Here is a 57,671-nt window from a genome sequence, read left to right on the forward strand (position 1 = left end):
CCCCCTCCGGCCTGGAGAACGTCGTACGACGCATCGACGCCGAGGGCCACCTGCTCACCCCGGGCCTGGTCAACACCCACCACCACTTCTACCAGTGGATCACCCGGGGCCTCGCCACCGACCACAACCTCTTCGACTGGCTGGTCGCCCTCTACCCCACCTGGGCCCGCATCGACGAGCCCATGGCCTACGCGGCGGCGCAGGGCTCGCTCGCGGTCATGGCCCGCGGTGGCGTCACCACCGCCATGGACCACCATTACGTCTACCCGCGCGACGCGGGCGACCTGTCCGGCGCCATCATCCGGGCCGCCCGGGAGACGGGGGTGCGCTTCACCCTCGCCCGCGGCTCGATGGACCGCGGCAAGTCCGACGGCGGACTGCCGCCGGACTTCGCGGTGGAGACCCTGGACGGCGCGCTCAGCGCCACCGAGGAGACCGTCGACACCTACCACGACGCCTCCTTCGACGCGATGACCCAGATCGCCGTCGCGCCCTGCTCCCCGTTCTCCGTCTCCACCGAACTGCTGCGTGACGCCGCCCAGTTGGCGCGCCGCAAGGGCGTGCGGCTGCACACCCACGGCAGCGAGACGGTCGAGGAGGAGAAGTTCTGCCACGAGCTGTTCGGCATGGGCCCGACCGACTACTTCGAGTCCACCGGCTGGCTGGGCGAGGACGTGTGGATGGCGCACTGCGTCCACATGAACGACTCCGACATCGCCGCGTTCGCCCGCACCAGGACCGGCGTGGCGCACTGCCCGTCCTCCAACGCCCGCCTCGCGGCCGGTATCGCCCGGGTCCCCGACATGCTCGCCGCCGGTGTCCCGGTCGGGCTCGGCGTGGACGGCACCGCCTCCAACGAGTCCGGCGAACTCCACACCGAACTGCGCAACGCCCTGCTCGTCAACCGCCTCGGACCGCACCGCGAGCGCGCCCTCAATGCCCGTCAGGCGCTGCGCCTGGGCACGTACGGCGGCGCCGAAGTCCTCGGGCGGGCCGAGCAGATCGGTTCCATCGAGCCGGGCAAGCTCGCCGACCTCGTGCTGTGGAAGATGGACACCGTCGCCCACGCCTCCATCGCCGACCCGGTCACCGCACTGGTCTTCGGCGCCGCCGCCCCCGTCGCGCTCGCCCTGGTCAACGGGGAGCCGGTGGTCGAGAACAGCCGCCTGACCCGCGTCGACGAGGACGCCATCGCCCGCTCCACCCGCACCGAGGCCCGCCGGCTCGCCGCCATCGCGGGCCTCACCGACTGACGCCGCGTCACCATCACGCCCGCGTCACACCGCGCACCCGGTCGGGGAGGACGGTCCCCGGCCGGGGCAGGCGGCGCCGCCCCCGCCCCGGATGGTCACGGCACCGGGGGCGGCGCCCGGCACGCCCGCGATCACACCTCCCCCCACCCCCGGGCAGGACGTGACCCGCCGCCAACCTCCGCGTAACACAGCCGAATCGCAGCCCCGCTTCGGTGGTTCACGCTGTCGCAACCCCTCGCCAGCACGACCCGCATCACCTCCCTGACACCCGCGCCGCGAGCGTGTAACCGACAGGAGGAGCACCGTGGTCGAGACCTCGGCTCCGCGCAACGCACCGGCCCGCCACCCGGTGGACCAGACCCTTCCGCCGCTCAAACTCGTCACCAGCGGCCTCCAGCACGTCGCCGCGATGTACGCGGGGGTGGTGGCGCCTCCCCTGGTGGTGGGCAAGGCGGTCGGCCTCACGGCGACCCAGATGACGTTCCTGGTGGGCGCCAGCCTGTTCACCGCGGGCATCGCCACACTTCTGCAGACCATCGGCTTCTGGAAGGTCGGCGCCCGGCTGCCCTTCGTCAACGGCGTCTCGTTCGCCGGTGTCGCGCCGCTGGTCGCCATCGCCGACACCACCGATCATCACGACAGCCTGCCCATCATGTTCGGCGCCGTCATGGTGGCAGGTGTGCTCGGCTTCTTCGTCGCCCCCTACTTCAGCAAACTGGTGCGCTTCTTCCCACCCGTGGTCACCGGCTCGGTCATCACGCTGATCGGGGTCTCGCTGCTGCCGGTCGCCATCGGCTGGATCGCCGACAACGGCCCGACCGCGTCGGTGTCCGACATCGTCCTCGCGCTGATCACCCTGGTCATCGTGCTGGTGCTGCGCCGACTGCTGACCGGGTTCCTCCAGCAGATCGCGGTCCTGATCGGCCTCGTCGTGGGAACCGTGATCGCCATCCCCTTCGGCGTCACCGACTTCCAGGCGATCCGGCACGCCTCCGTCGTGGGATTCCCCAGCCCCTTCCACTTCGGCGCGCCTCAGTTCCAGATCCCCGCGATCGTGTCGATGTGCATCGTGATGCTGGTGTGCCTGACCGAGTCGACCGCGGACATCCTGGCGCTGGGCAAGGTCGTCGACAAACCCGCCGACGAGGCCACCCTCGCCGCGGGCCTGCGCGCCGACACCCTCGGCAGCGCCATCAGCCCGCTGTTCAACGGCTTCGCCAACAGCGCCTTCGCGCAGAACATCGGCCTGGTCGCCATCACCAAGGTCCGCAGCCGCTTCGTGGTGGCCGCGGGCGGTGTGCTGCTGGTGCTGATGGGACTGTGTCCGGTCCTCGCCTCGCTCATCGCCCTCGTCCCCGGCCCGGTGCTGGGCGGCGCGGGCATCGTGCTGTTCGGCACGGTCGCGGCCAGCGGCGTCAAGACGCTCGCCGAGGCCGACCTGCACGACGGCGACAACCTGCTGATCATGGCCGTGGCGCTGGGCGTCGGTGTCATTCCCATCGTCGCCCCGCACTTCTACGACCACCTCGACCCGCATCTTCAGATCGTCCTGCAATCCGGGGTGAGCGCGGGCTGCCTGGTGGCGGTCCTGCTCAACCTCGCCTTCCACCACGTGGGCCGCAAGCGCGCCCCGGCCACCGAGGAACAACCCGCCGCCGAGGCCCTGGCGGACGCCGTCCCCTCGGCCTGAACCCACCGCCGCCGCGCCCGCGCCCACCGCTCGCCCGCGTACCCGCCGTACGAGGAAAGCCCGCCCCGGAGTTCACCGGGGCGGGCTTCCTTCGTGCGTCAACCGCCGTCGTCAGTCCAGCAGTTCGTACGCCGGCAGGGTCAGGAAGTCCACGTACTTCTCGTCCAGCGACACCTGGAGCAGCAGGTCGTGGGCCTGCTGCCAGCGGCCCGAGGCGAACGCCTCCTCGCCGACCTCGGCGCGGATCGCGGCCAGTTCACCGGCCGCGACCTCGCGGGCCAGGTCCGCGGTCGCCTTGCGGCCGTCCTCGAAGACCACGCCCGCGTCGATCCACTGCCAGATCTGGGAGCGCGAGATCTCCGCCGTCGCCGCGTCCTCCATCAGGTTGAAGATGGCCACCGCGCCCAGGCCGCGCAGCCACGCCTCGATGTAACGGATGCCCACCTGGACCGCGTTGCGCAGTCCCTCGAACGTGGGCTTCGCCTGAAGCGAGTCGACGGCCAGCAGCTGGTCGCCGGTGACGGCGACGTCCTCGCGCAGCCGGTCCTTCTGGTTCGGCCGCTCGCCCAGCACCGCGTCGAACGACGCCATCGCGATCGGGACCAGGTCGGGGTGGGCCACCCAGGAGCCGTCGAAGCCGTCGCCCGCCTCGCGGTCCTTGTCCGCCTTGACCTTCTGATACGCCACCTTGTTCACCTCGGCGTCCCGGCGCGAGGGGATGAACGCGGCCATGCCGCCGATGGCGTGGGCCCCGCGCTTGTGGCAGGTGCGCACGAGCAGTTCGGTGTACGCGCGCATGAACGGCGCCGTCATCGTCACCGCGTTGCGGTCCGGCAGCACGTACTTCGGGCCGCCGTCGCGGAAGTTCTTCACGATCGAGAACAGGTAGTCCCAGCGCCCGGCGTTCAGCCCCGAGGCGTGGTCGCGCAGTTCGTAGAGGATCTCCTCCATCTCGAACGCGGCGGTGATGGTCTCGATCAGCACGGTGGCGCGGATCGTGCCCTGCGGGACGCCCACGTAGTCCTGCGCGAAGACGAACACCTCGTTCCACAGCCGGGCTTCGAGGTGCGACTCGGTCTTGGGCAGGTAGAAGTACGGGCCCTTGCCCTTGGCGATCAGCCGCTTCGCGTTGTGGAAGAAGTACAGGCCGAAGTCGACCAGGGCGCCCGGCACCGGCTCGCCGTCCACCCGCAGGTGGCGCTCGTCCAGGTGCCAGCCGCGCGGGCGCATCACCACGGTCGCCAGCTCCGCGTCCGGGCGCAGCGCGTACGTCTTGCCCTCGGGCGTGCCGAAGTCGATGCGCCGCTCGTAGGCGTCGATCAGGTTGATCTGGCCGCCGACGACGTTGGCCCAGGTGGGCGCCGAGGCGTCCTCGAAGTCGGCCAGCCACACGCGCGCACCGGAGTTGAGCGCGTTGATGGTCATCTTGCGGTCGGTGGGGCCGGTGATCTCCACCCGGCGGTCGTCCAGCGCGGCCGGGGCCGGGGCGACCCGCCAGTCGCCCTCCCGCACCGCGGCGGTCTCCGGCAGGAAGTCCAGCGTGCCGGTGCGGGCGATCTCGGCGCGGCGCTCGGCCCGGCGGGCCAGCAGTTCGGCGCGGCGCGGCGCGAACCGCCGGTGCAGCTCGCCGAGGAACGCCAGCGCCTCGGGCGTCAGCACCTCCTCGGCACGCGGGACGGTCTCGGCGCCGGTGACGACGGCCGAGGGGGACGGCGCTGCTGCGGACATGGGCTGTCACTCCTTCCCGCGCGGCCGTGTGCGGCGGCGGCGCGGCGGCGGCACGGGGTGCCGTGGTTCGTCGATCGGGACAGCGGAGCGACGGGCGGGTGTGCGGCGCGCCCGAGGCTTCTGCTGCGTGGAGCATAGTTTCTGCATAGTGGAAGATCAACGGTCTGTGGCACTGCGTGCAGGGTGATCGGAACCACCTTTTCGCAAGGCGGAAAGATCGTCGGCGAGGAGCCGCAGGTCGGCGGGGGTGTCGATGTCGTCCGGCGCCGCGAGGTCCGCGCACTCCACGAGTGTGACGCTGCTCTCGTACGCCTTGAGGTAGGCCCGAGCGCCCTGGTCACCGGTGGCGGAGGCGACGATGCCCGGCCAGTGCTCGATCCCGAACAGCACCGGGTGACCCCGCTTTCCGTCGTACGCGGCCGCCGCGAGCGCGGAGTCCGGCGCGTCCCCGAGCCCTTCGCCGATCACCCTGCGCACCGCGTCGGGGCCGATCCCCGGCTGGTCCACCAGCGCCACGACCACCGCCCGAGCCCGGCTGCCGGCCAGCGAGGCCAGGCCCCGGCGCAGCGAGGAGCCCATGCCCTCCGCCCACTCCGGGTTGTCGACCAGCCGGTACGGGCCGAGCCCGGTCGCCCGCTCCCGTACGGCGTCCGCCGCGGCGCCCAGCACCACGTGCACCGGGTCGCAGCCGCCCTCGCGCAGCACCCGCGCCGCGTGCTCGACCAGCAGGCCGCCGCGGTACTCCAGCAGGGCCTTGGGGCGCCCGCCCAGCCGCCGCCCGGCCCCGGCCGCCAGCAGCAGCCCCGCCACGGGGGCCGCCCGGCCGGGCGGGCCGCCGTCGCCGGCGGGGCGGGGCCGGCGGACGTCGTGCGGGTGGTGGTGGGAACCGTGGGTTCGCCGCTGCTGCGTCATGACTCCTGGATACCTCGCCCCACCCCGCTCCGGCGACGACGAACGCCGATCGGTCCCCTGGGGCGACGACGGGCGGGCGCGACGAAAGATGAGAAGTGGCCGGAGAACCATGAATTTTTCCCCAGATTTCGCTCTCCGTATGGCGCGATGCGCGGAGCGTGGCCTTTACTGGTCCGACTCTCAGCCAGCCGAAGGGGAGTTGGTCAGTGTCGAACGACCGGATCGGGCAGTGCGCCCGACCCGCCGCCGACCGTGACGAGGTCTGCGGCGAAGATCCGCGAGTGGCCGGACTGCGCAGGGCGGTCGGCCGCCTGCGCCGTGAACTGGCCTGCTACCGGCCCCAGTTGTCGGATCGTCAGGTAGCGGAGGAGGAGCTGGCGGTGCTCGACGCCGCGGTGGCGGACGGGTCGATATCCGTACCGCGCCTGCGCACCTCCTTACTGGTCGTCACCAGCGCCCTCGGATCGGTCAGCGCGCTCGCCGAACCGGTCGCCGCCCTTCGGTGCGCCATAGATCTCTTCGGCCCGAGCCCGTCGTCGTCCCCGCGCCCCGCGCACCCGTCGGACCGGGCCCCGTCCACCCACGGCTGAGGCCAACCGCACCGGGCGTCGGCCGCCGCCGGGGCCCGGTGCGGGGCAGCCCGCGGAAGGCCCCTCCGGGGCGATCAGCCCGCGCCGCCCGAGTTGGCCAGTGCCTGCGACAGCTGCCGCGCCACGTCCTGGAGCGCCGGGATGATCTTGTCCTGGGCGGCCTCGGTCACCCGTCCGGCCGGGCCCGAGATGGAGATCGCCGCCGCCGTCGGGTAGTCCGGCACGCTCACCGCGAGGCACCGCACGCCGATCTCCTGCTCGTTGTCGTCGATCGCATAGCCCGCCTCGCGGATGCGGGCCAGCTCCGCGAGGAACGCGTCCGGGTCGGTGATCGTGCGGTCGGTCGCGGCCGGCATCCCGGTGCGGCCGAGCAACGCCCTGACCTCCTCGGGCGGCACGGCGGCCAGCAGCGCCTTGCCCACGCCGGTCGAGTGCGGCAGCACCCGGCGGCCGACCTCGGTGAACATCCGCACCGAGTGTCGCGAGGGCACCTGCGCCACGTAGACCACCTCGTCGCCGTCGAGCAGCGCCATGTTGGCGGTCTCGCCGGTCGCCTCGACGAGGTCGGTCAGGTACGGCCGCGCCCAGGTGCCCAGCAGGCGCGAGGCGCTCTCGCCGAGCCGGATCAGCCGCGGGCCCAGCGCGTAGCGGCGGTTGGGCTGCTGGCGCACGTAGCCGCAGGAGACCAGGGTGCGCATCAGGCGGTGGATGGTGGGCAGCGGCAGCCCGCTGCTGGTCGACAGCTCGCTCAGGCCCACCTCGCCGCCCGCGTCCGCCATCCGCTCCAGCAGGTCGAAGGCACGTTCCAACGACTGCACGCCGCCGGTGCCGCCGGCCGAGCCGGTGGTCTTGGCGGTGCTGGCGGGCCTGCTGGAGCTCATCGACGGCACGTCCGGTCCTCTCGGAGCCTTTCGGGGGCCACTGGGACCGCCGGGGGCGTCCGGCGGATGTACCGCAGCCTACCGGGCGGTGGACGCGTGTTCACCGGCTGCGGCCTGCGCATCCGCCCCGCGCGACGCGTCCGGCGGCGTGATCGCGGGTGGTGGGCCCGCGCGATGCCGGGCCGCCGCCCGGGCCGCAAGTGTCCGGAGCTACCTTCTGCTCTACGGAACTTTCTTTCCATTTTGTGGAATCATCCAAACGTCGTCCCGTGTCGCGCGGTCGCTTCCGATGGGTCTTGACTGCCCGCGAGGGCCGGACCGAAGATTCGTTCAACAGAACGTTGAAGTTTCGTCGGAGTGCCGCCCCGGGAACGTCGCGGAGGCCTCCGGAACCGGAAAGTCGTCGGAAGGGGTGCGTGTGCCCGGCACTGAGCGCGTCGACCTGGTCCTGCGGTCCACGAGGGCCGTCACACCCGAGGGCGAGCGCCCCGCGGCCGTGGCGGTGAGCGGTGAGCGCATCGCCGCCGTCCTGCCCTACGACGCGCGGCTGCCGCGGGACGCCCGGGTGGTGGACCTCGGCGACGACGCCCTGCTGCCCGGCCTCGTCGACACCCACGTCCACGTGAACGACCCCGGCCGCACCGAGTGGGAGGGGTTCGACACCGCCACCAGGGCGGCCGCGGCGGGCGGCGTCACCACGATCATCGACATGCCGCTCAACAGCATCCCGCCCACCACCACCGTCGACGCCCTCCAGGTCAAGCGGCGCACCGCCCAGGCCAAGGCGCACGTCGACGTCGGCTTCTGGGGCGGCGCGGTCCCCGGCAACGTCAAGGACCTGCGTCCGCTGCACGACGCGGGCGTCTTCGGCTTCAAGTGCTTCCTGCTGCACTCCGGCGTGGACGAGTTCCCCCAGCTCGACCCGGCCCAACTCGCCGACGCGCTGGGCGAGATCGCGGGCTTCGGCGGCCTGCTCATCGTGCACGCCGAGGACCCCCACCTCATCGACGACGCACCGCCCGCCGCGGGCCGCCGGTACGCCGACTTCCTCGCCTCGCGGCCGCGCGCCGCCGAGAACACCGCCATCGAAGGGCTGATCACGCTCGCCCGGCGGATGAACGCACGGGTGCACATCCTGCACCTGTCGTCCTCCGACGCCCTGCCGCTGATCGCCGCCGCCCGGCGCGAGGGCGTACGGATCACGGTCGAGTCCTGCCCGCACTACCTCACGCTGAAGGCGGAGGAGATCCCCGAGGGCGCCACCGAGTTCAAGTGCTGCCCGCCGATCCGCGAGGCCGGCAACCAGGACGCCCTGTGGGGCGGACTCGCCGACGGCACGATCGACTGCGTCGTCTCCGACCACTCGCCCTCGACCGCCGACCTGAAGAACTTCGACACCGGCGACTTCGGCACCGCCTGGGGCGGGATCTCCTCGCTCCAGCTCGGCCTGCCCGCCATGTGGACCGAGGCCCGCCGCCGCGGCCACACCCTCGCCGACGTCGTGCGCTGGATGTCCACCGCGCCCGCCGCGCTCGCCGGACTGCCCGCCAAGGGCGCCATCGAGGCCGGCCGCGACGCCGACTTCGCCGTCCTCGCGCCGGACGAGACCTTCACCGTGGACCCGGTCGCGCTGCACCACCGCAACCGCGTCACCGCCTACGCGGGCCGCACCCTCACCGGCGTGGTGCGCGCCACCTGGCTGCGCGGACGGCTCATCGCGGACCACGGGGTCACCACCAGCCCGGCCGGCCGCCTCCTGCAACGCCCCTGAACCCGCCCCGCACGCAAAGGAGATCGCATGCCGCAGGTCACTCGCTTCACCGGCGACGCCCAGCCGTACCAGGAGGGCAGCGAACCGTACGCGGACTACCGCCGCGCGGACGCCCTGCCCTTCGACGACCTCGTCGACCTCGCCGACCGCCGCCTCGGCGCGGGGGTCGTCGCGGCCAACGACGAGTTCTTCGCCGAGCGCGAGAACCTGCTGATCCCCGAACCCGCCGTCTTCGACCCCGAGCGCTTCGGCCACAAGGGCAAGATCATGGACGGCTGGGAGACCCGCCGCCGCCGCGGCACCGGCGCCGCCACCCCGCACCCCACCGCCGACGACCACGACTGGGCGCTGGTACGGCTCGGCGCGCCCGGTGTCATACGCGGCCTGGTCGTGGACACCGCGCACTTCCGCGGCAACTACCCGCGTGCCGTCAGCGTCGAGGCCACCACCGCGCCGCTGTCCGCGTCCCCCGCCGACCTGCTCGGCGACGACGTGGAGTGGACCGAGATCGTCCCGCGCACCGAGATCGGCGGCCACGCGGCCAACGCCTTCTCCGTCGAGGCCGAACGCCGCTTCACCCACCTGCGCCTCAACCAGCACCCCGACGGCGGCATCGCCCGGCTGCGGGTCTACGGCGAGGTCGCCCCGGACCCGGAGTGGCTGGCGACCCTCGGCACGTTCGACCTGGTGGCGCTGGAGAACGGCGGCGTGGTCGAGGACGCCTCCGACCGCTTCTACTCGCCGCCCACCAACACCATCCTGCCCGGCCGCTCCCGCAAGATGGACGACGGCTGGGAGACCCGGCGCCGCCGCGACGACGGCAACGACTGGGTGCGCTACCGCCTCACCGAGCAGTCGGTGATCCGCGCGGTGGAGATCGACACGGCGTACCTGAAGGGCAACTCGGCCGGGTGGGCCGCGCTCTACGCCCAGGACCAGGCGTCCGGCCCCGACGCGGAGTGGGTGCAGGTCCTGCCCCGCACCCGGCTCCAGCCCGACACCGTGCACCGTTTCCTGGTCGACGCGCCGCCCGCCACCCACGTGCGCATCGACATCTTCCCGGACGGCGGGATCTCCCGGCTGCGGCTGTACGGCTCGCTGACCGACACCGGCGCCAAGTCGCTGGCGGACCGCACGGCCGAACTGTCGGGCTGAGGCGCCCGATCGAACTCCGCGGGCGGCCGGGGCAATCCTCTCGCCCCGGCCCCCTGCGGGCCCATACCCTTCACGTTCCCGCCGCAGCCGCGTGCGGGAAGTTCCGAGGAGGGGGCCACGCATGCCCGATCTGGCCGTCGTCGACCGCCAACTGGTGGACGCAGCAGTGGAGTTGGCCCGCTCCCGCTTCCCCGATGGCGAGCAGTGGTCGGGCGCGGCGGCGCTGCGGCTGGACGACGGCACCGTGCTGACGAGTGTCGCTCCGCAGCCACCGAACGTCGCGGTGAGCCTGTGCCACGAGACCGGTGCCCTCTGCGAGGCGTTCAAGCGCGACCGCCGGGTCGTGGCATCGGTCTGCGTCGTCGACGCGGGAGCCGGACGCGGCCACTGGGTGCTGACCCCGTGCGGCGTGTGCCAGGAGCGGCTGTTCGTGTACGGCCCGGACGTCGCCGTCGGCGTCCCCGAGCCCCAGGACCCGCGCCGCTGGCGCTCGTTGAGGCTACGAGACGTACAACCGCACTGGTTCGCCCGGGTGTTCCCCGAGGACCCGTGGCCGTACGGGGAAGCGGGGGAGTAGCGGCGGTTCCGCGCCTCAAGAACCGAGGACGGGCGGCCGACGCGATCAGCGCTCCGCTTGACCGGGAGGACGGCATGGCACCGGTGCGTAGCGCGCCGGGGGCACTTCACGTTCCGAGGTGATCTGCCTCTATGCTCTCGCGGTCCACGGTCGGCGTCGGGTCGTACCGTTCGGTGGAGGGAGACCGCCATGCGGCACAGGAACTGGGTGGTGGGCGGTGCGGCTGCCGCGATCGTCGCCGCGGGCGGCATGGGCGTGTGGCTGGCGGCCGGAAGCGACAGCAGCGCGACCACGCCGCGAGCTCGCCAGTACACAGACTTCAACGCCTGCGTACTGACCGACGGTCAAGGGGTGGTGGGGAGGCAAGCGGCGTCTGTCTGGTCCGGGATGGAGGACGCGTCGCTCACCACCCATGCCAAGGTCTCGTCGTTGCCCGTCTACGGTCCCGCCACGGTGGCGAACGCGGTCCCCTACGTGAACAGCTTGGTGCAGCGCCGCTGCGACATGGTTCTCGCGGTGGGCGGTGTGCAGGCCGCGGCGGTGGAACAGGTGGCTCCGCGTCATTCCGGAGTCCGGTTCGTGGTGATCGGGCAAGGTGTGCCACGCGCCAACGTGACCGTACTCAAAGCGGATTCGACGACCCGGTCCGCGGTCGCGGCGACGGTCCGGCAGGCGTCACGCGACTGATGCGTTCGGACTCGCATGGCCGCGGAACGCCCAAATCGTGCGGACCGAACGCTTGACCGCAAAGCCTTGGCAAGAACATGGCGGATTTTGTGGTCATTCTGTGAATCCGTCGGGAAGACTTCGCGAGCTTGTCTATCGATCTTGCTGGAGTCCCCATGCGTTCACGCGCCTTCCGTCGGTCCGCCCGGTTGCGGCGTGTCCACCGTCGCGTGGTCCGTTTCGTCGCGTTGCTGTCGCTGATCGGACTCGCCACGGTGATGGGCGGCGAGCAGGCCTACGCCCTCGGGCGAGGACTCCCGGCACTGTCCGTGCCCTCGCTCCAGCAGGTCGTCGCTTGGCTGAAGAGCCCAACGTCACCGCGCTGGGGTCACCTTCCGCAGCAGCAGTCCGGTACCGCATCGGGCCACGGCCACCAGGCGACGGCCGCCTCGACCCGGGCGGGACGCGGCACGGGCCGGGCACACACTCCGGGCACGGGGGAGCTCAAGCCGTACACGCCCCTGGGCCGCAAGGTCGACCAGGGCCCGTCCGCGACCCTCGGTCACGCGGGTTTCAACGCCCGCACGAGCAAGCTTGTGGCCTCCAAGTCCACGGCGAACTCGGACTACTACACCAACGCGGACGGCACGACCACCCGCCGGATCGCTCAAGGGCCGATCAACTACCGCGACACGTCCGGCACATGGCACCCCATCGACACTTCCGTCCATCGCGGCACCGACGGCCGGTGGCACGAGGGTGCCAACTCGCTCGGCGTGGACTTCGCGGACTCTTCGTCCAGCGCCGATCTCGCCCGCGTCGAGACCGACGGATCGCGCTCCTTCGGCTACGGCCTCGAGGGAGCCTCGAAGGTCACCCCCACGGTGTCGGGCGCCAAGGTCACCTACGCGGGAGTCTCTCCCCACACCGACCTGGTCCTCCAGCCGACCGCCACGGGGCTGAAGGAGTCCGTCGTCCTGGGCTCGGCGGACGCCGGAACGACCTGGACGTTCCCGCTGGACCTGAAGGGCCTGACCCCGTCTCTCGTCAAGGACGGTTCCGTCCAGCTGAGCGATGCGTCCGGAAAGCGCGTGGGAGAGATCCCGCCCGCGTACGCCTATGACTCCAAGATCGACCCGAGGTCCGGCGAGCGTGGCACCACGCACGCCGTCACCTACCAGCTGACTCGCACCAATACGGGCACCGCCCTCGTGGTCACCCTCGACAAGAACTGGCTGCGCGCTCCCGGCCGGGTCTTCCCCGTCACCGTGGACCCCTCCTACGACAACAGCCAGGCCGCCACCACCTACGCGGAGTCCGGCAACGCGGGCGACCACTCGATGGAGGAGACGATCAAGGTCGGCTCCTACGACAGCGGAACCCACGACGCGGTCTCCTACCTGTCCTTCCCGGACCTGGGCATCGACGGCTCCAAGGTGTCGGTGAGCGCGGCGTCGCTGACGCTGTTCGACGTGTGGGCGGCGACCTGCACGGCCGAGCGTCTCGACGTGGCCGCCGTGACCAAGGCATGGGCGCCCTCGCAAGTCACCTCCTACCCGGGGCCCTCGTACGGCTCCTCCATCGGCAACGTCACGCCGAGCGTGCCCAACGGCTGCGCCAACTCCGGTGGCGACATGTCGAAGGGCGACAACGTGACCGTCCCGCTGTCCACCAGCACGATCAACGCCTGGGCGAGCGGTTCGTCGAAGGACTACGGCCTCGCCGTCTACGCCTCGACCAGCGACAACCTGCACTGGAAGCAGTTCGGTTCGCTGTACGACCCGGGTGAGGCGCCCACCCTGTCGCTGACCTACACCGGCGCCATGCTGCCGCAGATCGTGAGCACCAGCCCGGACAACGGCTCGGTCGTGCCGACGCTCACCCCCCGGCTCGCCGCCACGGGGCAGATCGACCCCAACCTGACGGCCACACAGAAGTACGACTTCCAGGTGTACACCGCCGCCGGAACGAAGGTGGTGGACTCCGGGCTCATCACCGCCAACTCCTACCAGGTGCCGGCCGGAAAGCTGTCCTGGGGCACCTCCTACTACTGGGAGGTTCAGGCCTACGACGGCACCAACTACTCACCCGGCCCCAACTGGCAGTCGTTGACCCCGCAGGTGCCGCAACCCGTGGTCACCTCGCAGCTGTCGCAGAACACCGACAACCACGGCTACAGCCCGGCCATCGGCAACTACACCACCTCCGCGACCGACGCCAACGTCTCCGTGCCCGGGCCCTCCCTGTCGGTGGTGCGCGACTACAACTCCCGTGACCCCCGTACCACCGGTGCCTTCGGCGCCGGGTGGTCCAGCGTCTTCGACGCCCGAGCGACCGAACGGGACGACTCCAGCGGTGCGCTCGCCAGCGTCGAGGTGACCTACCCGGACGGCTCGGTGGTCGGCTACGGCAAGAACTCCGACGGGACGTTCTCTCCGCCCGAGGGCCGCTTCGCCACCTTCAAGAGCGTCTCCGGCGGCGGCTATTCGCTGACGGACAAGAACGCCACCGTCTACGCCTTCACCCAGTCGCTGGGCTCGGGTGTCTACGGCATCAGCTCGATCACCGACGCCAACGGCCGGGCCGAGACCTTCACCTGGTCCTCCGGCCACATCGTGACGATGACCTCGGTGGCCGCAGGGCGCGCCCTGCACCTCGCCTGGTCCACACCCACCGGCGCCACCTTTGCCCACGTCATGTCGGTCGCCACCGACCCCGTCACGGGTACCGACCAGAGCACAGCCCTGACCTGGAACTACGGCTACACCGCCGATGAACTGACCCAGGTCTGCTCGCCGTCGGACGCCACCCACTGCGCCACGTACGGCTACACGGCCGGCTCCGACTACTACAACCAGGTGCTCGACCGTGCGCCGAGCTCGTACTGGCCCCTCAACGAGACCTCAGGGACGACCGCCAGGAGCGCCGTCCTCGCCCAGGAGGGCGCGGACGACGGCACCTACTCCAACGTGACGCTCGGCCAGCCCGGCCCACTCGCCGGCGGGACCGCGACGGCCGCGGGCTTCAACGGCTCCTCTTCCTCCGTCCAGCTGCCCGACCTCGAACTGGGCACCTCCTCCTCGCAGTCGATATCCCTGTGGTTCAAGACCTCCACGGCGTCGGCAGGAGTGCTCTTCGGCTCGTCGGACATGCCGATCCAGGCCAGCGCGACGAAGGGCGACTTCACGCCTTCGCTCTACGTCGGCAGTGACGGCAAGCTCAACGGCCTGTTCTGGTACGGCACCACCACCACGCCCATCACCACGTCGTCGTCCGTGGCCGACGGCAAGTGGCACCATGTCGTCCTCACCGGGTCGTGGACCTCGCAGGTGATGTTCCTCGACGGCAAGCAGGTGGGCACCTCCGGCGGATACGGCAGCTTCGGCTTCACGGGCAACATGCCGTGGCTGTTCACCCATGTGTACCTGGGCACCGGATACCTCGGCAGCACGTGGCCCGACGAACCGCACAAGGGCTCGTCGACGATCTACGCGACCTACTTCAACGGTTCGGTGGCTGACGCCTCCTTCTACGACCAGCCGCTGACCGCGTCCGACGTGAGCGCGCAGTACCAGGCAGGCACCCAGCAGGCTCACCTGCTGACCTCGGTCACCCGGCCGTCCGGCAAGGCCTACGCGACCATCGCCTACGACCCGATCACCGGTGCGGTCACGCATCTGACGGACGAGAACGGCGGCTCGTGGTCGATGGCCGCGCCCACCGTCTCCGGCTCGAGCCAGGTCTACCGGGGCGCTGTCCTCGGCTCGAACCCGGCCGCCTACTTCAGGCTGGGCGAATCCGCGGGGGCCTCGCAGGCGATCGACGAGGTCAACTCGGGGAACGCCACGTACTCCGGCGTCACCCTCGGCACCGGCGGTCCCTTCTCGGACGAGACGGCCGCCTCCTTCAACGGCACCTCGTCCTACGTGCTGATGCCGTCGAGCGACGCGGTCACCACCGGGCCCGCCTCGGCGGAGATGTGGTTCAAGATGCCGTCCGGCAACACGGCGGGCGGTGTGCTCCTCGACGAGGAGAAATGCGCCATCACCGCCAATCCCGTCGGCTGCGGCGGCTACGACCCGGCCCTGTACGTCGGCACCGACGGCAAGCTCTACGGCAAGTTCTGGGACAGCAACGGAACCGCCGACCAGATCGTCACCTCGGCCAAGGTCAACGACGGAAAATGGCATTCGGTCCTGCTGACCGCCTCCACCACCGCCCAGGCGCTCTACCTCGACGGCAACCAGGTCGGCACCACCTCCGCCGCTCTCGCCTCCACCGGCACGGGATACCTCTATGTCGGAGCGGGAGCAGCCGGCGGCAACTGGACCAACCACCCCACCAATACCCTCGGTTACTTCCCCGGCTCGATCGCCGAGGTCGCCTTCTACCGCGGTCAGCTGACCGGCCAGGAGGCCGCGCAGCACTGGGCCGCGGGCGGTGCCTCCGCAGGCCTGGCGCCTATGGAGACGGTCAAGGTGACCGACCCCGGCGGCAAGACGGACACCTACCAGTACGACATCCTCAACGGCTTCCGGATGCTGTCGCAGACCGACGGACTCGGCGACCGGACGTCCTACGGATACGACACCCGGGGATTCCTCTACACCGAGACGGACCCGGACGGAGACACCACCGTCACCGGGCACGACGTGCGGGGCAACGAGGTCTCCCGCACGACGTGCCAGGACCAGGCCGCCCAGGAGTGTTCGACGACCTACACCACCTACCTGCCCGACGACACCACCGCGCAACTGACACCCAACGCGCAGAACGACCTGGTGGCCACGGTCCGCGACGGACGCTCGGCATCCGCCACCGACACCACCTACCTGACCTCGTACTCCTACGACGCGGCCGGCAACAAGACCGGAGTGACGACGCCACCGGTCGCCGGATTCCCCAACGGCCGTATCACCAGGATCAGTTACACCGACGGCATGAGCGTCGCCGCGGCCGACGGCGGGTACGCCCCCAAGGGCCTGCCCTACAGGACGGTCTCCCCGAGCGGGGCGACCACCACCATCACGTACTTCAAGGACGGCGACGTCGCCTCCGTCACCAACCCCGACGGGCTGGTGACCCGCTACACCTACGACAACCTCGGACGCGTCCTGACTAAGACGGACACGTCCGACAGCTACCCCAGCGGACTGACGACCAGCTACACCTACGACGGCGACTCGCAGGTGCTCACCGAGACCGACCCGGCCATCACCAACCGCGTGACCGGTGCGGTGCACCAGGCGCGGACGACCACCGCCTACGACCCTGACGGCATGGTCTTGTCCCAGACGGTCGACGACCTGTCCGGTGGTGACGCCTCCCGCAAGGTGGCCAACACCTATGACGTCTATGACCAGTTGGCCTCCACCGAGGATGCCGCCGGCGACACCACCACGTACACCTACGACGCCTACGGCAACAAGGCGACCGAGCAGGACCCCGACGGCAACACCCTGGCCTACACCTACGACCCGAACGGCGACCTGCTCACCCAGACCCTCAAGGCCTACACCGGGGACCCCGTCAACCCGTCGGCGGCCAAGGACCTCGTGGAGACCTCACGTGCCTACGACCCGGCCGGACGGCTCCAGTCCGAGACCGACGCGATGGGCGACACGACGTCGTACACCTACACCGACAACGGGCTGAAGGCGACCGTCACCCGGACCGACTCCACCGGCAAGAACAGCTACGTGCAGGAGTCGGACAGCTACGACGCGGCGGGCAACCTGGTCAAGCAGGTGACCAACAACGGCGCGACGGCCACCACGTCCACCTACGACGCGGCGGACCGGGACACCTCGACCACCGTCGACCCCACGGGCGTGGACCGCACCACCACCCTCGCCTACACCCCCGACGACCACATCGCCACCAGCACCATCACCGACGCCACCGGGGCGACGACCACCACGAGCACCACCTACGACCCGATGGGCAACGAGACCAGCACCTCGGTGGACCAGGACGGATCGGGCCACCCGAACGTGTGGTGGCCACTGAACCAGACCTCGGGCAGCACGGTCACCGACGAGTCCGGGTCCGGGAACACCGGCGTGGTGAGCAGCGGCGTCACGTGGCAGGACAACGCGGCCGTCCTGTCCGGCAGCCAGTCCCAGGACATCGCGACCAACGGCCACGCGCTCGACACCGCGTCCTCCTACACCACCACCGCCTGGGTCAACCTGGCAGCGGCCGGGGCCGCGAACGACCAGACCGTCGCGTCTGCCTTCGGCAACAACGCCACCTCCTTCTCCCTCGGCTACCGCGCTGCCAGCAAGGCATGGGTGGTGAACCTCGCCGCCTCCGACACCGTCGGCGCCAGCGGCACTCAGATCACCGCGGGCACCAACACCGCGACCACCGGTACCTGGACCCAGGTCGCCTACACCTTCGACGCCTCCACCGGTACGGGGACGCTCTACGTCAACGGCTCGGCGGCAGCCAGCGGCATTAACACCACCCCCTGGGACGCTCCGCACCAACTGGCCGTCGGCCTGGGCTGGTACAACGGGCAGGGAACCAACCCGCTCAACGGGGAAGTCTCCGACGTCCAGGCGTACCAGCGCCCCCTGTCGGCCTCCGACATCCAGTCCCTGTACTCGGCCGGCCGCACCGGCGGCACGACCGCGTCGTCCACCAGCGCCACCACCAAGTGGACGCTCGACCAACGCGGCCTCCCGACGCAGATGACCGACCCGGACGGCAACGTCACCAACTACACCTACGACGAGGCCGGCAACCTGGTCGTCACCAGCTCCCCGGCCGTCGAGGCCGAGAGCGACGGTGGCCCGCAAAGCATGGTGCACCCGGTGACCACGGTCGGCTACGACGCCTTCGGGGACCAGACCGAGACCGAGGATCCCGACGGCAACGTCACCACCACCGCGTACGACGCCGACGGCCGCAAGGCGAGCCAGACCCTGCCGTCCTACACACCGCCCGGCTCGTCCACCGCGATCGCCGATGCCACCACGTCCTGGACCTACGACGGCGACGGCAACGTCACCAAGAGCACCGACCCGCTCCAGAACTCGACGTCCTACCTCTACGACCAGCTGGGCGACACCGCCCAGACCACCGACCCGTCGGGCGGCGTGACCCACACCGTCTACGACGCCAACGGCGAGGCGTTGGCGGTGACCGACCCGGTCGGGGCGCAGACCCAGGCCACCTACGACTACCTCGGCCGTCCGCTCACCTCGACGTCCCTGGAGCGCTACCCCAGCACCGCCGCGTACACCACGACCAACTCCTACACGGCCTCACCCGTCAACCCGGGTGGTGCCTTCCTCGCGTCGAGCACCAGCCCGGACGGGACCAGCACGTCGTACGGCTACGACAACGTCGGCGAGAAGACCGAGTCGACCGACGGCGCCGGGAACACCACGCGCTACACCTACGACCTCCAGGGCCGGCCGACCGGCACGACGCTGCCGGACGGCACGTCCCGCACGGTCGCCTACGACCAGCTGGGCGACCCCGTGGAGGTCACCTCCCTGGACACCGACGGCAGCACGGTGCTGTCCTCCCAGTCGGCGACCTACGACGCCGACGGCAACCTGATGTCGGCCACGGATCCGGACACCCACACCACCACCTACACCAGGAACGCTCTGGGCGAGGTCGTGAGCGAGGTGCAGCCGGTCGACGCGTCCCACTCGATCACCACGTCGTTCGGCTACGACGCGTCGGGCAACGGAACCCGGTACACCGACGGCCGCGGCAACGCCACGTACTACACGTACAACTCCTGGAACCTGCCCGAGTCCACCATCGAGCCGTCGGTGAGCACGTCGACCTACAGCTACACCTCGGCGGCCGACTCGACGTTCACCACGACCTACGACGCCGACGGACGGGCGGTCGGCCAGACGCAGCCCGGCGGCGTGACCGTCACCACCGGCTACGACAAGCTCGGCGACGTCACCTCGCAAACAGGCAGCGGTGCCGAAGCGGCCACTGCGGACCGTTCGTTCACCTACGACGCGGACAGCCGTATGCTCACCGCGGCCACGGCGGCGATCGGCAGCACCACACCCGCGACCAACGAGAACTTCGGCTACGACGACCGCGGCGACCTGCTCAGCATGGGGGGATCGGCGGGCACCAGCTCGTTCTCGTACAACGGCGACGGGCTGCCGACATCCGTCACGGATGCCGCCGGCACCACGAGTTACGGCTACGACGGGGACGACAGGCTGGCCACGCTCAGCGACCCGGCCACCGGAACCCAGCTGACGTACGGCTACAACTCCCTGTCCCAGCCGACCTCCGTGCAGTACGGCACCAACGGCGACACCCGCACGTACGGCTACGACCACCTCGGCAGGCTGACCGGCGACACCCTGAAGACGTCGGCCGGCGCGACCGTGGCCTCCATCGGCTACGGCTACGACGCCAACGGCAACGAGACCAGCAAGACGACCAGCGGTCTGGCAGGAGCGAGTAACAACACCTATACGTACGACTGGGCGAACCGGCTCACGTCGTGGAACGACGGCACCAACACCACCGACTACGCCTACGACGACTCCGGCAACCGGATCCGCGCCGGTTCGAACGTCTACACATACGACGCGCGAGACCAGCTCACCAGCGACGGGCTCAACACCTACACCTACAGCGCCCGCGGAACGATCACCAAGCAGGCCTCCACGTCGGCCTCGGACGACTTCACATCCGACGCTTTCGGCCAACAGGTCACCCAGGACGGTCACACCTACGTGACCGACGCCCTGGGGCGCGCCATCACCGACACCACCGGTGCCGGCAGCTCGACCACGTTCGCCTACCTCGGCACGGGCAACACCCTCGCCTCGGACGGCTCCAACACCTACACCTGGACACCCGACGGTTCTCTCGTCGGCATCGGCACGCCGAGCGGTGACCCCACCACCGGAACCCTCGCCTACACCGACCAGCACGACGACGTCGTCGGCGACTTCTCCGCCGGTGGCACGGCGATGACCGCGTCCACGGGGTACGACCCGCTGGGCGACGTCACGGGCACGACCGGCACACCCGAGGGCAAGCTCGGCTATCAGTCCGGCTGGACCGAGTCCGACAGCGGCAAGGTCAACATGGCGGCGCGCTGGTACAACCCGGCCGTGGGCCAGTTCATGGACAAGGACACCGCGTCCCTGAGCCCGATGCCGAACTCGACGGCTGCCAACCCCTTCGCGTACGCCAACGACAACCCGCTCACCGACACGGATCCGACCGGTCACTGGTCGATCAGCGGCGCCTGGCACGACGTCACCCACGCGGCGTCCTCCGCCTGGCACGCCGTGACGCACGCGGTCTCCTCGGCTTACCACTACGTCGCGGACGCGGTCTCCAGCGCGTGGGACACCGTCACGACCTACGCGGAGAAGGCCTGGGACTACACGACGCGGGCCATCTCCAACGAGATCGACTCCCTCGACCGGGAAATCGACCGGCTCGACCGGGAGATCGCCGAAGTCAACCAGGAAATCGCCGACGCGGAACGAACCATCAAGGCGCGAGCCGCCCAGGCGGCACGCAGCGCGGCCTCAGCCATGTCCCACGCTTACCACGGCACGGTGCACGCGGTGGCCACCGCCTACCACGCGGCGGCCAAGGCCGTGAACACCAGCGCGGTGTTCATCAAGAACCACGCCGCCGCCATCGCGTCGTTCGCCGCGTCCACCGTGGTCTTCGCCGGCTGCGAGGCGGCGATCACGGCAGGCAGCGGCGCAACCCTCGCCGTCCCCGGCGCAATGCTGTGCGGCGCGCTCGCCGGTGCCGTGGGTGGCGCCATCGACCAGGGCGCTAAGTGCATGGACGGCCAGAAGGGGGCCTGCTCGGTCGGCGCCTTCGCCACCTCGGTCGGAGTCGGCGCGGTCGGTGGAGCCATCGGTGGCGGTATCGGAGGCGCGCTCGGCGGCAAGCTGGCCGAGTCGGCCCTCGGCGACAGCCTGCCGAAGCTGGTGACCAACACACTGGAGGGAGCGGCGGTCGGCGGCACATCAGGCGCCGTGACGGGCGCCGCCGCCTACGGGATCACCTGTCCGGAGAGTGGCACGGGGTGCTCCTGGTCGGGAGCGGCCCACGCCACCGCGGGAGGCGCGGTCTCCGGAGCGATCGGCGGAGCGGCGGGCGGTGCGCTCTCCACCGCGGCGGGGGCGTTGCGGGACGCGTTCTCGGGGTGCGGTGGAACGCACAGCTTCACCGGTGCGACGCCAGTGCTGATGGCCGGCGGTTCCGTCAAGCCCATCGACCAGGTCAAGGTCGGCGACAAGATTCAGGACAGTGTCCCGGGTCAGAAGGGCACGCAGACACACACCGTCCAGAAGGTCATCGTCACCCACACCGACCACGACTTCGTGAAGCTCACGGTGAAGCGGGTCGGCCGCCTGAAGGCGGCCGTGGGCAAGGCGGCCGTCGGACTGGCGGCCACCGCCGCCGCGGTGGTCGGCTTCACCCAGCCGGCCATGGCCGCCGATCACCACCCCGCGCCTTCCGGTGTCCACGCGACGGCTTCCTCCGCCGCCCCGAAGCGCGCGTCTGGCGCCACCGTCCAAGGCGACACCCTCACCACGACCTTCCACCACCCCTTCTACGACGAGTCCCGCTCGTCCTTCGTCGACGCCCAGCACCTCCAGGCAGGCGACCTCCTCCAGACCCCGACCGGCCCGGCCGAGGTCACAGCGCTGCACCTATACCACGCCAACACCACGACGTACGACCTGACCATCGGTGGGTTGCATACGTACTATGTACTCGCCGGTACCACGCCGATCTTGGTGCACAACACCGATAGCGGTTGCGGATTTACGGATCTCTATCATGGAACGACCAAGTCGGCAGCAGCTAATATTAGGGCCAATGGGGTCGATACTAGTTTCTCCTCGCGCCCAATGGACTTCGGCAATGGTTTCTATACGACGAGGGACCCGCAGCAGGCAGCTGACTGGGCGGCCAGGTTTGGTAAGAATGGCACGGTCCTCCACTTCCGTATTCCGACGAGTCAGCTCGATTCACTGAACTCACTATCGTTCTCCGAAGGTGATTCCTCCCTTGCGGGATTCGTTCGGGGGTATCGCGGGGGGAGTACCGACACTCCATACGATATGGTGGAGGGTCCTATGCTTATGAACCCTGGCAAGTTCATGAAGGGAGCATCACCAGTCTGGGGAGGCAACCAGGTCACGTTCTTCGGTGACACCGGGCCGATGCTCGATGCGGGATTGCAATGAGGTGAAAGATATGACCGAATTTATTGCCAACGTATCCGATGAAGTGGGTGAACTTCTTCGCGAGACTGCGGATGAGATGACGGCCATGTTCGGCATCAGCAGGGCCGAGGCGGTTGCGCGAATTAATGCCCAATGGGAAGGGCAAGAGTTCCTAGAGCGAAGCGATATTGTTCTCCATGAGGATAGTTACTATTGGTCGCTCTTTATTTACTACGACGGCGATGTTCCCGACTGGAGTCCCGAAGCCGATCGGTCATCGTGGAGCGTGAAGTCGGCGCCATTGCGAGATTCCGAATTCTGGACCATCGCCGAAGCATGAAAGAAGCCCCACCGGATGCAATTACGGTGGGGCTTCGGGGTGCTTGACGGCAGTAGTTGACGGCAACGTCAGTGGACAGGTGCTGCACGAACGGGTGGTTCGTCGCCGTGGCCGGGTCGGGCGGCGGGCTGGGCGGGGCTGCGGAGGGCGTTGCCGAGAAGGTCGATGGCGTCGCGCTGGAGGCGGAGTCGGACGTGGGCGTACACCGTGGCGGTCACTCCGATGTGGGCATGGCCCAGCAGCTCCTTGATCACGACGAGTTCGACGCCCTGCTCCAGGAGCAGTGTGGCCGCCGAGTGCCGGAGATCATGGAAGCGGATGCGGCGCAGTGCGGCCCGGCGCAATAGCGCGTTGAAGTGCCGGGTGAGCGTGGCGCCCTCGATCGGCGAGCCGTCGGGCCGGGTGAAGACGTAGCCGCTCGCCCTCCAGCTGGTCCCCGCCGCCTCGCGTTCCTGTGCCTGCCGGTCTCGGTGCTGTTCGAGAGAGCGCAGGCACTCGGTGGGCAGGGCGATGCGTCGCTCCGAGCTCTGGGTCTTGGTCGGCAGAGCGGTCAGGCCGCCGCTGTTGGTGCGTTGGAGGGTGCGGCGGATGCTGGCGGTTCCGCCGGCCAGGTCGAGGTCTTCCCAGCGCAGGCCGAGGAGTTCGCCCTTGCGCAGGCCGGTCGCGCAGGGCGAGTTCGAACAGCGCGCTCAGCCGGTGCCCGTGCGTGGCGGTCAGGAGCGCGCGGGCTTCTTCGGCGGTGAGGGGTTCGAAGCGGCGGGGTCGGGGTGTGCCCATACGGACGTTGCGGGCGACGTGCGCGGTATCTCTTCCTCGCGGACGGCGTGTTCTAGGGCGGACTTGAGGACGGAGTGGACGTAGGCGAGCGTGAGCGGCGACAGCCGCTTTCGGCAGCAGTTCCCGGCCGCGCAGCACTGCGGCTGGTCGCGGGCGGCGTCGAGACCGCGTGCGCAGCACTGGCAGGTGGTGCGGAGTTGGTCGAGCCAGGTGCGGACGTCCTTGGCGAGCTTCTTCTTGCCGAGGCCCGGGATGAGGTAGAGGCGGACGCAGGCGGTGTAGCGGGTGTGGGCGTTCTCCCGGAGGCGGTGGACGGCGACGGTCTCCAGCCAGTAGGTGAGGAACGCGGCCACGCTGCCCTGCGCTGGGGGGGCTATGCCGCGGTTGCTGGCGGCGACCTTCTCGGTCAGTAGGGCCAGGGCCTCCTTCCGCGTGGTGCCGTAGACGTGGATGCGCTTGCGGGTGTCGCCTGCGGCGAGGACGTATCCGGCGGCTTCCCAGCGGCCGTCCTTGCGCTGGTAGACGGTGCCGTCGCCGTTGGCGCGGACCCTGCGCGAACCGGTGCTGTGCGTGGAGGTGGGGTTGGTGTCGGGGGTGGTCATCAGGCTGCCTGTTCGAGTTGGTGGTGGACAAGGGCGTACAGGGCGTGTGCGGGGATGCGGCGGGCGCGGCCGATGGTGAGGGAGGCGAGTTGGCGGGTGCGGATGAGGTCGTAGACGGTGGAGCGGCTGATCTTGAGGCGGGCCATGACCTCGGGGACGGTGAGCAGTTCGGTGTCGGCGGTCACGTGGTCACCTCACTGTGGGCAGGGGCGGTCAGCGGGGCGGTGGAGTGACCGGCCAGGTCACCAGAGCGTTGCGCCTTCCGGGAGCGGGTCGGTTGTTCGAGGCGGGAGTTCCGTGCAGCGGCGAGGAGGTCTGCGAGGTGGGCGAGTTCGGGCAGGAGGCCGGTTCCGGCGTACTGCCACTGCGAGATCACCAGGGTCGTGACCGTGTCGACGCGTCGCCCGCTCTCTGTGTGCCGATCGCTGGGGTGGCCGGCATTGGGGTCGGTGTGACCGGCGGGCAGGTCAGCGCGGTCAGTGCGGTCGCTGTGCTGGTCAGTGACTGGCTGGCCCACGCCAGCCTGCTCTTGGGCGTCGTCTTGGCGGGTGCGCCAGGCGGTGCGTTCGGCGCGGAGCTGGGTGAGGGTGGTGGAGTAGTGGCGGGTGCGGGTGGAGAAGTGGCCTCGGAAGCCGAGCGTGTGGGCCCACTGCCGCAGGCGGAGGTGGGCGTGCTCAGGGCGGACACCGAGGTGCCAGGCGGTGCGGATCATGCGGCGGGCGTGGTCGGTGAGGTCGTGCTGGGCGAGTTCGGCCAGGAAGCGCAGTCGGCGGTCGAGGGTGCCGGTGGTGGTCTCGGCTCCCTTGGTGGCGTACTTGGCGATGTAGGCGGCGACGTGCCGGTCGGTGACGGGAGCACTGTCGGTGAAGTCGGTGCTGCGGATCGCGCGGACGTCGATCTGCCGCCCGAACCGGAACACCGCGAACTCCGACGGCTGTACCCCATCGGTCGCCCCGGTGCCGAGGAGACGTTGAGGTTGAACACGGGTCCGCTTCGCAGCGGCGCGGACGGCGTGGTCGAGGAGCCCAGTGGTGGCCCAGTCGGGCGGGGCGCTGTTGGGGCCGGTGGGTCCGTCGATGCGGATGACGGTGTGGAAGTGGATCTGGCCGCGCTTCTGGTACTCAGCGACCTTGGCGTACGACAGGGTCGCGTGGTGGCGCAGGGTGCGCTGGGTCAGTCCGGCGGCGTGGGCGATCTCGCGGCGCAGATGGGTGGTGAATCGGGCCCACAGGGCGGGGGCGTGGGCGTTCCACAGAACCGCCCCGGTGTAGTCGTACCTTCCCGGGTTCAGCGGCGTCCCGAGCAGCGGGTCGCCGTCGCTGTGCCGGGCTCCGCACGCGCACGGAGACGCGCCGGGTTGGTTGTGGACGGGGCCGAAGCCGGGGGCGGTCAGGGTCGCGAAGACGCGCGGGTGGCTGGCGACGCTGGTCGGAACCGTCTTGCCGCCGCGCAGTCCGGCGGCGATGAGCTGGTAGGTGTCGTACCGGTAGACATTCGAGCAGGAGCGGCAGCGGGTGGCGCGGCGGTTGCCGCAGCGCAGCAGGAGTTCGCCGGCCGGGAGGTGGCGGGTGTCGAGGTGGTCGAGGATCTGGCCGGTGGCGGCATTGAGGCGGGTGCGGTGTCCGGTCATCCGGATCGGGCGGGCGCAGCCGCCGAGTGAGCCGATCTGCCGGGCCAGGGGTGCGAGGTGTCCGGCGGCGGCGAGCTTGGCCAGCTTGGCGGTCAGCCGCGCCCGGCGTTCCAGTGCCGAGCCCCTGTTCACGGACATGTCGGCGCTGCTGGTGAGCGACGGTGCCGCGAACGCTGCGCTGGCGGGAGTGGCGGTGGTGGGGAGTTGGAGCTGTGCGGGCATGAGGACAGACCTCCGGCAGGAGTCGGGAGAAGAGGAGTGGCGGCTGAGGGGCGACCCGGGTGGTCAGCGCGCAGGGGCACGGCGCGCCTGGCAGCGGGCGCGGATGGTGGGCCGGGGACGTCTGGCCTGGTCAGCGGTGGTGTTCACCAGCGGTGCGTGAAGGTAGCATCGCTTCAAGCGCGCATTCAAGTGCATCCCTCCTCATCTGTTTCGGTGGCCGGTGGGGACGCGAGTACTGTGGCCCCGGTCTTCCGTTTTGGACGGGCCGGACTTCGGTGATAGTGGCGCGGAGAGAGCGGGTGACCTGCGGTGACTGTGGGACGGCGGGGGCGTAGACCGGCGGGCAGCGCGGTGCTTCTGACCTTTGAGGTCATCGCCGAGGCCCTGCGGGAGCGCATCCGCTCGGGCGGGCTGAAGCCGGGTGACGCGTTGCCGACGCAGGCCGTGTTGATGGCGGAGTTCGGGGCCTCCAGCCTGTCCGTGCAGAAGGCCATGGCCCTCCTGAAGCGGGACGGCTACGCGATCTCCCGCCCCGGCAAGGGAGCCTTCGTCGCCCACCCCGACGCCGACGGCGACTCAGGTGACGGGGCGACGGGGGACGCGCCCGTCGGCGGGACGGCGGGACGCGTTGAGGCGCTGGAGCTGGCACTGGCCGAGGCGCTTGATCAGCTCACCAGCCTGCGTGCCCGCGTCGAAGCACTTGAAGCGGGCGGGACCGAGCGAGGCCGCTGACCCGTCGGCCCCTGGATGTTCAGGGCCGGGGGGGGTGTGCGTCCAGATTTTCTCTACGAGGTTCTAGAAAGCCAGGTCACATGCTGGACATCGGGGGAATCGCATCGATGCTGCGGGGCTACGAGTGAGGGGTAGGAGTGGATATTGAGCTGTTGATGGAGCGCCTTGGAAAGTCTGGCGTTACCATGATTCTCAAAGTGGATCACGAGAGGATGCAGGCCGAGGAGAACCCCTGGACGCTGGTAATGTCCGGCCCAGGCTTGGGCGAGAGTAGTCTTATCCGCACGGATGCGTCGAGCCTCAAGGATTGTCTTGATTATGGCCTTCGAGAGCTGCGCTCCCATCCAGGAGAATGGGATTGGGTCGACCAATATAATTAGGAATCACCGTGGCCCCGCCGGATGCGTTCCGGTGGGGCCACTGGGGTGTCTGGCGGCAGTAGGTGACCGCAACGTCAGCGGATGGGTGTCGTACAAAGGGGCGAACGGCGACCTGAAACTCATGATGGACAATAACCCTGGACTCGGGCCGCCGCTCCGTGGTAAGCAGATTTTTGCAGACGCGATGGCCCACTCCGGCGATCGTGTGAAGTCTGTACAGGGGTACTGGCGCTATAGCGAAAATTTGGCAGCCCTCAACGGCGCCGCCTCCAGCGGTGGGGGGTTTGGGGGATGCGCGAGAGGTACGTGGACCGGCGAGCTGCTGACTTCGGGTTCACCCGAGTAAAGATTGTTCAGGCAGGCGAGGGTGTTGATGGATGTAAGGTCGTATCGGCTCTGTTCGGGCGAGAGTGATGTCGAATGAGTAGCGCACGCATGGTCCTTTTGGGGAAGGCTAAAGAGCAGGATTGTCCACCGCTGGTCGCGATTCGGAAAATCAGAGAAGCGGGACTGTTCGAGGTCGGCAGGGAGTTCAATATCGCTGTTGACTTGAAGACGGTGTACGGGCTGACCCCCCAACAGCTGCATGACGTCGTCGGGTGGTTCAGAGGCGTAGTTTCGGACGAAGACCTTGAGGAGACATTTCCAGAATGATCGACGTCCTTGAGCCTGGTATCGACGCTTGTGCTTCGGGTTCGAATCGCCGCCCTCGCCTGCGCCTGCAGCCTAAGGTGTAGACGTCGCGGGGAGGCCGACGCTCGGGGTTGGCCCGCGATGCGGGGATGCGGGACTGAGGTCCTGGAAACCTTCCTGCGCAGGAAGGTGACGTGCGAGAGCCGTGGCCTCCGGTCCTCCTCAGCTGTCACCCATGACAGCTGAGGAGGACCGGAGACCACGGCGGCCCGGGCCCGCGCGGACGGGCCGTTCACCCCCTGGGCGCCCTGTGCGCGCCAGTGCGGTCCGTCCCTCGGTCCGGCTCACCTCCGGACCGGTGCGGGCCCGGGCCCGTTTCAGGCCGCCCGGCGTACGCGCCTGCGGTGGGCGGCGATGATCTCCGCGTAGCGCCGGCCGCTGCCCTTGACCGTGCGCGCCTGCGTCGCGTAGTCCACGTGCACCAGACCGAAGCGCTTGTCGTAGCCGTACGCCCACTCGAAGTTGTCCAGCAGCGACCACGCGAAGTAGCCGTCCAGCGGCACCCCCTTGCGCACCGCCCGCGCGCACGCCGCCACATGGGCGTCGAGGTACGCCGCGCGTTCGGGGTCGGCGACCTGGCCCTCGGGCCCCACGGTGTCCGGGTAGGCCGATCCGTTCTCGGTGATCAGGATGCGCCGGGCGCCGTACTCCCGGGTCATCCGCAGCAGCATCCGCTCCAGGCCGTCCGGCCTGACCTCCCAGTCCATCCCGGTGCGCGGCACACCGGGCAGGTAGACCTGGCGGGCGCGCGGCGGCGGGCCGGTGGGATCGTCGGCGACGACGTGGCGGAAGTAGTAGTTGAGGCCCAGCCAGTCCAGCGGCGCCGCGATCGCCTCCAAATCGCCTGCCTGGATGGGGAGTTCGACGCCGTAGAGGTCGACCATGTCCTGCGGGTAGCCCCGGCCGTGCAGCGGGTCCAGCCACCAGCGGTTGGTGTGGCCGTCCGCGCGCACCGCCGCGGCGCGGTCCGCCTCGCGGTCGGTCGCCGGTTCGCACGGGCTGAGGTTGTTGACGATGCCGATCCGCGCGCCCGGCACCTCGGCGCGCAGCGCGGCGACCGCCCTCGCGTGCCCGAGGTGCAGGTGGTATGAGGCGCGCACGGCCGCGGTGACGTCGCGCAGGCCCGGTGCCATCCGGCCTTCCAGGTGGCCGATCCACGCCGAGCACAGCGGCTCGTTGAGCGTCGCCCACTCCCGCACCCGGTCGCCCAGCGCCCGGCCCACCACGCTCGCGTACTCACCGAGGTGCTCGGCGGTCTCCCGGTGCGGCCAGCCGCCGCGATCCTGGAGGGCCTGCGGCAGGTCCCAGTGGTAGAGCGTGGCGTACGGCGTGATGCCCGCTTCCAGCAGCCCGTCCACCAAGCGGTCGTAGAAGTCGAGCCCGGCCCGGTTGACGGCGCCGGTGCCCTGGGGCAGGACGCGGGGCCAGGCGATGGAGAAACGGTAGGCGGTGATGCCCAGTTCCTTGAGCAACGCGATGTCCTGCGGCCAGCGGTGGTAGTGGTCGCAGGCGACGTCACCGGTGTCGCCGCGGTCGATCGCCCCCGGCACCCGGCAGAAGGTGTCCCAGATGGACGGCGCCCGGCCGTCCTCGTCGTGCGCGCCCTCGATCTGGTACGCGGAGGTGGCGGCGCCCCACTGGAACCCGGCGGGGAAGGCGGTCAGGTCGTCCAAGCCGTAGCCGTACTCGTCTGTCGCAACTGCCTTTGTCACAACTGCCTTTCCTTGAGGGGTTGTCGGGGACGGGTCGCCGGGTGGCCCACGCCGTCGGTGACGCGGGCGCGCGGGCCGGTCACTTCACCGCCCCGGCCGTCAGCCCCGCCACGAGGTAGCGCTGGAGCAGCAGGAACCCGGCGACCACGGGGACGCTCACCACGAGGGAGGCGGCCATCACCTGGTTCCAGTAGACGTCGTTCTGCGTGGCATAACCCTCCAGACCCACCGCGAGGGTGCGGGTGGTGTCGTTGGTCATCACCGAGGCGAACAGCACCTCGCCCCACGCGGTCATGAACGCGTACACGCCGACTGCCACGATGCCCGGCACCGCCGCCGGGATCACCACGCGGAACAGCGCGCCCAGCGGCCCGCACCCATCGGTGAGCGCGGCCTCGTCCAGGTCGCGGGGGATGGAGTCGAAGTACCCGGCGAGCATCCAGATGGAGAACGGCAGCGAGAACGTGAGATACGTGAGGATCAGCCCGCCCCTGCTGCCGTACAGGGCGATGCCGGTGGCATTGCCGATGTTGACGTAGAGCAGGAACAGCGGCAGCAGGAAGAGGATGCCGGGGAACATCTGCGTGGACAGCACCGTGATGGTGAACAGACGCCGGCCGCGGAACCGGTAGCGGCTGACCGCGTACGCGGCGAAGATCGCCACCGCCACCGAGCAGAGCATCGAACTGCCGCTCACGAGGAGGGAGTTGACGAAGTAGCGGGCGAGCGGAACGGTGTGCCAGATGTCCACGTAGGGGCGCAGGGTGAGCGCGTGCGGTATCCAGTCGAAGCGGCCCTGCACCTCGCCCAGCGACTTCAGCGAGGAACTGAGCATCACGTAGACCGGCACCAGCGCGAACGCGGTGAGCGCGGTGAGCACCACCCGGCGCGTCCAGACGAAGGCACGCGGCGCCGCCATGGGCGACCTCGGCCGGGCGGACCTCGACGACCTCGCCCGCCCGGCCCGCTCCTCGCCGGATCTCGTCCGCCCGGCCCGCGACGAATTCGGCGGGCCGCTCATCGGCGGCCTGGAAACCTCAGCCATCGGTGTCCCTCCCGCGCGTCGCGACCAGGTAGCCCGCCGTCACCAGCAGCAGGAACAGCAGCAGCAGGACGGACATCGCCGAGCCCGAGCCGAAGTTCCAGTTGACGAACGACGACTGGTAGATGTGGATGGAGACCAGGTCGGCGGCGGGCGGCGCGGAGCCGCCGAACAACACGTACGGCGTGTTGAAGTCGTTGAACGTCCACAGGAACAGCACGAGCACCAGCACCTGGTTGACCGGGCGCAGCGACGGCAGTGTGATGCGGCGGACGCGCTGCCAGATCCCGGCGCCGTCCATCGCCGCCGCCTCGTACAGCTCACGTGGGATGTTCTGCAGCCCTGCGGTCAGGCACAGGAACGCGAACGGCCAGTTGCGCCACACCGACACCGTCAGCAGCGCGACGAAGCTGTGCGGGCCGATCAGCCAGAACGGCCGGCCGGACGTCAGGTGCAGCTGGTCGTGGAGCACGTGGTTCACCAGGCCGTTGTCCTGCTGGAACATGAACGCCCAGGTGATCACGGCGGCGTACACCGGCAGCGCGTACGGTACGAGGAACACCCCGCGCAGCAGTCCGCGCCCGCGGAACGGGTCCTGGGTCAGGACCGCCGCCGCCGTGCCCAGCAGCCACGACAATCCCACCGACAGTACGGTGAACGCGCACGTCACCCAGAACGAGTGCAGCAGCGCCGAGCCGATCGCGGCGTGGAAGTCCACCGCCACGCGGTAGTTGCCCAGGCCCGTCCAGGGCGCCGAGCCCCAGTCGCGGATGAAGAACTGGGTGAGCTGCTTGAAGCTCATCACGACCCCGACCACCATCGGGATCAGGTGCACCAGCAGTTCCAGCACCAGCGCGGGCACCAGCAGCAGGTACGGCAGCGCGCCGCGCCGGGGCCGCAGCCGGGAGCGCAGGGTGCCGCGCGGGGGCCGGTCCGCCGTGCCGCCGGGCGGACGCCTCTCCAGGATCGCCGTCATCGACTTGACGCCCTGTCAGCTCTGCGGCATCTGCTGCTGGGCCTTGGCCAGTTCGGCCTTCACCGTGGCGTCGGTGACCGGTTTGCCCGCCGCGGCGTCCGCGAACAGGTCCTTCATCGCGGTGCCCACCAGCGTCTCGAACTGGCTCTCGTTCGGCACCTGCGGCATCGGAGCGGCGGAGTTCGCGAGAACCTGACGGAGCGTCTGCTGCTCGGGGGCGGAGAACGCGGCGTCGCTCTGCGCGGCGGTCACCGGAGGCACCGAGCCGTAGGCCGAGTTGAGGATCTGCTGCTCGGGCACGCTCGTCATGAAGTTCACGAACTTCAGCGCGCCGGAGCGGTTGTGGGTGTTGGCGAAGACCGCCATGTTGATGCCGGCCACCATCGAGTCGGTCTTCGCCGTGCCCGTGGGATTCGCGGTCTGGAACGGCACGGGGGCCACGCCGTAGGCGGACGCGTCCATGCCGTGCGCCTTCAGCGAACTGCCCGCCGCCTGCCACAGCAGCATGGCGGCCTTGCCGGTGGCGAAGTCCGTCACCGACTGGTTGGCGGAGTACTCGGCGTCGCCGGGGGCCACGATGTGGTCGGCGGCCATGAAGTCGATGTACTGCTTGACCGCGGCGACCGCCTGCGGCGTGGTGAACTGCGGCTTGCCGGAGGAGTCGAAGAAGTCCGCGCCGTGCTGCTCGCCGAGGACGAAGGCGTGGTGGGCGTTCTCCGCGAGGCTGGAGCCCTCCTCGGCCAGGCCGTAATGGCCGTCGCCGGTGAGCTTCTTCCCGTCGGCCACCAGTTGGTCCCAGGTGGTGGGCGGCGCGGAGATGCCCGCCTGCTGGAAAAGCTTCTTGTTGTAGTAGAGCGCGTACGACAGGGAGTAGAGCGGGACCGCCGCCGGGTCCTTGCCCGCGGCGCCGGTCGCGGCCAGCGCGGACGCGGTGAACTTGTCCTTGCCGCCGACCGCCGCGAAGTTGCTCGCGTTGAACGGCAGCAGCGCGCCGGTGGCCTGGAGCGAGGCCGACCAGGTGTTGCCGATGTTGAGCACGTCGGGGCCCTGGCCGGAGGAGGTGGCCGCGAGGATCCGGTTGAGCAGGTCGGACCAGGGGATGACCTCCAGCTTGACCTTGATGCCGGTCTGCTTCGTGAACTTGGCCAGCTCGGGCCCGAGCACCTTCTGGTCGACGCCGATGTTGGCGCCCTGGTTGCTCGCCCAGTACGTGAGCGTCTTCGGGCTGGAGTCGTCACCGCCGCCCGTGGTGTTGCCGCCTCCGCAGGCGGTGGCGGTCGCGGCGAGGGCGAGGACGGCTGCGGTGGCGCTGAGCGTGCGGGAGGCCTTGAGGATCGGCACGGCGGACCCCTCTCTGGGGGGCGGACACGGCGGGTTCGTAAGGCGCGTGGGCTCAGTGGTCGCGTTCGGGAAGTGAACGCCTTCACGCCTTAATTCAAGTCGTGATTTAAACTGCGTGAAAACCCGGCGTCAAGACTTCGCGCACCGATAGGTTTCCGTCCAGGACAGGCCCCTTGGCGGGCGCGGAGGGGAGCGGCATGGCGGACAACCAGCGAACGGTGCGCGACCTGCGCCGCGCCAACCGAGCGGCGCTGCTGCGCCACCTGTGGTTCGAAGGCCCGCTCAGCCGCCAGGAGTTGGCACGCGACACCGGACTGAGCGCCGGGTCCATCAGCAACGTGGTGGGCGAACTCCTCGCCGACGGGCTGGTGGAGGAGGCCGGCGCGGTCGGCTCGGACGGCGGCCGCCCGCGCATCCTGCTGCGCGTCGCCGCCGACCCGGCCCGGGTGATCGGCGTGGACATCGGCGAGACCCGGGTGCGCGTCGAGCTGTTCGACCTGCTCATGGGCGAACTCGCGGTCACCGCACCCGCGTTGTCCGACAGCGGCCACGACGTGGGCCACGTCGTGCGGCTCGTCCTCGACGGCATCGCCACGGTGCTGGCCGAGACCGGCACCGACCCCTCCCGGGTGCTCGGGGTCGGCATCGGCGTGCCCGGCGTCGTCGAGCAGGGCGCCTCACCCGACGACGCGGTGGTGCACGGCCAGACCATCGGCTGGGACGCCGTGCCCCTGGCCCGCCTGCTGCGCGCCGGGACCGACCTTCCGCTGCACGTCGACAACGGCGCCAAGACGCTGGGCCAGGCGGAGATGTGGTTCGGCGCCGGACGCGGCGTGCGCAACGCGGTCATCGCGCTGATCGGCTCGGGCGTCGGCGCCTGCGTCGTCACCGACGGACGCCCGTACCGGGGTGCGACCTCCAGCGCGGGGGAGTGGGGACACACCACGATGCGGGTCGGCGGGGCGCGCTGCCGGTGCGGCGCGCCGGGGTGCCTGGAGGCGTACGTGGGCGCGGAGGCCATCGTCAGGCGCTGGGGCGGCGCGCCCGCGCACGCCTCCGAGGAGACCGCCCTCGCCGCGCTGCTGGAACGCGCCGACGACGACCCGGCCGCCCGCGCGGTGCTGGACGAGACGGCCGAGTACCTCGGCGCGGGCATCGCCGACCTCGTCAACCTCTTCAACCCCGAACGCATCGTGCTGGGCGGCTGGGCGGGCCTGATGCTCGGCCCGCGCCTGCTGTCCCGGGTGCGCGAGCACGCCGCCGCCTACGCGCTGAGGCAGCCCGGCGAACGGGTCGCGATCACCCTGGGGCGGCTCGGCGCCGAGGCGGTCACCGTGGGCGCGGCGACGTTGCCGCTGGCGCGCTTCCTGGACGACGGGGGAAGCGCCGACCGGGCGCCGTCCACGGGAACCGACGCGGTGGTGCCGGGCGTTCAGACGGACAGGGAGGCACGCGCCCTGGCGCGCCGCGCCCGTTGACGCGACGATCGCCGGGATCGCCGCCCGCCCGTTCCGCCGTCACCGCCGAGGAGCACCGCTCGTGACACTCCAGCAGCAGATCGTGGGCAACGCCATGCAGATGGCGGTCTGTAGTCTGCAACCGGGCCAGACCGTGTACTGCGAGGCGGGGAAGTTCCTGTTCAAGACCTCCAACGTGACGATGGAGACCCGTCTTTCCGGCCCGGGCGCCCAGCGCGACGGCGGCGCGGGAGGCGGCGGCGGGGGCATGGGCGGTCTGCTGCGGCAGGCGATGGGCACCGCGATGCAGGTCGGCCAGCGGGTCCTGGCGGGCGAGTCGCTGGCGTTCCAGTACTTCACCTCGACCGGCGGCGAGGGCACGGTCGGCTTCGCGGGCGTGCTGCCCGGCGAGATGCGCGCCCTGGAACTGGACGGTACGCACGCCTGGTTCGCGGAGAAGGACGCGTTCGTGGCCGCCGAGTCCACGGTCGAGTTCGGCATCGCCTTCGCGGGCGCCCGGCAGGGCATGAGCGGCGGCGAGGGCTTCGTCCTGGAGAAGTTCACCGGCCGGGGCACGGTGATCATCGCGGGCGCGGGCAACTTCATCGACCTCAACCCGGCGGAGTTCGGCGGCCGCATCGAGGTCGACACCGGTTGCATCGTCGCGTTCGAGGAAGGCGTACGGTACGGGGTGCAGCGCATCGGCGGCCTCAACCGCCAGGGCATCATGAACGCGGTCTTCGGCGGCGAGGGCCTGTCGCTGGCCACGCTGGAGGGTGACGGCCGGGTGATCCTCCAGTCGATGACGCTGGAGGGCCTCGCCAACGCGCTGAAGAAGGCGGAGGGCGGCGACAAGCAGGGCCCGACCGGCGGCCTGTTCTCCACCAACGTCGGCTGAACGTCTCTTCTCGACAAGCGAGTCGACCGCCATCCGGTGATCGCACCGGCATCCTCCGCGTCCCACGAGCACTCCCGTACCGCAAGCCGCACCACATCGTTCCCACCGGCCGAAGCGACCAAGCGGGGCGGGCCCGCCCGCGAGAGGATGGCGAAAGCACCGTGTACCGCTGGGAGATCACCCGGGCCGCGCTGGCGCAGCGGATCGTGGCCGTGGTCCGCGCGGACAGCTACGACGAGGCGGCGGCCACCGCCGACACCTTGCTGTCGGCGGGCCTGACCACCCTGGAGATATCCCTCACCACGCCCTTCGCCCTGGAAGTCGTCACCACCATGGCCCGTGAGGTGGGCGACGACGCGGTGATCGGCGCGGGCACGGTGCTGGACGCGGCGTCGGCGCGGATGGCCATCGACGCCGGGGCGCGCTACCTCGCCGCACCCCACCTGGACGCCGAGACCGTCGCCACCGCGCACCGCTACGGCGTCCCGGTCTTCCCCGGCGCCGCCACGGCGGGCGAGATCGTGCGCGCGCTGGAACTCGGGGCGGACGCCATCGCCGTCTTCCCGGCGTCCGCCGTCACCCCCGACTGGCTGCGCGACGTCAGGGCCGCCCTGCCGCAGGCGCCGCTCATCCCCACCTGCGGGGTCACCGACCGGACCGCCCCGCAGTGGCTCGCGGCCGGCGCGGTCGCCTGCGCCATGGGGGCCGAACTCACCGACGGCGACCGCGACACCGTGCTCAAGCGCGTCGCCGATCTGTTGACGCGGCTGCCCGAAGCCGTCTGACCCGGCCGCCCGAAGCCGCGTGACCAGCCCGTCCGGCGTCGCCTGATCCGCCTGCCCGACGCCGCCGGACCGGCTGCCCGGCGCCGCCCGGCGTCAGACGTGTTCGGCGATCTCCGCCACCTGTACCGGGCGGTGCTCACGACGCGAGACCTCGCACGCCTCCGCCACCAGGAGGGCCTTCAGCGCTTCGCCGCCCTCGCAGGGGTTGCCGGTCGCGCCCTTCACCACGTCCACGAACGTGCGCAGTTCGGCCCGGTACGCCGGTGCGAAGCGCTCCAGGAAACCGCCCCACGGGTGCGCGGGGGCGGGCGCGCCGTCCGGCTCGGTCGAGGTCAGCGGCGTGCGGGCGTCCACGCCCACCGCCAACTGGTCGTCCTCGCCCGCCAGTTCCATGCGTACGTCGTAGCCCGCGCCGTTGTAGCGCGTCGCCGTGGCGGTCGCGAGCGTGCCGTCGTCCAGGGTCAGCAGCGCGGCCGCGGTGTCCACGTCGCCCGACGCCGCGAAGAAGTCCGCGCCGCCGTTGGAGCCGGTCGCGTAGACCTCCGCGACCTCGCGTCCGGTGACCCAGCGCAGGATGTCGAAGTCGTGGATCAGGCAGTCCCGGTACAGCCCGCCGGACAGCGGCACGTACGCGGCCGGGGGCGGCTCGGGGTCGGAGGTGATCGCGCGCACGGTGTGCAGGCGGCCCAGCTTGCCCGCCCGCACCGCCTCGCGCGCCGCGCGGTAGCCCGCGTCGAAACGGCGCTGGAAGCCGATCTGCAACACGCTGCCCGCCGCCTCGACCTCGCGCAGCGCGGCCACCGTGCCGGGCAGGTCGGTGGCGATGGGCTTCTCGCAGAACGCGGGCAGCCCGGCGCGGGCGGCCCGCCCGATCAGCTCGGCGTGCGCGGCCGTGGCCGAGGTGATGACCACCGCGTCCACGCCCGCGCCGAAGACGGCGTCCACGGAGCCCGCGTCGACGGCGCCCAGGCTCGCCGCGAGGTCCGCGGAGCGGGCCGGGTCGGCGTCGGCGACCAGCAGTTCCGCGACATCCTCGTGGTCCCGCAACGCCTTGGCGTGAAAGGCGCCGATCCGGCCTGCGCCGACAAGTCCGATGCGCATGTGCTCGCTGTCCTCTCTGGTGACGGTCTGTGCTGACGGGTTCCCGTGTGACGGGTTCGTTTGACGACTTTTCAGGTATCGGTTGCGTACGACGGGTCTTCGGGTGACGGACTTGCACGGCAGCGGTGCGTGCCCCGGGGCGCCCGGAACGGCTAGGCGCCGCAGCCGCGCAGGAAGCGCCGGGTGCGCCGGGCGATGGGCAGCGGCCGGTCGGGAGCGCAGGGGTACATGTCCTGCTCGACGATGGCGAACAGGTCCACGCCGAGCTTCTGCGCGGCCCGCAGCACCGGCGGCAACTCGGGTACGCCGAGCGGCGGTTCGCACATCACGCCGCGCCGCACCGCCGGGCCGAACGGCACCTCGTGCGCCACCACGTCGGCCAGGATCGCGGGGTCGACCTGCTTCAGGTGCAGGTAGCCGATGCGTTCCCCGTAGGTCTCGATCAGCTTGACGTTGTCGCCGCCGCAGTACGCGTAGTGGCCGGTGTCCAGGCACAGGCTCACCAGGTCCGCGTCGGTGGAGTCCAGGAAGCGGACCACGTGCTCCTCGGTGTCCACGTGGGTGTCGGCGTGCGGATGGACGACCACCCGCAGCCCGTATCGCTCGCGCACCTCGCGGGCGAGACGTTCGGTGCCGGTGGCCAGATCGCGCCACTGCGCGCTGGTCAGCTCCCGGGGCTCCAGCTCCCGCGCGGTCTTGTCGTCGCGCCAGAACGCCGGGATGACGACCAGGTGCCCCGCGCCCATCGCCTGGGCGAGCGCGGCGACCTCGCCGACGTGCGCCCAGGTGGCGTCCCAGACGTCGGGGCCGCGGTGCAGCGCGGTGAAGACCGTTCCCGCCGAGACCTGGAGGTGACGCTGCGTCAATTCGTCGCGCAGCCGGGACGGTTCGGTGGGCAGGTAGCCGTACGGGCCCAGCTCGATCCACTCGTAGCCCGCCTCGCTCACCTCGTCCAGGAAGCGGGCCCAGGGCACCTGCACAGGGTCGTCGGGGAACCACACGCCCCAGGAGTCGGGCGCGGAGCCGACCCGGATGCGGTCCAGGACCGGTGCGGTGGTGCGGTCGGCGCTCATGCGGTGTGCTCCTCACGGGTCTCGTCCGGACCGCCGGTGCCATCGGCTTCGTCGGCGGCTTCGGCTTCGGCTTGGGCTTCAGGGGCGGCGTCCGGGTCCTTCGGCAGCTCGTCCGTGTCGACGCCGCGTACCTGCGCCAACTCGTGCTTGAGAGCCGCCAGTTCGGCGCCGCCCGCCATGTGGTGGGTGAGCTGGTCGAGGGCGATCTCGTCGCGGGCGGCGCTCAGCTCGACGGTGCCGAGCCGCAGCACGGTGAAGTGGTCGCCGACCATGTAGGCGTGGTGCGGATTGTGGGTGATGAAGATGACGCCGAGCCCGCGTTCGCGTGCCGCCGCGATGTACTTCAGCACGACGCCGGACTGCTTGACGCCGAGTGCCGCGGTCGGCTCGTCCAGGATCAGCGCCCGGGCGCCGAAGTGCACCGCGCGGGCGATCGCCACGGACTGCCGCTGGCCGCCGGACAGGGAGCCGATGGGCTGCTCCAGGTCGTCCAGCACGATGCCCATCGCGCGCAGTTCCCCGTCGCACACGCGCTTCATCCGGGCGATGTCGAGTCTGCGTACCGGCCAGGGACCGCGGGTGAGTTCAGAGCCCAGGAAGAAGTTGCGCCACACCGGCATCAGCGGCACGGTCGCCAGGTCCTGGTAGACGGTGGCGATGCCCCGGCCGAGCGCCTCGCGCGGATTGTTCAGCCGCACCGGAGCGCCGTCGATCAGGTACTCGCCCTCGGTGTGCTGGTGCAGCCCCGAGACCACCTTGATCAGGGTGGACTTGCCGGCGCCGTTGTCACCGAGGACACACGTCACGGTGGACGGCCGGACCACCAGGTCCACGCCGTGCAGCGCGCGCACGTTGCCGTACGACTTGCCGACGCCCCTCAGCTCCACGAGGGGCGGCGCGGCGGAGGATCCCACGAGTTCGGGGGCGCAGAAGGCGGGGGTGGTGTCGGACATCGTGCCTCACCTCCGGGTCGCCTGGCGGCGTACCCACAGATTGACCAGCGTCGCCGCGAGCAGCATCACGCCGAGGAAGAACTTGAACCAGTCGGGGTTCCAGTTGGCATAGACGATGCCCTGGGTGACCATCCCGAAGATGAACGCGCCGATCACCGCGCCGACCGCCGACCCGTACCCGCCGGTGAGCAGGCAGCCACCGATGACGGCCGCGATGATGTAGAGGAACTCGTTGCCGACGCCCTCGCCCGACTGCACGGTGTCGAACGAGAACAGCTGGTTCATGCCGACGAACCAGGCGGCGAATCCCACCGACATGAACAGCGCGATCTTGGTGAGGCCGACCGGCACGCCCACCGAGCGGGCGCTGTCGCGATTGCCACCGACCGCGAAGATCCAGTTGCCGAACTTGGTGCGCAGCAGCACCCAGGTGGCGATCGCGGCGAACCCCAGCCACCAGAACACCGTGACCTTCACCTGCACGCCGTCGATGCCGACGCTGGAGGCGAAGACCGCCTTCGCCTGCCCGAAGCCGTCCATGTCGCTGATGGAGTCGGTGGCGACGTTGCCGGTGAGCAGCTTGGTGACGGCCAGGTTGAGGCCCTGGAGCATCAGGAACGTGCCGAGGGTGACCAGGAAGCTGGGCAGCCCGGTGCGCATCAGCAGGAAGCCGTTGAGCGCGCCGATGCCCAGCGACACGGCGAGCGCCACCAGCACCCCGACCCACACGTTCTGGGTGAGCTGCCAGCTGACCATGGACGCGGTGAGCGCCGAGGTGATCACCGCGACACCGGCCGACAGGTCGAACTCGCCACCGATCATCAGCAGCGCCACCGGCAGCGCGACGATGCCGATGGTGGAGCTCTGGTAGAGCACGGTCGCCAGCGAGTCCATCTGCCGGAACGGCGGCGCGACCGCGAAGAAGAACAGGTACACGGCCAACGCACCGATGAGTGCGCCCACTTCGGGCCTGGCCAGCACCCGGCGCGGCAGCGAGCGCCGCGTGGTGCGGGCGCCGGGCGCCGTCGCGGGGGCCTTACCGGGCGGGACGGCGGTCTCGGTCATCGCGATCACCGGGTCCCGTCGGCGGCGAACTTCGCGACGCTCGCCACGTTGCTCTTGTCCACGAAGGCCGGACCGGTCAGCACCGCCTGACCGCCACCGCTGGTGTCGCCGTTGTACTTGTAGAGCCACAGGCCGTCGATGGCGAGATAGCCCTGAAGGTACGGCTGCTGGTCCACCGCGAGTTGGATCGAGCCGTCCTTGATGGCGTTCACCAGATCGGAGTTGAGGTCGAAGGTGGCGATCCTCGCCTTGCTGCCCGCGTCCGACTCGGCCTGCACGGCGGTCAGCGCGAAGGGCGCGCCCAGCGTCACGATCTCGTCGATCGAGTGGTCCTGCTGGAGCTTGGCGGTGAGGGTGGACTTCACCGACGGCATGTCGGTGCCGTTGACGTAGAGGATGTCGGTGCGGCCGTGGAAGGTCTTCTTCAGACCGGCGCAGCGGTCCTCCAGCGACACGTTGCCCTGCTCGTGGATGACGCACAGCACGTGCTTGGCGCCGGACTGGTCAAGTTTGTCGCCGAGTTCCTGACCGGCGATGCCGTCGTCCTGGCCGAAGTACTCCAGCAGCCCCTGCGACTTCCAGTCCTCGATGCCCGCGTTGAGGCCGACGACCGGGATGCCCGCCTTCTCCGCCTGGGTCACCACGCCCTTCATCGCGTCCGGCTTGGCGAGGGTGACGGCTATGCCGGCGACCTTCTGGTCGATGGCGTTCTGCACGAGGTTGGCCTGGTTGGCGGCGTTGGGGTCGGCCGAGTAGACGAGATCGACGTTGTCCTTGGCGGCGGCCGCCTGCGCGCCCTTGCGCACCAGGTCCCAGAAGGTGTCGCCGGGCCCGGCGTGGGTGACCATGGCGATCTTGATGCGCGGGGTGTTCGCGTGCCCGGCGGCCAGCGCGTCGGCCGCCTCCTGGGCCCGCTTGCCGCCATGGGCGCTGGCGCAGCCGGACAGGGCCAGCAGTCCGGCCGCGCAGGCGGCGACGACGGCGACGGCCCTGCGCCTTCTGGTTGTGGGTTCCATCGGTCCTGTACCTCACACTGCGAAGAGACGGGCGGGGGCGGGGGTCGGGGACGGGGGAGTGGCGGACGGGCGGAGTGCGAAACGGCGGTCGGCGGGTCGGCCGCCGGTCCGGAGCCAACCGGCTGGCCGCGGTGGTGTCAAGACTTTGTTATGACATTCGTTCATCTCGACGTAACGGCGCAGCAACGGCGTCCGGGGCTGTCGGGTCCTGACGTTCGAATGTAAGGACAAAGCGTTGACATGGCTCCGCGGCGCGGGCTAGACCAGAGGCGCGACGCGACCGCACCGGTGGCGCGGCGCGAGCACCCGTGCCGACCGCGGACCACGAGGAGCGTGGGCATGACGCAGCCGTACGACCTGATCACCATGGGACGGATCGGGGTGGACATCTATCCCCTCCAGACCGGGGTACCGCTGGCCGAGGTCGAGACGTTCGGGAAGTTCCTCGGCGGGTCGGCCACCAACGTCGCCGTCGCCGCCGCCCGCCTCGGCCGCCGCACCGCGGTGATCAGCCGCACCGGACGCGATCCGTTCGGCGACTACCTGCACCGGGCGCTGGCGGACTTCCGGGTGGACGACCGCTGGGTGACCGCCGTCGACGGCCTGCCGACCCCCGTCACCTTCTGCGAGATCTTCCCACCGGACGACTTCCCGCTCTACTTCTACCGCCTCCCCAAGGCCCCCGACCTGGAGATCCACGCCGACGACCTCGACCTCGCCGCCGTCGCCGCCGCCCGCGTCTTCTGGATGACCGGCACCGGCCTGTGCGCCGAACCCAGCCGCACCGCCACCCTGACGGCGTTGCGCGCCAGAAGCGCGGCCGCGAGCAGCGAAGAGGCCCGGGGTGCGGGTGCCGGGAGCGCGACAGCGGGCAGCGAGGGGACCGGCGCCGCCGGGCCCGCCGTGACCGTCTTCGACCTCGACTGGCGGCCGATGTTCTGGAAGGACCCCGACGAGGCCCGCCCGCACTACGCGGAGGCCCTGCGGCACGCCACCGTGGCCGTCGGCAACCTCGACGAGTGCGAGATCGCCACCGGCGTACGCGAACCCCAGGCCTGCGCCGAGGCGTTGCTGACCGCGGGCGTGCGACTCGCCGTCGTCAAGCAGGGCCCCAAGGGCGTGCTGGCGCTGCGCGCGAACGGTGAACGCGCCGAGGTCGCGCCGTTCGCGGTCGACGTCGTCAACGGCCTCGGTGCGGGCGACGCGTTCGGCGGGGCGCTCTGCCACGGCCTGCTCGCCGGCTGGGACCTGGAACGCACCACGCGGTACGCCAACGCCGCGGGCGCCATCGTCGCCTCCCGGCTCGCGTGTTCCTCGGCGATGCCCAAGGACGCGGAGGTGGCCGCCCTGCTCGCGGGCGGCTGACCCGGCCCCGCCCGTCTTCCGCAACGACGTCGCGGGTGCCGCGTTCCCGGCGCCCGCGATCCCGCCCGAAAAGAGAGCCCCCTTGCCCCTCAGCATCAGCGACCTCACCACGGTCCGCGCCCGGCATCCCGAGGCCGTCGCGGAAGCCGCCGCCCGCCGCGCCCGCCGCCCCCTGATCGGGGAGAGCGGACGCCTGATGATCGTCGCCGCCGACCATCCGGCGCGCGGCGCGCTCGCGGTGGGGGACCGCGCCCTCGCCATGGCCAACCGCTTCGACCTGCTGGAGCGGCTGTGCGTCGCGCTGTCGAGACCGGGCGTGGACGGCGTGCTGGGCACCGCGGACGTCCTGGAGGATCTGCTGCTGCTCGGCGCCCTGGAGGGCAAGGTCGTCATGGGCTCGATGAACCGCGGCGGCCTGGCGGGCGCCGCCTTCGAACTGGACGACCGCTTCACCGGGCACCGGGCGCGCGACCTCGCCCGGATGCGCTTCGACGCGGGCAAGCTGCTGCTGCGCGTGGACTACGGAGACCCCGGATCGCTGACCACGCTGGAGACCGCGGCCCGGGCGGTCGACGCGATGGCGAAGCGACGGCTGCCGGTCTTCGTCGAGCCGTTCATCTCCCGCCGCACCGGCGGCCGGGTCGGCAACGACCTGAGCGCCGAGGCCGTCACCCGTTCCCTCGCCATAGCGTCGGGACTCGGCGGCACCTCCGCGTACACCTGGCTGAAGGTGCCGGTCACCGAGGACGTGGACGACATGGCCGCCGTGCTGGAGACCTCCACACTGCCCGTCGTGCTGCTCGGCGGGGAGGTCGGCGGCGACCAGGAGGGCGCGTACGAGAAGTGGCGCAAGGCGCTGCGGCTGCCGACCGTCCAGGGCATGGTCGTCGGCCGCTCGCTGCTCTACCCGGCGCACGGCACGGTCGCCCAGGCCGTCGACACCGCCGTGGGACTGCTGTGAACGCCCGCGAGCCCGGGCAGGCTGACGCCATGAGCGACCCGACCGGCACGACCGACCCGACCGGCACGACCGACCCCGTGGCTACGCCCGGCCCGACCGGCGCCCGCTTCCACCTGCCCGCGGGCAGCGCCGCGTCCGGACCGTACGCCGTGGACATCGGTCCGGAACGCGCGGGATGGACGTACTGCTCCCTGCGGGTGCTCCACCTCCCGCCCGGTGGGATCCACGAGTTCGCCACCGGCGACAGCGAGTGGATCGTGCTCCCGCTCGCCGGGGGCTGCGAGGTCGCCGTCGACGGCCACACCTTCCAACTGTTCGGCAGGGAGAGCGTGTTCAGCGGCGTCAGCGACTTCGCCTACCTGCCGCGCGACGCCCGCGCCCGGATCACCTCGCGCGACGGCGGGCGGTTCGCCCTCACCGGGGCACGCTGCGAGCGCGCGCTGCCCGCCCGGTACGTGCCCGCCGACGCGGTCCCGGTCGAACTGCGCGGTGGCGGCATGTGCTCGCGCCAGGTGAACAACTTCGCCGCCGCCGACGTCTTCCCGTGCGACCGCCTCATCGCCGTCGAGGTCCTCACCCCGGGCGGCAACTGGTCGTCCTACCCGCCGCACAAGCACGACGAGCACGTCCCCGGACGCGAGTCGCGACTGGAGGAGATCTACTACTTCGAGATCGCCCCCGCCCGGACCCCGGACGCCCCCGCCCGGACCCCGGCCGCAGACGGCCCCGGCACGCCCGGCCTCGGCTACCACCGGGTCACGCCCTCGGGACACGGCCGCGGCACCGACGTGCTCGCCGAGGTGCGCGACGGCGACACCGTGCTCATCCCGGACGGCTGGCACGGCCCGTCCATCGCCGCGCCCGGCCACGACATGTACTACCTCAACGTGATGGCGGGCCCCGACCCCGACCGCGCCTGGCTGATCAGCGACCACCCGGACCACGCCTGGATCCGCGATACCTGGCCCGCCCAGGGCACCGATCCCCGGCTCCCGCTCGGCACGTTCGGCACACCACCCTCAGGAGGCGCGCGATGACCACCCGACGGCTCACGGTCGCCCAGGCGCTCGTCGAGTTCCTGGCCCACCAGTACACCGAACGCGACGGCGTGCGGCGCCGGTCGATCGCCGCGTGCTGGGGCATCTTCGGCCACGGCAACGTCGCCGGGATCGGCCAGGCGCTGCTGGAGACCGGGCCCGGCGCCATGCCGTACCTCCAGGGCCGCAACGAACAGGCCATGGTGCACGCCGCCGTCGGCTACGCCCGGCAGTGCGACCGGCTGTCCGCGCACGCCGTCACCACCTCCATCGGCCCCGGCGCCACCAACCTGGTCACCGGTGCCGCGCTCGCCACCGTCAACCGGCTGCCGGTGCTGCTGCTGCCCGGCGACACCTTCGCCACCCGCCCCGCCGACCCCGTGCTCCAGCAGCTCGAAGCCCCCGGCGCGGGCGACGTCAGCGTCAACGACGCGCTGCGGCCGGTCAGCCGGTGGTTCGACCGGGTCACCCGGCCCGAGGCGCTGGTCCCGGCCGCGTTGCAGGCCGTACGGGTGCTCACCGACCCGGTGGAGACCGGCGCCGTCACCCTCGCCCTGCCGCAGGACGTACAGGCCCAAGGCTTCGACTGGCCCGAGGAGTTCTTCGCCGACCGCGTCTGGCGGGTGCGCCGCCCGGCGCCCGACCCGGCCGAACTCGCCGACGCCGCCCGCGCGATCCGCACCGCCCGCCGCCCGCTGATCGTCGCGGGCGGCGGAGTCCACCACAGCGAGGCCGAGGAGTCGCTGCGCCGCCTCGCCGAGGCCACCGGCATCCCGGTCGCCTCCACCCAGGCGGGCAAGGGCTCGCTGCGCCACGACCACCCGGCCGACGTCGGCGGCATCGGCCACACCGGCACCGCCGTCGCCGACGAACTCGCCCGCACCGCCGACCTGGTGATCGGCGTCGGCACCCGGTACACCGACTTCACCACCGCCTCCGGCACCCTGTTCGCGGCCCTGGGCGTGCGTTTCGTGAACCTCAACGTCACGCCCGCCGACGCCCGCAAGCAGTGCGGCCTGCCGCTGGTCGCCGACGCCCGCACCGGCCTGGACGCGCTGGCCGGAGCCCTCGCCGGATTCCGCGTCGAGCCCAGCTACGAGGCCGAGTACGGTGCGGGCAAGGCGAGTTGGGAACGCGTCGTGGCCGCCGCCCTCGAAGCGCCCGACCCGGACGCCCGCCCCACCCAGGCCCAGGTCGTCGGCGCGCTGGACACGGTGGTCGGCGACGAGGACGTCGTGATCAACGCGGCCGGCTCCCTCCCGGGCGACCTGCACAAGCTCTGGCGCGCCCGCTCCCGCAGGCAGTACCACCTGGAGTACGGCTACTCCTGCATGGGCTACGAGATCCCCGCCGCGATCGGCGTGAAGCTCGCCGCGCCCGACCGCCCGGTGTGGGCGCTGGTCGGCGACGGCACGTACCTGATGATGCCCACCGAGATCGTCACCGCCGTCCAGGAAGGCGTCGCCGTCAAGCTGCTGCTGCTCCAGAACCACGGCTACGCCTCCATCGGCGGCCTGTCCGAGCAGACCGGCGGCGAGCGCTTCGGCACCGCCTACCGCTTCCGCGCCACGGACGGCACCTACACCGGCGACCCGCTCCCGGTCGACCTGGCCGCCAACGCCGCCAGCCTCGGCATGGACGTCCTGCGCGCCACCACCGTCCGCGAACTGACCGCGGCCCTCACCACCGCCCGCGCCGCCGACCGCCCGACCTGCGTGTACGTCGAGACCGCGCCCGGCGGCGGCGTACCGGACGCGCAGGCGTGGTGGGACGTGCCGGTCGCCGAGGCCGCCACCCGCCCGGCCGCGATCACCGCCCGGCAGGAGTACGAGCGGGGAGTCGCCGAGCGCCGCCACCACCTGTGAGGCCGGGGCGCCCCTGCGAAGGGCGCGGCGCGCCGCCTCCGCTCCCCGAAAACCGATTGTCTGGACAATCTGATGTCAGAGGTTCCTGTCCTCCCTGCCGGGGGCTACGCTCGCCCCGTGCCCCAGCCCCCGTCCGCAAGCCTCGACCTGCACGTGGACCGCTCCAGCCCCGTGCCGCTCTACTACCAGCTCGCCCAGCAGCTGGAGAGCGCCATCGAGCAGGGCCGCCTCGCGCCCGGCACCCTGCTGGGCAACGAGATCGACCTCGCCTCCCGGCTGGGCCTGTCCCGCCCCACGGTCCGGCAGGCCATCCAGTCCCTGGTCGACAAGGGACTGCTGGTGCGCCGCCGGGGCGTCGGCACGCAGGTCGTGCACAGCCAGGTCAAGCGCCCGCTGGAGCTGTCCAGCCTCTACGACGACCTCCAGGCGGCCGGCCAGAGCCCCGCGACCCGGGTGCTGCGCAACGAGACCGAGCCCGCGTCGGCGGAGGTCGCCGCCGCGCTGGGTGTCGCCGAGGGCGCCGAGGTCGCCGTCGTCGAACGGCTGCGGCTCACCCACGGCGACCCGATGGCCCACCTGCGCAACCACCTGCCGCTCGGCCTGCTGGAGCTGGACGGCGCCCGGCTGGAGACCACCGGCCTGTACCGCCTGATGCGCGGCGCGGGCGTCACACTGCACAGCGCCCACCAGACCGTCGGCGCCCGCACCGCGACCGCGCAGGAGGGCGAACTGCTGGCGGAGCCGGAGGGCAGCGCCCTGCTGACGATGCGCCGCACCACCTACGACGACACCGGCCGCCCGGTCGAGTACGGCTCGCACATCTACCGCGCCTCCCGCTACGCCTTCGACTTCCAGCTGCTCGTCCGGCCCTGACCCGAGGGAGGCCCGAGGCCCCCTGTCGTATATTGGGCGGCTGGACCCCCCGACCCGTATGGGGCGGCTGGACCCCCGACCCGGAGAACCCCCTTGAGCGCCTACCGCGAACGCGTCCACCGCACGGGCGCGGCGCGATCGACCGTCCTGCGCACCGTCGGCCGCCGGGAGCGCCGCTCCCACCTGACCGCCCCGCGGGTGCCCACCGTCGGCATCGACATCGGCGGCACCAAGGTCATGGCGGGCGTGGTCGACCCGGACGGGCACATCCTGGAGCAGCTGCGCACCGAGACGCCGGACAAGTCCAAGAGCCCCAAGGTGGTCGAGGACACCATCGTCGAACTCGTCCTGGATCTGTCGGAACGCCACGACGTGCACGCCGTCGGCATCGGCGCCGCGGGCTGGGTGGACGCCGACCGCTCCCGGGTGCTGTTCGCCCCGCACCTGTCGTGGCGCGACGAACCGCTGCGCGACCGCCTCTCCGAGCGGCTGCTCGTCCCGGTCATGGTCGACAACGACGCCAACACCGCGGCGTGGGCCGAGTGGCGGTTCGGCGCCGGGCGCGGCGAGGACCACCTCGTCATGATCACCCTCGGCACCGGCATCGGCGGCGCGATCCTGGAGGACGGCCAGGTCAAGCGCGGCCGCTGGGGGGTGGCGGGGGAGTTCGGCCACATGCAGGTCGTCCCCGGCGGCCACCGCTGCGCCTGCGGCAACCGCGGCTGCTGGGAGCAGTACAGCTCGGGCAACGCGCTGGTGCGCGAGGCCCGCGAGCTGGCCGCCGCCGAGTCGCCGGTCGCCTACGGGCTCATCGACCGGGTCGGCGGCCAGGTCGGCGACATCACCGGGCCGCTGATCACCGAGCTGGCGCGGTCGGGCGACGCGATGTGCGTCGAGCTGTTCCAGGACATCGGCCACTGGCTCGGCGTCGGCATCGCCAACCTCGCCGCCGCGCTCGACCCCTCCTGCTTCGTCATCGGCGGCGGTGTCTCGGCCGCCGACGACCTGCTGATCACCCCGGCCCGCGACGCGTTCCGCCGCACGCTGACCGGCCGCGGCTACCGTCCCGAGGCCAGGATCGTCCGCGCCGAGCTGGGCCCCGAGGCGGGCATGGTGGGCGCGGCGGACCTGGCCCGGCTGGTCGCCCGCCGCTTCCGGCGCACCAACCGGCGCCGCGTCGAGCGTTTCGAACGCGGCCCCTTCCAGACGCTGCTGACCCCGCGCGGGCGGGCGGAGGACGAACGATGAGCACCGAAGCGCGGGAGGACGACGCCCCCGCCGTCCCGCGGACCCCCGAGCCGCCGCGCCGACGGCACCGCTGGGTCAAGCCGGTCGTCGTCTCCCTGCTGATCGCGATCCCCGCCGGGTACGGAGCGGTGGCCGCCGTGCAGAGCCGCGACACCGACGGCGACAAGCAGATCAGGGCCGAGATGGCCGGGCTCGTCGACAGCTGGCCCAGCCACCTGCAACGCAGCATCTACCAGGTCCCCGTGCCGTACAGCGCGACCCACGTCGCGTACTACGAGGGGAACTCCTGGAAGACCAGCTCGCTGTACGTCCGCTTCACCACGACCGGCGGCGGCCTCGACACGTTCCTGGCCCAGCTCGGCACCGGCCGCACCGACCTCAGGTCCGGCCACGTCACGATCCCCGCGGACCAGGCCAAGCGCGTCGGCTGGACGTTCCCGGCCGGCCACGCCTGGTCGGGCGTCACCCTCCCGCAGCCCGGCAAGGCCCCCACCCACGCCGTCACCGTCGACCTGGACGACCCGGACGCCCCGGTGGTGTACGTGGTCTCGACGACGACGTTCGGCTGACGCCACCGGACGGTCAGCGGAACCCCGCCGCGATCCGCCCGAGCACGTCGGCGGTCCGCCGCGGGGCGGCCAGCATGGTGTCGTGGCCGCAGGGCAGGTCGTGGGTCTCCCAGCCGTCGGTTACGGCACGGCGGTGGAAGGGCGCCAGGCTGTCGAGAGCCGGCGCGGTGTGCCGGACGTACGCCTTGCGGAGGCCGTCGAGCGCGTCGGGCACGAAGTGGACGGCGTCGGTCTGGCAGCGCAGCGGGAAGTCGGTCAGCCGCGGTCCGGCCCACCGCCGCAGGTCCGGGTCGGTGACACCCCACTGGTCGAGGAACGCGGGGCCCGCCGGAACCCGCCAGCCGTCCCCCGTGGCGTCGGCGATCTCCCGGTAGCGGGCGGCCACCGACGGCGGCTCCACGTCCAGCAGCGACTGCCCCGGGTCGGCCAGGAAGGCGGCGAGGAACACGACGCCCGCCAGCCGCTCCGCGCAGCGCTCGGCCACCGGTCCGGCCAGGATCCCCGCGTAACTGTGCAGGACCAGGTGGACGTCGCGCAGGTCCTCGAACCACAGCAGGTCGGTGAGGTCGTCGACGTGGGTCGCGACGCCGACGTCCGGGGTCAGCGACCGGCGGCGCTCGCCCTGGCCGGTCAGGGTCGGCGTGAACACCTCGTGCCCGGCGCCGGTGAGCCGCTGCCGCACGGCCCGCCAGCACCACGCGCCGTGCATGGCCCCGTGCACGAGGACGAACGTCGCCATGGCGCCCGCGCCGCCCCTGTCCGGCCCGCCCGGACCGTCAGCCGCCGTTGACGTTGGTGGCGATACGGTCGCCGATCTCCTTGTCGATGTTGCGCCAGTACTGCAGGGCGCGGTCCAGCACCGGCCGGCTCACTCCGTCCTTGAGGTGGCCGGTGACGTTGGCGACCAGGCGCGCGCGGGCCTCGTCGTCCAGCACGTGGCGCACCATCGTCCCCGGCTGCCCGAAGTCGTCGTCCTCCCGGTGCAGCGTGTAGGCCTCGCGGACCATCTCGCCCGCGGTCCGCCAGCCCGTGATGTCCCCGTACGCCTCGGGCGACGCCGCGGGGCCGCCGTAGGAGTTGGGGGCGTAGGGCCGGGCGGTCCGGTTCGGCTCGAAGCGCATCGGGCCGTCCTTGGCGTACGAGTACACCGGGACGTGCGGCCGGTTGGGCGGCAGTTGCGCGTAGTTGGGGCCGATCCGGTAGCGGTGGGTGTCGGGGTAGGAGAAGAGCCGGCCGAGCAGCATCTTGTCCGGCGACGGGCCGATGCCCGGCACCATGCTGGAGGGCTCGAACGCGGCCTGCTCGATGTGGACGAAGAAGTCCTCGGGGTTGCGGTCCAGCGTCATCCGCCCGACCTCGATCAGCGGGTAGTCGCCGTGCGGCCACACCTTGGTCAGGTCGAAGGGGTTGAAGCGGTAGTCCGGCGCGTCGTCGAACGGCATGACCTGCACGTACAGCGTCCAGGACGGCGGCTCGCCGCGGTCGATGGCCTGCCACAGGTCCTCGCGGTGGACGTCCGGGTTCCAGCCCGCCAGCTCGGCCGCCTCGTCGTCGGTGAGGTGGTCGATGCCCTGGTCGGTCTTGAAGTGGTACTTGATCCAGAACTTCTCGCCGCCCGCGTTGACCCACATGTACGTGTGCGAGCCGTAGCCGTTCATGTGGCGGTACGACTTCGGGATGCCGCGGTCGCCCATCAGCCAGGCGACCTGATGGGCGGACTCCGGGGAGAGCGTCCAGAAGTCCCACTGCATGTCGTGGTCGCGCAGCCCGTTGTCGGGGCGGCGCTTCTGCGAGCGGATGAAGTCCTGGAACTTGATGGTGTCCCTGACGAAGAAGACCGGCGTGTTGTTGCCGACCAGGTCGTAGTTGCCGTGTTCGGTGTAGAACTTCAGCGCGAAGCCGCGCGGGTCACGCCAGGTGTCCGGGCTGCCCTGCTCGCCCGCGACCGTCGAGAAGCGGGCCAGCATGTCGGTGCGCTTGCCCGGCTGGAAGAGGTCGGCCTTGGTGAACTCGCTGACGTCGTTGGTGACCTGGAAGAAGCCGTACGCGCCGCTGCCCTTGGCGTGCACGACCCGCTCGGGGACCCGCTCGCGGTTGAACTGGGCCATCTTCTCGATGAGGTAGTGATCCTGGAGCAGGATCGGTCCGTCCGCACCGACGGTCAGCGAGTGTTCGTCGCTCTCGACCGGGATGCCGGCGTTGTTCGTGGTGTGCGGAGTGCTCATCGGGCACCCTCCCCGATCTGGTGTGATTTGTGTCGTTACGTACAGTAAGCAGTGAACCTCTGCCGCCTTCGATCGGCAACACGGCAACGCCTACCCGGCGCGGCCCGGCCGACCCTCCATGCGGCGGTCCGGTGGAGGCTCCCAACCCCCGTCCGTGCGACGTGGCGGGATGTGGGAGCGTGATCGGGTGAGTGAGACGACGGCACAGACCCTTCAATACCGCTGCGACGGGCAGGAACACGCTCCGGTCCTGGTCCTGGGACCCGCCCTCGGCACCACATGGCACATGTGGGACCGGCAGGTGCCCGAGCTGGCCGGGCAGTGGCGGGTCGTCCGCTTCGACCTGCCGGGGCACGGCGGTGCCCCCGCGGAGCCGTCCTCGTCCGTGGGCGAGCTGGCGGACCGGCTGCTCGCCACGCTCGACGAGCTGGGCGTCGACCGGTTCGGCTACGCGGGCTGCTCGCTGGGCGGCGCCATCGGCGTCGAACTGGCGCTGCGCCACCCGCACCGGGTCGCCTCGCTGGCCCTGGTCTCCGCCTCCGCCCGTTTCGACACCCCCGACGCCTGGCGGCAGCGCGGCGTCGTGGTGCGCTCCGGCGGGCTCGGGCAGATCGCCATGACCACCCCCGAGCAGTGGTTCACCCCCGGCTTCCGCGCCGCGCAGGCGGGCATCGTCGAGTGGTCCGTGCAGATGGTCCGCACCACCGACGCGGACTGCTACATCGCCGCCTGCGAGGCGCTGGCCAGCTACGACGTACGCGCCGAACTGGGCCGGATCGCGGTGCCGACGCTGGTCGTGGCCGGCGCCGAGGACCCCAGCACGCCGCCGGCGGACGCCCGCGCGCTGGTCGCCGCGATCCACGACGCCCGGCTCGCCGTGGTGCCCGGTGCCTCCCACCTGGCCCCGGTCGAACAGCCGAGGGCGGTCACCGACCTGGTCGTGCGGCACTTCACCGCCGCCTGGTCCGAGCGCCTCCTGATGCCCGGGCCCGTCGCACCGCCACCGCGCACCGCCCCCGAGGCGGGCCCGGCGCACGCCGCGCCGCCCGCCACCGGGGCGCACACGCTGCCCCCGGACGCGCCCCCGGTGCCCGCCGCCCCCGCGCCCGTCGGCCGCCCGGATCCGTACGAGGACGGCATGCGGATCCGCCGCGAGGTGCTGGGCGACGCCCACGTGGACCGGGCGACGGCCGCCACCGACGACCTGACCGGCGACTTCCAGGAGTTCATCACCCGCTACGCCTGGGGCGAGGTGTGGAACCGCCCCGGACTGGACCGCAGAACCCGCAGCGTGATCACCCTGACCGCGCTGGTGGCCGGCGGTCACCTCAAGGAGCTGGCGTTCCACGTGCGCGCGGCGCTGCGCAACGGTCTCGCCCCCGCCGAGATCGGCGAGGTCCTCCTCCAGACCGCCGTCTACTGCGGCGTGCCCGCCGCCAACTCGGCGTTCGCGGTGGCCCAGCGGGTCATCGCGGAGGAGACGAAGCTGCCGGGCTGACCGGCCGCCGGGCCGTCGTGACCAGGGCCCGGGCACCGGGCCGGGCGCCAGGGTGGTTGGCCGGGTACCGGGATCGCGCCGCACTGCCGGGCGGCCCGGCCCGGTGCCATCATGGCCCGTATGAAGATGATCAAAAAGGGTCACGCCTGTGTCCGTCTGGAGAAGGACGGCCGCGCGCTCGTCGTCGACCCGGGCGCGTTCACCGAACAGGACGCGGCGGCCGGCGCGGACGCGATCCTCGTCACCCACGAGCACCTCGACCACTTCGACGAGGGCAGGCTGCGCGCCGCGCTCGACGCCAACCCCGAGGCCAGGATCTGGACCCTGCGCAGCGTCGCCGACCGGATCGCAGCCGCCTTCCCCGGCCGGGTGACCACCGTCGGCCACGGCGACACGTTCACCGCCGCGGGGTTCGACGTCCAGGTCCACGGCGAGCTGCACGCCGTCATCCACCCCGACATCCCCCGCATCACCAACGTCGGCTTCCTGGTGGACGGTTCGGTCTTCCACCCCGGTGACGCGCTGACCGTGCCCGACCAGTCCGTCGAGACGCTGCTGCTGCCGGTGCACGCGCCGTGGAACAAGTTCTCCGAGGTCGCCGACTACGTGCGCGCCGTCTCCCCGGCCCGCGCCTACGCCGTGCACGACGGGCTGCTCAACGACCTCGGCCTGTCGGTCTACGCCCGCAACCTCGGTCCCGGCGGGGTGACCACCGGCGCCGAGTACGCGCGGCTGCTGCCGGGCGAGAGCGTGCGGCTGGCCTGACCGGCGGCGGGCGTGGCCGATGACGGGCGGAAGGCGGCGGGCGTTGTCGGCGGCGGAGGGAAGGCGGCGGGCGTTGTCGGTGGCGGGCGGTAGATTGCCTGGCATGGCACTGCGCATCGCGACCTGGAACGTCAACTCGATCACCGCCCGGCTGCCGAGGCTGCTGGCCTGGCTGGAGAAGTCCGGCACGGACGTGCTGTGCCTCCAGGAGCTCAAGTGCGCCGAGGCGTCCTTCCCGTACGAGCCGCTGCGCGAGCTGGGCTACGAGGCCGCGGTCAACGCCTCCGGCCGGTGGAACGGCGTGGCCGTGCTCTCCCGGGTCGGCCTCGCCGACGTCACGACGGGCCTGCCCGGCCAGCCCGGCTACCCGGACGGTGAGGCACCGGAGGCCCGGGCGCTCGCCGCGACCTGCGGCCCGGCCCGGGTCTGGTCGGTCTACGTGCCCAACGGCCGCGAGGTCGGCCACGACCACTACGCGTACAAGCTGCGCTGGCTCCAGGTGCTGCGCGACGCGGTCGTCGAGGACGCGGCGGGCGAGCGGCCGTTCGCCGTGCTCGGCGACTACAACATCGCGCCCACCGACGACGACGTGTGGGACCGCGCCCGCTTCGAGGGCCTGACCCACGTCACCGAGCCGGAACGGGCCGCGCTCGCCGCGCTGCGGGACGCGGGCCTGAGCGACGTGGTGCCGCGCCCGCTCAAGTACGACCAGCCGTTCACCTACTGGGACTACCGCGAGCTGTGCTTCCCCAAGAACCGCGGCATGCGCATCGACCTGGTCTACGGCAACCAGCCGTTCGCCAATGCCGCCACCGACGCGTTCGTGGACCGCGAGGAGCGCAAGGGCAAGGGCGCCTCCGACCACGCGCCGGTCGTGGTGGACCTGGAGGTCTGACACCCGGCTGCCACACGGGCCACCGTCACACGGCCCGCCGCTTTACGGGCTGTACGCGGCCCGGCCGCACGGCAGGCAAGGTGTCGGCGCCGCGGGGCGGACGAGCCGCGTAGGCTCGCCGGTCATGAGCACCAGCGCCGTCCCGCCCTTCGCCCTGCACGTCGCCGACGCCGAGCTGGCGCCGGACCCGCTCGACCCGGAGCAGATCGTCTCCGGCACCCCCGAGGTCACGAGCGCGGTGCTGTGGCGTACGCCGGACGGCGCCGTGGAGCACGGCATCTGGCAGATCACCCCGGGCGTGGTGACCGACACCGAGGCGGACGAGCTGTTCACCGTGGTCTCGGGCAGCGCCGTGGTCGCCTTCGAGGACGGCCGGGTGATCGAGGTCGGCCCCGGTGACGTCTGCGTGCTGCGCGAGGGCGACCGCACGACCTGGACGGTGCGCGAGACGCTGCGCAAGGTCTACACGGTCCGCGGCTGACCCACCGCGACGGTCCGCGGCTGACCCGTCGCGCCACGCGGTCGTCGGGCGGGGGCGTTCCGGCCGATCGCCGCGTCGCGGGGTCCCGCGCACCGGATCGGTGCCAGGATGGGCGGATATGGGGATCTCGTTCATCGACAACTGGCGCGCACGGCACGGCTCGGCCCGCGGAGTGTCCGTGACGAGACCGCGCGCGGACGACCGCGACGGCCTCGCGGAGCTGCTCGCCGAGTGCGAGGCGCTGCGCTCCCTCGCGTACGACAGCGGTCTCGAACTCGACGATTCGGCCGACTCGTTGGCCGCTCTCGACCAGGTGATGCCGCGCTGGCGCGACGACCCGGAGCGGATGGCCCGGCTGGGCAACGACGCCGGGCTCTACCTCGGCACCGTGGTGGTACATACCGTGCCGGGAGCGCGCTGGCGGGTGCGGCCCGACGGGCAGCCGGTGGTGCGCCTGGCGTCCGGCCGGGAGTTCGACGTGGTGCGCGCGGGCCGCGCCTGGGCGGACGGCGGCACCCCCGAACTCGCCCAGACGTACGCGGAAGTGGCCGAGGGGCACGGGAGCGAGCGCCCCGCACCCCTCGGCTGACGAGCGGACGAGTCGACGGGCGGACGAGCCGCCGCGCTGGCGCGCCCGCTCCGCCCCGCCTACCTCCCGCAGCCGCCGGGCACGAGGCTGCCGCGGTCCGAGGTGATCCAGCCGTGCGCCGCCCGCAGCGCACGCGTCCAGCACGAGCCGTCGTCCGTGGTGCCGTGGTAGCGCTCGGTCGAGGTGCCGTCCGCGGTCTGCACCACGCCGTTCTTCTTGGCCAGTTCACCGGTGGCCGTCAGGCGGTCGTCGGTGGTGGCCGTCGTCCGCCACGGGCCGTACGCGCCCTCACGCACGCTGTCGGTCAGCACCCGCCCTTGCGTCACGGTGGCGGACAGCGCGTAGTTGTTGTCGTCCACCAGGGACGCCACGTCGCTGTCCACGTCGATCGGGTACGACCAGGTGCTCCGCTCGGCGCGCTGCGTGCCCGCGCCCCGCGTGGTGACCGTGGTGGTGCCCGCGTCGCGCTGGCGGACCCGCTGGGACTGGCCGGTCGCCGAGACCACGTCGTCGTTGCTGTAGCTGTACGCCTGCCGGACGGTGGTGGTCACGCGGCCGTGCGAGGTGTCGACGTACCCGCTGATCGACCAGTCGCGGTGCGTGCCGACCGCCACGTCGGTGCCGCCGTCTCCCTGCTTGGTCTCCTTCGTGGTCACCGTCGGCGTCGCCGCCAGGGTGTCGGAGGTGACCGCGCCCGAGGTGTGCGCCCGGCCGTGGTCGGTGCCGAGGAAGAGCGAACCGCCCACCGTCCACGTGTCGTCGGCGCCGTACGGGGTGAGCGTGAGGGTGTGCGCGCGGCCGTCCGCCAGCACGCCCGCGAACGGCGTCAGGTCCAGGTCGTAGGCGAGCGTGCGGAACTGGTCGATGGCGGGAACGGGCCGCCACAGCGTGGGCACGATGCCGCCCGAGTAGACCACCGGGTACGGCTGCGCCAGTCCGGCGGGACGGCCGTCCACGCTGACCAGCACCTCGCGGTACGGGCCGCCGCCGCACAGGTAGTCCGGCGCGGTCGCCGCCAGGTCGTCCGGCACGTCGTCGAACCACTGCTCGTCGCAGCCGCCGCCGCGCGCGTACAACTCCAGCCTGGCGCTGGTCAGATCACGCGGGAAGGTCAGTGACTTGGACGCCGACTGCCCCTTGCCCAGCTGGAACCAGGGCTGCGCGCCGGGCGTGGTGTCGGAGACCGGCAGCACCTGGTCGGCGGTGCGGGCCGCCGGGTGGCGGGTGTCGGCCAGGTAGTAGGTGAAGGTGATCCGCATGTGGAAGACGCCGGTGTACGTGCTGTTGACAACGTTGCCCAGCTCGACCTGGAGCTGCTGCGGGTGGCGCAGCAGCGGGGTGAACTCGGTGATGTCCTTGTCCACGTTCCAGCTGATGCCCTTGTCGTCCGGCTCGGGCGTGCTGGTGCGGAAGATCTCCGCGCCGCCCAGCCAGACCCCGGCCAGCCGGTCGTACTGCCGCCCCTTGATGCTGCCGGACCAGTTCATGACCACCTTGGTCCACGGTCCCGCGCAGGCCGCGGGCGGGGTGACGGTGGTGGCGTAGGGCGGGTCGCTGATGGTGTTGCCGAAGTCGTGCCGCAGGACCGTCACCGTGCAGTGCCGGGTGGCCGGGCGGCTGACCGGGGGCGCCGCGCTGACCGGGTCCTGGTAGTTCACCTCGGGCCCCGAGGCCGGGGCGGCGGGGCTCGTGCCGGAGGCTGCCGGGGCCGCCGCGAGGGCGGGGGCCGTGGCGCCTCCGAGGGCCAGGACCGCGGCTGCGGCCAGTGTGACGAGGCCGCGTGATCGCCGTATCCAGTGGTGCCGTGTCATCCGTTCCCCTCTTCAGATCATCGTCTGATCAAGGTTTCTGATCATCGGTCGGCTGTACGGTGCCGTAATCCCGAATCCCGGACAAGACCCGGTTCACGGCCACCGACGGCCCCGCGTGCGCGGGATTGGGCCCGCGGGCGGGCATCATGGCGGAACAGGTCACGAACTGTCGCAGACCGGGAGATACACATGGAATCTCTGGAAAAACTCCCCAACATCGGTGCGATCCTCGCCGACCGGCTGCGGGGTGCCGGGGTGAGCGAC

Annotated in this window: 46 protein-coding genes and 1 pseudogene (2 of these 47 cut by a window edge); 29 read left to right on the plus strand and 18 right to left on the minus strand. The window is 71.3% G+C overall.

Going from position 1 to position 57,671, the window contains the following annotated elements; all coding sequences use genetic code 11:
* Positions 1-1,253, plus strand: the 3' portion of a protein-coding gene (locus K7472_RS13350) for an 8-oxoguanine deaminase (RefSeq protein WP_222977452.1). The gene continues 151 nt to the left of window position 1, outside the view; 1,253 of the gene's 1,404 nt are visible here — the last part of the coding sequence; its start codon lies off the left edge, out of view; its stop codon occupies positions 1,251-1,253.
* A gap of 304 nt (positions 1,254-1,557) precedes the next feature.
* Positions 1,558-2,943: a nucleobase:cation symporter-2 family protein gene (locus K7472_RS13355; protein WP_222977454.1), complete on the plus strand. Its 1,386-nt coding sequence runs from the start codon at positions 1,558-1,560 to the stop codon at positions 2,941-2,943.
* A 111-nt stretch (positions 2,944-3,054) separates the two neighbouring features.
* Here K7472_RS13355 and aceB read toward each other — a convergent pair whose 3' ends face one another.
* Complete coding sequence (gene aceB / locus K7472_RS13360; RefSeq protein ID WP_222977456.1) at positions 3,055-4,671, minus strand: malate synthase A; 1,617 nt, start codon at positions 4,669-4,671, stop codon at positions 3,055-3,057.
* Between the two features lie 156 nt (positions 4,672-4,827).
* Positions 4,828-5,583 (minus strand): nucleotidyltransferase family protein, encoded by a 756-nt coding sequence (locus K7472_RS13365; RefSeq protein ID WP_222977458.1) that lies wholly within the window; start codon positions 5,581-5,583, stop codon positions 4,828-4,830.
* Positions 5,584-5,789: 206 nt separating this feature from the next.
* Between K7472_RS13365 and K7472_RS13370 the strand changes: the two genes are divergently transcribed.
* Positions 5,790-6,173, plus strand: a complete 384-nt coding sequence (locus tag K7472_RS13370; protein WP_308013892.1) for a DUF5955 family protein — start codon at positions 5,790-5,792, stop codon at positions 6,171-6,173.
* 74 nt (positions 6,174-6,247) lie between these two features.
* Here K7472_RS13370 and K7472_RS13375 read toward each other — a convergent pair whose 3' ends face one another.
* Positions 6,248-7,054, minus strand: a complete 807-nt coding sequence (locus K7472_RS13375; RefSeq protein WP_222977661.1) for an IclR family transcriptional regulator — start codon at positions 7,052-7,054, stop codon at positions 6,248-6,250.
* 418 nt (positions 7,055-7,472) lie between these two features.
* Here K7472_RS13375 and allB point away from each other — a divergent pair, with 418 nt between their 5' ends.
* From allB to K7472_RS13405, 6 genes are all read left to right on the plus strand, one after another.
* A complete protein-coding gene (allB, locus tag K7472_RS13380; protein WP_308013893.1) occupies positions 7,473-8,825 on the plus strand; it encodes an allantoinase AllB in 1,353 nt (450 codons plus the stop codon).
* A gap of 27 nt (positions 8,826-8,852) precedes the next feature.
* A complete protein-coding gene (gene alc, locus K7472_RS13385; protein WP_222977463.1) occupies positions 8,853-9,980 on the plus strand; it encodes an allantoicase in 1,128 nt (375 codons plus the stop codon).
* A gap of 121 nt (positions 9,981-10,101) precedes the next feature.
* Entirely contained in the window at positions 10,102-10,557 is a 456-nt protein-coding gene (locus K7472_RS13390; RefSeq protein WP_222977465.1) for a cytidine deaminase, read from the plus strand.
* A gap of 189 nt (positions 10,558-10,746) precedes the next feature.
* Positions 10,747-11,244, plus strand: coding sequence for a type 1 periplasmic-binding domain-containing protein (locus K7472_RS13395; RefSeq protein WP_222977467.1), 498 nt, complete (start codon positions 10,747-10,749; stop codon positions 11,242-11,244).
* A gap of 209 nt (positions 11,245-11,453) precedes the next feature.
* Positions 11,454-22,451, plus strand: coding sequence for a LamG-like jellyroll fold domain-containing protein (locus K7472_RS32630; RefSeq protein ID WP_222977477.1), 10,998 nt, complete (start codon positions 11,454-11,456; stop codon positions 22,449-22,451).
* Between the two features lie 10 nt (positions 22,452-22,461).
* Positions 22,462-22,770 carry a hypothetical protein gene (locus K7472_RS13405; protein ID WP_222977479.1) on the plus strand — a complete coding sequence of 103 codons (309 nt, stop codon included), beginning with the start codon at positions 22,462-22,464 and terminating at the stop codon, positions 22,768-22,770.
* A gap of 68 nt (positions 22,771-22,838) precedes the next feature.
* Here the strand turns inward: K7472_RS13405 and K7472_RS13410 are convergent.
* From K7472_RS13410 to K7472_RS13420, 3 genes and pseudogenes are all read right to left on the minus strand, one after another.
* Positions 22,839-24,149: pseudogene (locus tag K7472_RS13410) on the minus strand (tyrosine-type recombinase/integrase).
* The gene (locus K7472_RS13415) at positions 24,149-24,334 is read right to left on the minus strand and encodes a helix-turn-helix domain-containing protein (RefSeq protein ID WP_222977481.1); all 186 of its coding nucleotides are present in this window, start codon (positions 24,332-24,334) and stop codon (positions 24,149-24,151) included. The pseudogene K7472_RS13410 and the gene K7472_RS13415 overlap by 1 nt, the downstream one beginning before the upstream one ends.
* Complete coding sequence (locus tag K7472_RS13420) at positions 24,331-26,001, minus strand: replication initiator (RefSeq protein WP_222977483.1); 1,671 nt, start codon at positions 25,999-26,001, stop codon at positions 24,331-24,333. The genes K7472_RS13415 and K7472_RS13420 overlap by 4 nt, the downstream gene beginning before the upstream one ends.
* On the opposite strand from K7472_RS13420, the gene K7472_RS13425 reads away from it, so the two are divergent.
* From K7472_RS13425 to K7472_RS13440, 4 genes are all read left to right on the plus strand, one after another.
* Entirely contained in the window at positions 26,000-26,161 is a 162-nt protein-coding gene (locus K7472_RS13425) for a hypothetical protein (protein ID WP_222977485.1), read from the plus strand. The two genes, K7472_RS13420 and K7472_RS13425, sit on opposite strands and share 2 nt — an antisense overlap.
* A gap of 191 nt (positions 26,162-26,352) precedes the next feature.
* The gene (locus K7472_RS13430; protein ID WP_308013894.1) at positions 26,353-26,733 is read left to right on the plus strand and encodes a winged helix-turn-helix domain-containing protein; all 381 of its coding nucleotides are present in this window, start codon (positions 26,353-26,355) and stop codon (positions 26,731-26,733) included.
* 137 nt (positions 26,734-26,870) lie between these two features.
* Positions 26,871-27,113 (plus strand): hypothetical protein, encoded by a 243-nt coding sequence (locus tag K7472_RS13435; protein ID WP_222977489.1) that lies wholly within the window; start codon positions 26,871-26,873, stop codon positions 27,111-27,113.
* 435 nt (positions 27,114-27,548) lie between these two features.
* Entirely contained in the window at positions 27,549-27,767 is a 219-nt protein-coding gene (locus tag K7472_RS13440) for a hypothetical protein (protein WP_222977490.1), read from the plus strand.
* Between the two features lie 356 nt (positions 27,768-28,123).
* Here K7472_RS13440 and K7472_RS13445 read toward each other — a convergent pair whose 3' ends face one another.
* From K7472_RS13445 to K7472_RS13460, 4 genes are all read right to left on the minus strand, one after another.
* Entirely contained in the window at positions 28,124-29,479 is a 1,356-nt protein-coding gene (locus K7472_RS13445; RefSeq protein WP_222977663.1) for a GH1 family beta-glucosidase, read from the minus strand.
* A 118-nt stretch (positions 29,480-29,597) separates the two neighbouring features.
* Positions 29,598-30,437, minus strand: coding sequence for a carbohydrate ABC transporter permease (locus tag K7472_RS13450; RefSeq protein ID WP_222977492.1), 840 nt, complete (start codon positions 30,435-30,437; stop codon positions 29,598-29,600).
* A 118-nt stretch (positions 30,438-30,555) separates the two neighbouring features.
* The gene (locus tag K7472_RS13455; RefSeq protein ID WP_222977494.1) at positions 30,556-31,536 is read right to left on the minus strand and encodes a carbohydrate ABC transporter permease; all 981 of its coding nucleotides are present in this window, start codon (positions 31,534-31,536) and stop codon (positions 30,556-30,558) included.
* Positions 31,537-31,551: 15 nt separating this feature from the next.
* Complete coding sequence (locus K7472_RS13460) at positions 31,552-32,871, minus strand: ABC transporter substrate-binding protein (RefSeq protein ID WP_222977665.1); 1,320 nt, start codon at positions 32,869-32,871, stop codon at positions 31,552-31,554.
* A gap of 203 nt (positions 32,872-33,074) precedes the next feature.
* Between K7472_RS13460 and K7472_RS13465 the strand changes: the two genes are divergently transcribed.
* From K7472_RS13465 to K7472_RS13475, 3 genes are all read left to right on the plus strand, one after another.
* Positions 33,075-34,355, plus strand: coding sequence for an ROK family transcriptional regulator (locus K7472_RS13465; RefSeq protein ID WP_222977496.1), 1,281 nt, complete (start codon positions 33,075-33,077; stop codon positions 34,353-34,355).
* A gap of 61 nt (positions 34,356-34,416) precedes the next feature.
* Entirely contained in the window at positions 34,417-35,232 is an 816-nt protein-coding gene (locus K7472_RS13470; protein WP_222977498.1) for an AIM24 family protein, read from the plus strand.
* Positions 35,233-35,393: 161 nt separating this feature from the next.
* Positions 35,394-36,017, plus strand: a complete 624-nt coding sequence (locus tag K7472_RS13475; protein ID WP_222977501.1) for a bifunctional 4-hydroxy-2-oxoglutarate aldolase/2-dehydro-3-deoxy-phosphogluconate aldolase — start codon at positions 35,394-35,396, stop codon at positions 36,015-36,017.
* 93 nt (positions 36,018-36,110) lie between these two features.
* Here K7472_RS13475 and K7472_RS13480 read toward each other — a convergent pair whose 3' ends face one another.
* The 5 genes from K7472_RS13480 to K7472_RS13500 form a co-directional block, all read right to left on the minus strand.
* A complete protein-coding gene (locus K7472_RS13480) occupies positions 36,111-37,118 on the minus strand; it encodes a Gfo/Idh/MocA family protein (RefSeq protein WP_222977502.1) in 1,008 nt (335 codons plus the stop codon).
* Between the two features lie 152 nt (positions 37,119-37,270).
* Positions 37,271-38,191: a sugar phosphate isomerase/epimerase family protein gene (locus K7472_RS13485; RefSeq protein ID WP_222977504.1), complete on the minus strand. Its 921-nt coding sequence runs from the start codon at positions 38,189-38,191 to the stop codon at positions 37,271-37,273.
* Positions 38,188-39,144, minus strand: a complete 957-nt coding sequence (locus tag K7472_RS13490; protein WP_222977506.1) for an ATP-binding cassette domain-containing protein — start codon at positions 39,142-39,144, stop codon at positions 38,188-38,190. The genes K7472_RS13485 and K7472_RS13490 overlap by 4 nt, the downstream gene beginning before the upstream one ends.
* Positions 39,145-39,150: 6 nt before the next feature.
* Entirely contained in the window at positions 39,151-40,209 is a 1,059-nt protein-coding gene (locus K7472_RS13495; protein ID WP_222977507.1) for an ABC transporter permease, read from the minus strand.
* Between the two features lie 5 nt (positions 40,210-40,214).
* The gene (locus tag K7472_RS13500; protein ID WP_222977508.1) at positions 40,215-41,225 is read right to left on the minus strand and encodes a substrate-binding domain-containing protein; all 1,011 of its coding nucleotides are present in this window, start codon (positions 41,223-41,225) and stop codon (positions 40,215-40,217) included.
* A gap of 339 nt (positions 41,226-41,564) precedes the next feature.
* On the opposite strand from K7472_RS13500, the gene K7472_RS13505 reads away from it, so the two are divergent.
* The 7 genes from K7472_RS13505 (at position 41,565) to K7472_RS13535 (ending at position 49,143) form a co-directional block, all read left to right on the plus strand.
* Positions 41,565-42,590 carry a 5-dehydro-2-deoxygluconokinase gene (locus K7472_RS13505; RefSeq protein ID WP_222977509.1) on the plus strand — a complete coding sequence of 342 codons (1,026 nt, stop codon included), beginning with the start codon at positions 41,565-41,567 and terminating at the stop codon, positions 42,588-42,590.
* 82 nt (positions 42,591-42,672) lie between these two features.
* Positions 42,673-43,551 (plus strand): Cgl0159 family (beta/alpha)8-fold protein, encoded by an 879-nt coding sequence (locus tag K7472_RS13510; protein ID WP_222977510.1) that lies wholly within the window; start codon positions 42,673-42,675, stop codon positions 43,549-43,551.
* 29 nt (positions 43,552-43,580) lie between these two features.
* Positions 43,581-44,588: a 5-deoxy-glucuronate isomerase gene (gene iolB / locus K7472_RS13515; protein ID WP_222977518.1), complete on the plus strand. Its 1,008-nt coding sequence runs from the start codon at positions 43,581-43,583 to the stop codon at positions 44,586-44,588.
* The gene (gene iolD / locus K7472_RS13520) at positions 44,585-46,453 is read left to right on the plus strand and encodes a 3D-(3,5/4)-trihydroxycyclohexane-1,2-dione acylhydrolase (decyclizing) (RefSeq protein ID WP_222977524.1); all 1,869 of its coding nucleotides are present in this window, start codon (positions 44,585-44,587) and stop codon (positions 46,451-46,453) included. The genes iolB and iolD overlap by 4 nt, the downstream gene beginning before the upstream one ends.
* Before the next feature lie 72 nt (positions 46,454-46,525).
* Positions 46,526-47,326 carry a GntR family transcriptional regulator gene (locus tag K7472_RS13525; RefSeq protein WP_222977525.1) on the plus strand — a complete coding sequence of 267 codons (801 nt, stop codon included), beginning with the start codon at positions 46,526-46,528 and terminating at the stop codon, positions 47,324-47,326.
* Between the two features lie 93 nt (positions 47,327-47,419).
* On the plus strand, positions 47,420-48,574 hold the full coding sequence (locus tag K7472_RS13530) for an ROK family glucokinase (protein ID WP_222977526.1): 1,155 nt from the start codon (positions 47,420-47,422) through the stop codon (positions 48,572-48,574).
* Positions 48,571-49,143, plus strand: coding sequence for a hypothetical protein (locus K7472_RS13535; protein WP_222977527.1), 573 nt, complete (start codon positions 48,571-48,573; stop codon positions 49,141-49,143). Before K7472_RS13530 ends, K7472_RS13535 begins: the two co-directional genes overlap by 4 nt.
* 13 nt (positions 49,144-49,156) lie before the next feature.
* Here K7472_RS13535 and K7472_RS13540 read toward each other — a convergent pair whose 3' ends face one another.
* On the minus strand, positions 49,157-49,882 hold the full coding sequence (locus K7472_RS13540) for an alpha/beta hydrolase (protein ID WP_222977528.1): 726 nt from the start codon (positions 49,880-49,882) through the stop codon (positions 49,157-49,159).
* Positions 49,883-49,919: 37 nt separating this feature from the next.
* The gene (locus K7472_RS13545) at positions 49,920-51,368 is read right to left on the minus strand and encodes a catalase (RefSeq protein ID WP_222977529.1); all 1,449 of its coding nucleotides are present in this window, start codon (positions 51,366-51,368) and stop codon (positions 49,920-49,922) included.
* A 187-nt stretch (positions 51,369-51,555) separates the two neighbouring features.
* Here K7472_RS13545 and pcaDC point away from each other — a divergent pair, with 187 nt between their 5' ends.
* The 5 genes from pcaDC to K7472_RS13570 all read left to right on the plus strand — a co-directional run bounded on the left by pcaDC (position 51,556) and on the right by K7472_RS13570 (position 55,596).
* Positions 51,556-52,866, plus strand: coding sequence for a bifunctional 3-oxoadipate enol-lactonase/4-carboxymuconolactone decarboxylase PcaDC (pcaDC, locus tag K7472_RS13550; protein ID WP_222977530.1), 1,311 nt, complete (start codon positions 51,556-51,558; stop codon positions 52,864-52,866).
* 120 nt (positions 52,867-52,986) lie between these two features.
* The gene (locus K7472_RS13555) at positions 52,987-53,631 is read left to right on the plus strand and encodes an MBL fold metallo-hydrolase (RefSeq protein ID WP_222977532.1); all 645 of its coding nucleotides are present in this window, start codon (positions 52,987-52,989) and stop codon (positions 53,629-53,631) included.
* A gap of 109 nt (positions 53,632-53,740) precedes the next feature.
* Positions 53,741-54,526, plus strand: a complete 786-nt coding sequence (locus K7472_RS13560; RefSeq protein WP_222977667.1) for an exodeoxyribonuclease III — start codon at positions 53,741-53,743, stop codon at positions 54,524-54,526.
* Between the two features lie 124 nt (positions 54,527-54,650).
* The gene (locus tag K7472_RS13565) at positions 54,651-55,007 is read left to right on the plus strand and encodes a cupin domain-containing protein (RefSeq protein WP_222977534.1); all 357 of its coding nucleotides are present in this window, start codon (positions 54,651-54,653) and stop codon (positions 55,005-55,007) included.
* A 118-nt stretch (positions 55,008-55,125) separates the two neighbouring features.
* Complete coding sequence (locus K7472_RS13570; protein WP_222977536.1) at positions 55,126-55,596, plus strand: DUF6278 family protein; 471 nt, start codon at positions 55,126-55,128, stop codon at positions 55,594-55,596.
* Positions 55,597-55,655: 59 nt separating this feature from the next.
* On the opposite strand, the gene K7472_RS13575 is transcribed toward K7472_RS13570, so the two are convergent.
* Entirely contained in the window at positions 55,656-57,407 is a 1,752-nt protein-coding gene (locus K7472_RS13575) for a peptide-N4-asparagine amidase (RefSeq protein ID WP_222977538.1), read from the minus strand.
* A 189-nt stretch (positions 57,408-57,596) separates the two neighbouring features.
* On the opposite strand from K7472_RS13575, the gene K7472_RS13580 reads away from it, so the two are divergent.
* Positions 57,597-57,671, plus strand: the start of a protein-coding gene (locus K7472_RS13580; RefSeq protein WP_109453540.1) for a TfoX/Sxy family DNA transformation protein. Its footprint extends 189 nt past the window's final position; only the first 75 of its 264 coding nucleotides appear in the window; its start codon is at positions 57,597-57,599; its stop codon lies beyond the right edge, outside the window.

It is taken from the genome of Streptantibioticus parmotrematis, assembly GCF_019890615.1.
In the GTDB taxonomy this organism is placed as follows: Bacteria; Actinomycetota; Actinomycetes; order Streptomycetales; family Streptomycetaceae; genus Streptantibioticus_D; species Streptantibioticus_D parmotrematis.

Coding starts and splice junctions, on each gene's coding strand:
- aceB (WP_222977456.1), bottom strand. CDS start 4,671: ATGTCCGCAGCAGCGCCGTCCCCCTCGGCCGTCGTCACCGGCGCCGAG.
- K7472_RS13365 (WP_222977458.1), bottom strand. CDS start 5,583: ATGACGCAGCAGCGGCGAACCCACGGTTCCCACCACCACCCGCACGAC.
- K7472_RS13375 (WP_222977661.1), bottom strand. CDS start 7,054: ATGAGCTCCAGCAGGCCCGCCAGCACCGCCAAGACCACCGGCTCGGCC.
- alc (WP_222977463.1), top strand. CDS start 8,853: ATGCCGCAGGTCACTCGCTTCACCGGCGACGCCCAGCCGTACCAGGAG.
- K7472_RS13390 (WP_222977465.1), top strand. CDS start 10,102: ATGCCCGATCTGGCCGTCGTCGACCGCCAACTGGTGGACGCAGCAGTG.
- K7472_RS13395 (WP_222977467.1), top strand. CDS start 10,747: ATGCGGCACAGGAACTGGGTGGTGGGCGGTGCGGCTGCCGCGATCGTC.
- K7472_RS13405 (WP_222977479.1), top strand. CDS start 22,462: ATGACCGAATTTATTGCCAACGTATCCGATGAAGTGGGTGAACTTCTT.
- K7472_RS13425 (WP_222977485.1), top strand. CDS start 26,000: ATGAGGACAGACCTCCGGCAGGAGTCGGGAGAAGAGGAGTGGCGGCTG.
- K7472_RS13420 (WP_222977483.1), bottom strand. CDS start 26,001: ATGCCCGCACAGCTCCAACTCCCCACCACCGCCACTCCCGCCAGCGCA.
- K7472_RS13440 (WP_222977490.1), top strand. CDS start 27,549: ATGGTCCTTTTGGGGAAGGCTAAAGAGCAGGATTGTCCACCGCTGGTC.
- K7472_RS13450 (WP_222977492.1), bottom strand. CDS start 30,437: ATGGCGGCGCCGCGTGCCTTCGTCTGGACGCGCCGGGTGGTGCTCACC.
- K7472_RS13455 (WP_222977494.1), bottom strand. CDS start 31,536: ATGACGGCGATCCTGGAGAGGCGTCCGCCCGGCGGCACGGCGGACCGG.
- K7472_RS13465 (WP_222977496.1), top strand. CDS start 33,075: ATGGCGGACAACCAGCGAACGGTGCGCGACCTGCGCCGCGCCAACCGA.
- K7472_RS13480 (WP_222977502.1), bottom strand. CDS start 37,118: ATGCGCATCGGACTTGTCGGCGCAGGCCGGATCGGCGCCTTTCACGCC.
- K7472_RS13485 (WP_222977504.1), bottom strand. CDS start 38,191: ATGAGCGCCGACCGCACCACCGCACCGGTCCTGGACCGCATCCGGGTC.
- K7472_RS13490 (WP_222977506.1), bottom strand. CDS start 39,144: ATGTCCGACACCACCCCCGCCTTCTGCGCCCCCGAACTCGTGGGATCC.
- K7472_RS13495 (WP_222977507.1), bottom strand. CDS start 40,209: ATGACCGAGACCGCCGTCCCGCCCGGTAAGGCCCCCGCGACGGCGCCC.
- K7472_RS13500 (WP_222977508.1), bottom strand. CDS start 41,225: ATGGAACCCACAACCAGAAGGCGCAGGGCCGTCGCCGTCGTCGCCGCC.
- K7472_RS13505 (WP_222977509.1), top strand. CDS start 41,565: ATGACGCAGCCGTACGACCTGATCACCATGGGACGGATCGGGGTGGAC.
- iolB (WP_222977518.1), top strand. CDS start 43,581: ATGAGCGACCCGACCGGCACGACCGACCCGACCGGCACGACCGACCCC.
- iolD (WP_222977524.1), top strand. CDS start 44,585: ATGACCACCCGACGGCTCACGGTCGCCCAGGCGCTCGTCGAGTTCCTG.
- K7472_RS13525 (WP_222977525.1), top strand. CDS start 46,526: ATGTCAGAGGTTCCTGTCCTCCCTGCCGGGGGCTACGCTCGCCCCGTG.
- K7472_RS13535 (WP_222977527.1), top strand. CDS start 48,571: ATGAGCACCGAAGCGCGGGAGGACGACGCCCCCGCCGTCCCGCGGACC.
- K7472_RS13540 (WP_222977528.1), bottom strand. CDS start 49,882: ATGGCGACGTTCGTCCTCGTGCACGGGGCCATGCACGGCGCGTGGTGC.
- K7472_RS13545 (WP_222977529.1), bottom strand. CDS start 51,368: ATGAGCACTCCGCACACCACGAACAACGCCGGCATCCCGGTCGAGAGC.
- K7472_RS13555 (WP_222977532.1), top strand. CDS start 52,987: ATGAAGATGATCAAAAAGGGTCACGCCTGTGTCCGTCTGGAGAAGGAC.
- K7472_RS13565 (WP_222977534.1), top strand. CDS start 54,651: ATGAGCACCAGCGCCGTCCCGCCCTTCGCCCTGCACGTCGCCGACGCC.
- K7472_RS13570 (WP_222977536.1), top strand. CDS start 55,126: ATGGGGATCTCGTTCATCGACAACTGGCGCGCACGGCACGGCTCGGCC.
- K7472_RS13575 (WP_222977538.1), bottom strand. CDS start 57,407: ATGACACGGCACCACTGGATACGGCGATCACGCGGCCTCGTCACACTG.